66 protein-coding genes and 1 pseudogene (2 of these 67 cut by a window edge) are annotated in these 56460 nt (G+C 40.4%); 39 read left to right on the top strand and 28 right to left on the bottom strand.

Annotated elements, in window-relative coordinates; all coding sequences use genetic code 11:
* Window positions 1-2383 carry the 3' portion of a hypothetical protein gene (locus tag FIB07_07885; protein ID NJD52773.1) on the top strand. Its footprint begins 557 nt before the window's first position, so 2383 of the gene's 2940 nt are visible here — the last part of the coding sequence; its start codon lies beyond the left edge, outside the window; it ends in the stop codon at window positions 2381-2383.
* A complete protein-coding gene (locus FIB07_07880) occupies window positions 2384-2593 on the top strand; it encodes a hypothetical protein (protein NJD52772.1) in 210 nt (69 codons plus the stop codon).
* A 209-nt stretch (window positions 2594-2802) separates the two neighbouring features.
* On the opposite strand, the gene FIB07_07875 is transcribed toward FIB07_07880, so the two are convergent.
* Window positions 2803-3060 (bottom strand): hypothetical protein, encoded by a 258-nt coding sequence (locus FIB07_07875; protein ID NJD52771.1) that lies wholly within the window; start codon window positions 3058-3060, stop codon window positions 2803-2805.
* A 493-nt stretch (window positions 3061-3553) separates the two neighbouring features.
* Between FIB07_07875 and FIB07_07870 the strand changes: the two genes are divergently transcribed.
* The 4 genes from FIB07_07870 to FIB07_07855 all read left to right on the top strand — a co-directional run bounded on the left by FIB07_07870 (window position 3554) and on the right by FIB07_07855 (window position 6966).
* Window positions 3554-3925, top strand: coding sequence for a GxxExxY protein (locus FIB07_07870; GenBank protein NJD52770.1), 372 nt, complete (start codon window positions 3554-3556; stop codon window positions 3923-3925).
* Between the two features lie 255 nt (window positions 3926-4180).
* Entirely contained in the window at window positions 4181-5941 is a 1761-nt protein-coding gene (glyS, locus tag FIB07_07865; GenBank protein ID NJD52769.1) for a glycine--tRNA ligase, read from the top strand.
* 648 nt (window positions 5942-6589) lie between these two features.
* On the top strand, window positions 6590-6775 hold the full coding sequence (locus tag FIB07_07860; GenBank protein ID NJD52768.1) for a hypothetical protein: 186 nt from the start codon (window positions 6590-6592) through the stop codon (window positions 6773-6775).
* Window positions 6772-6966 (top strand): hypothetical protein, encoded by a 195-nt coding sequence (locus FIB07_07855; GenBank protein NJD52767.1) that lies wholly within the window; start codon window positions 6772-6774, stop codon window positions 6964-6966. The genes FIB07_07860 and FIB07_07855 overlap by 4 nt, the downstream gene beginning before the upstream one ends.
* A gap of 22 nt (window positions 6967-6988) precedes the next feature.
* Here FIB07_07855 and FIB07_07850 read toward each other — a convergent pair whose 3' ends face one another.
* The 3 genes from FIB07_07850 to FIB07_07840 all read right to left on the bottom strand — a co-directional run bounded on the left by FIB07_07850 (window position 6989) and on the right by FIB07_07840 (window position 8816).
* Window positions 6989-7117 carry a hydrogenase maturation nickel metallochaperone HypA gene (locus FIB07_07850; GenBank protein NJD52766.1) on the bottom strand — a complete coding sequence of 43 codons (129 nt, stop codon included), beginning with the start codon at window positions 7115-7117 and terminating at the stop codon, window positions 6989-6991.
* Window positions 7118-7280: 163 nt separating this feature from the next.
* A complete protein-coding gene (locus tag FIB07_07845) occupies window positions 7281-7802 on the bottom strand; it encodes a hypothetical protein (GenBank protein NJD52765.1) in 522 nt (173 codons plus the stop codon).
* A 72-nt stretch (window positions 7803-7874) separates the two neighbouring features.
* Window positions 7875-8816 carry a hypothetical protein gene (locus tag FIB07_07840; protein ID NJD52764.1) on the bottom strand — a complete coding sequence of 314 codons (942 nt, stop codon included), beginning with the start codon at window positions 8814-8816 and terminating at the stop codon, window positions 7875-7877.
* A gap of 176 nt (window positions 8817-8992) precedes the next feature.
* Between FIB07_07840 and FIB07_07835 the strand changes: the two genes are divergently transcribed.
* Both FIB07_07835 and FIB07_07830 read left to right on the top strand, forming a co-directional pair.
* The gene (locus FIB07_07835; protein NJD52763.1) at window positions 8993-9259 is read left to right on the top strand and encodes a hypothetical protein; all 267 of its coding nucleotides are present in this window, start codon (window positions 8993-8995) and stop codon (window positions 9257-9259) included.
* A gap of 2 nt (window positions 9260-9261) precedes the next feature.
* Entirely contained in the window at window positions 9262-9681 is a 420-nt protein-coding gene (locus FIB07_07830; GenBank protein ID NJD52762.1) for a type II toxin-antitoxin system VapC family toxin, read from the top strand.
* 36 nt (window positions 9682-9717) lie between these two features.
* Here the strand turns inward: FIB07_07830 and FIB07_07825 are convergent, their stop codons facing one another.
* A complete protein-coding gene (locus tag FIB07_07825; protein ID NJD52761.1) occupies window positions 9718-10986 on the bottom strand; it encodes a 3-isopropylmalate dehydratase large subunit in 1269 nt (422 codons plus the stop codon).
* A gap of 208 nt (window positions 10987-11194) precedes the next feature.
* Window positions 11195-11827, bottom strand: coding sequence for a GNAT family N-acetyltransferase (locus FIB07_07820; protein NJD52760.1), 633 nt, complete (start codon window positions 11825-11827; stop codon window positions 11195-11197).
* Window positions 11828-12055: 228 nt separating this feature from the next.
* On the opposite strand from FIB07_07820, the gene FIB07_07815 reads away from it, so the two are divergent.
* Both FIB07_07815 and FIB07_07810 read left to right on the top strand, forming a co-directional pair.
* Window positions 12056-12334, top strand: coding sequence for a hypothetical protein (locus FIB07_07815; protein ID NJD52759.1), 279 nt, complete (start codon window positions 12056-12058; stop codon window positions 12332-12334).
* A gap of 456 nt (window positions 12335-12790) precedes the next feature.
* Window positions 12791-13405, top strand: coding sequence for a hypothetical protein (locus FIB07_07810; protein ID NJD52758.1), 615 nt, complete (start codon window positions 12791-12793; stop codon window positions 13403-13405).
* A 15-nt stretch (window positions 13406-13420) separates the two neighbouring features.
* Here FIB07_07810 and rsmB read toward each other — a convergent pair whose 3' ends face one another.
* The 4 genes from rsmB to FIB07_07790 are packed head-to-tail and all read right to left on the bottom strand — an operon-like array spanning window position 13421 to window position 16249.
* The gene (gene rsmB, locus FIB07_07805; GenBank protein NJD52757.1) at window positions 13421-14785 is read right to left on the bottom strand and encodes a 16S rRNA (cytosine(967)-C(5))-methyltransferase RsmB; all 1365 of its coding nucleotides are present in this window, start codon (window positions 14783-14785) and stop codon (window positions 13421-13423) included.
* Entirely contained in the window at window positions 14772-15353 is a 582-nt protein-coding gene (locus FIB07_07800; protein ID NJD52756.1) for a ZPR1 zinc finger domain-containing protein, read from the bottom strand. The genes rsmB and FIB07_07800 overlap by 14 nt, the downstream gene beginning before the upstream one ends.
* A complete protein-coding gene (locus FIB07_07795; protein ID NJD52755.1) occupies window positions 15350-15718 on the bottom strand; it encodes a DUF552 domain-containing protein in 369 nt (122 codons plus the stop codon). The genes FIB07_07800 and FIB07_07795 overlap by 4 nt, the downstream gene beginning before the upstream one ends.
* A gap of 48 nt (window positions 15719-15766) precedes the next feature.
* On the bottom strand, window positions 15767-16249 hold the full coding sequence (locus FIB07_07790) for a DUF1947 domain-containing protein (protein NJD52754.1): 483 nt from the start codon (window positions 16247-16249) through the stop codon (window positions 15767-15769).
* A gap of 84 nt (window positions 16250-16333) precedes the next feature.
* Between FIB07_07790 and FIB07_07785 the strand changes: the two genes are divergently transcribed.
* The 6 genes from FIB07_07785 to FIB07_07760 are packed head-to-tail and all read left to right on the top strand — an operon-like array spanning window position 16334 to window position 19641.
* Window positions 16334-16549, top strand: a complete 216-nt coding sequence (locus FIB07_07785) for a small nuclear ribonucleoprotein (protein ID NJD52753.1) — start codon at window positions 16334-16336, stop codon at window positions 16547-16549.
* A gap of 21 nt (window positions 16550-16570) precedes the next feature.
* Entirely contained in the window at window positions 16571-16741 is a 171-nt protein-coding gene (locus tag FIB07_07780) for a 50S ribosomal protein L37e (GenBank protein NJD52752.1), read from the top strand.
* Between the two features lie 11 nt (window positions 16742-16752).
* A complete protein-coding gene (purF, locus tag FIB07_07775; protein NJD52751.1) occupies window positions 16753-18153 on the top strand; it encodes an amidophosphoribosyltransferase in 1401 nt (466 codons plus the stop codon).
* A gap of 47 nt (window positions 18154-18200) precedes the next feature.
* On the top strand, window positions 18201-18833 hold the full coding sequence (locus FIB07_07770; protein ID NJD52750.1) for a GTP-binding protein: 633 nt from the start codon (window positions 18201-18203) through the stop codon (window positions 18831-18833).
* Window positions 18834-18837: 4 nt separating this feature from the next.
* The gene (locus tag FIB07_07765) at window positions 18838-19194 is read left to right on the top strand and encodes a DUF2073 domain-containing protein (GenBank protein NJD52749.1); all 357 of its coding nucleotides are present in this window, start codon (window positions 18838-18840) and stop codon (window positions 19192-19194) included.
* 3 nt (window positions 19195-19197) lie between these two features.
* Window positions 19198-19641 (top strand): hypothetical protein, encoded by a 444-nt coding sequence (locus FIB07_07760; protein NJD52748.1) that lies wholly within the window; start codon window positions 19198-19200, stop codon window positions 19639-19641.
* On the opposite strand, the gene FIB07_07755 is transcribed toward FIB07_07760, so the two are convergent.
* On the bottom strand, window positions 19635-20081 hold the full coding sequence (locus FIB07_07755) for a hypothetical protein (protein ID NJD52747.1): 447 nt from the start codon (window positions 20079-20081) through the stop codon (window positions 19635-19637). The two genes, FIB07_07760 and FIB07_07755, sit on opposite strands and share 7 nt — an antisense overlap.
* Window positions 20082-20185: 104 nt before the next feature.
* On the opposite strand from FIB07_07755, the gene mdh reads away from it, so the two are divergent.
* A complete protein-coding gene (gene mdh, locus FIB07_07750; protein NJD52746.1) occupies window positions 20186-21115 on the top strand; it encodes a malate dehydrogenase in 930 nt (309 codons plus the stop codon).
* 13 nt (window positions 21116-21128) lie between these two features.
* Here mdh and FIB07_07745 read toward each other — a convergent pair whose 3' ends face one another.
* A complete protein-coding gene (locus tag FIB07_07745; protein NJD52745.1) occupies window positions 21129-21812 on the bottom strand; it encodes a hypothetical protein in 684 nt (227 codons plus the stop codon).
* 162 nt (window positions 21813-21974) lie between these two features.
* Between FIB07_07745 and FIB07_07740 the strand changes: the two genes are divergently transcribed.
* The 6 genes from FIB07_07740 to FIB07_07715 all read left to right on the top strand — a co-directional run bounded on the left by FIB07_07740 (window position 21975) and on the right by FIB07_07715 (window position 24473).
* Entirely contained in the window at window positions 21975-22673 is a 699-nt protein-coding gene (locus FIB07_07740; protein NJD52744.1) for a KaiC domain-containing protein, read from the top strand.
* 51 nt (window positions 22674-22724) lie between these two features.
* Window positions 22725-22934: a hypothetical protein gene (locus FIB07_07735; protein ID NJD52743.1), complete on the top strand. Its 210-nt coding sequence runs from the start codon at window positions 22725-22727 to the stop codon at window positions 22932-22934.
* Between the two features lie 594 nt (window positions 22935-23528).
* Entirely contained in the window at window positions 23529-23807 is a 279-nt protein-coding gene (locus tag FIB07_07730) for a hypothetical protein (GenBank protein ID NJD52742.1), read from the top strand.
* A complete protein-coding gene (locus FIB07_07725; protein ID NJD52741.1) occupies window positions 23774-24100 on the top strand; it encodes a type II toxin-antitoxin system VapC family toxin in 327 nt (108 codons plus the stop codon). Before FIB07_07730 ends, FIB07_07725 begins: the two co-directional genes overlap by 34 nt.
* A gap of 93 nt (window positions 24101-24193) precedes the next feature.
* Window positions 24194-24289 carry a hypothetical protein gene (locus FIB07_07720; GenBank protein ID NJD52740.1) on the top strand — a complete coding sequence of 32 codons (96 nt, stop codon included), beginning with the start codon at window positions 24194-24196 and terminating at the stop codon, window positions 24287-24289.
* Complete coding sequence (locus tag FIB07_07715; protein ID NJD52739.1) at window positions 24282-24473, top strand: hypothetical protein; 192 nt, start codon at window positions 24282-24284, stop codon at window positions 24471-24473. Before FIB07_07720 ends, FIB07_07715 begins: the two co-directional genes overlap by 8 nt.
* A 106-nt stretch (window positions 24474-24579) precedes the next feature.
* Here FIB07_07715 and FIB07_07710 read toward each other — a convergent pair whose 3' ends face one another.
* The 7 genes from FIB07_07710 to FIB07_07680 form a co-directional block, all read right to left on the bottom strand.
* Window positions 24580-25746 carry an RNA ligase gene (locus FIB07_07710; GenBank protein NJD52738.1) on the bottom strand — a complete coding sequence of 389 codons (1167 nt, stop codon included), beginning with the start codon at window positions 25744-25746 and terminating at the stop codon, window positions 24580-24582.
* Entirely contained in the window at window positions 25743-26525 is a 783-nt protein-coding gene (locus tag FIB07_07705; GenBank protein ID NJD52737.1) for a CBS domain-containing protein, read from the bottom strand. The genes FIB07_07710 and FIB07_07705 overlap by 4 nt, the downstream gene beginning before the upstream one ends.
* A 9-nt stretch (window positions 26526-26534) precedes the next feature.
* On the bottom strand, window positions 26535-27383 hold the full coding sequence (locus tag FIB07_07700; GenBank protein NJD52736.1) for a CBS domain-containing protein: 849 nt from the start codon (window positions 27381-27383) through the stop codon (window positions 26535-26537).
* 9 nt (window positions 27384-27392) lie between these two features.
* Window positions 27393-28337 carry a CBS domain-containing protein gene (locus tag FIB07_07695; protein ID NJD52735.1) on the bottom strand — a complete coding sequence of 315 codons (945 nt, stop codon included), beginning with the start codon at window positions 28335-28337 and terminating at the stop codon, window positions 27393-27395.
* Between the two features lie 9 nt (window positions 28338-28346).
* Window positions 28347-29120, bottom strand: coding sequence for a CBS domain-containing protein (locus tag FIB07_07690; protein NJD52734.1), 774 nt, complete (start codon window positions 29118-29120; stop codon window positions 28347-28349).
* 71 nt (window positions 29121-29191) lie between these two features.
* On the bottom strand, window positions 29192-29746 hold the full coding sequence (locus FIB07_07685) for a CBS domain-containing protein (protein ID NJD52733.1): 555 nt from the start codon (window positions 29744-29746) through the stop codon (window positions 29192-29194).
* Between the two features lie 128 nt (window positions 29747-29874).
* A complete protein-coding gene (locus FIB07_07680; GenBank protein NJD52732.1) occupies window positions 29875-30285 on the bottom strand; it encodes a 6,7-dimethyl-8-ribityllumazine synthase in 411 nt (136 codons plus the stop codon).
* A gap of 149 nt (window positions 30286-30434) precedes the next feature.
* Between FIB07_07680 and ilvC the strand changes: the two genes are divergently transcribed.
* Window positions 30435-31430, top strand: coding sequence for a ketol-acid reductoisomerase (gene ilvC / locus FIB07_07675; GenBank protein NJD52731.1), 996 nt, complete (start codon window positions 30435-30437; stop codon window positions 31428-31430).
* 286 nt (window positions 31431-31716) lie between these two features.
* Here ilvC and FIB07_07670 read toward each other — a convergent pair whose 3' ends face one another.
* Both FIB07_07670 and FIB07_07665 read right to left on the bottom strand, forming a co-directional pair.
* Window positions 31717-32535, bottom strand: coding sequence for a molybdopterin synthase (locus FIB07_07670; protein NJD52730.1), 819 nt, complete (start codon window positions 32533-32535; stop codon window positions 31717-31719).
* 10 nt (window positions 32536-32545) lie between these two features.
* Complete coding sequence (locus tag FIB07_07665; GenBank protein ID NJD52729.1) at window positions 32546-34240, bottom strand: arginine--tRNA ligase; 1695 nt, start codon at window positions 34238-34240, stop codon at window positions 32546-32548.
* A gap of 233 nt (window positions 34241-34473) precedes the next feature.
* On the opposite strand from FIB07_07665, the gene FIB07_07660 reads away from it, so the two are divergent.
* The 6 genes from FIB07_07660 to FIB07_07635 all read left to right on the top strand — a co-directional run bounded on the left by FIB07_07660 (window position 34474) and on the right by FIB07_07635 (window position 42154).
* A complete protein-coding gene (locus tag FIB07_07660; GenBank protein NJD52728.1) occupies window positions 34474-34737 on the top strand; it encodes a glutaredoxin family protein in 264 nt (87 codons plus the stop codon).
* Between the two features lie 112 nt (window positions 34738-34849).
* Complete coding sequence (gene nrdD, locus FIB07_07655) at window positions 34850-37210, top strand: anaerobic ribonucleoside-triphosphate reductase (protein NJD52727.1); 2361 nt, start codon at window positions 34850-34852, stop codon at window positions 37208-37210.
* Window positions 37207-37464 (top strand): hypothetical protein, encoded by a 258-nt coding sequence (locus tag FIB07_07650; protein NJD52726.1) that lies wholly within the window; start codon window positions 37207-37209, stop codon window positions 37462-37464. Before nrdD ends, FIB07_07650 begins: the two co-directional genes overlap by 4 nt.
* A 64-nt stretch (window positions 37465-37528) precedes the next feature.
* A complete protein-coding gene (locus FIB07_07645) occupies window positions 37529-39649 on the top strand; it encodes a DUF87 domain-containing protein (protein ID NJD52725.1) in 2121 nt (706 codons plus the stop codon).
* A gap of 13 nt (window positions 39650-39662) precedes the next feature.
* The gene (locus FIB07_07640) at window positions 39663-41039 is read left to right on the top strand and encodes a DNA double-strand break repair nuclease NurA (GenBank protein NJD52724.1); all 1377 of its coding nucleotides are present in this window, start codon (window positions 39663-39665) and stop codon (window positions 41037-41039) included.
* Entirely contained in the window at window positions 41036-42154 is a 1119-nt protein-coding gene (locus FIB07_07635) for a site-specific DNA-methyltransferase (protein ID NJD52723.1), read from the top strand. Before FIB07_07640 ends, FIB07_07635 begins: the two co-directional genes overlap by 4 nt.
* Window positions 42155-42263: 109 nt before the next feature.
* Here FIB07_07635 and FIB07_07630 read toward each other — a convergent pair whose 3' ends face one another.
* Together FIB07_07630 and FIB07_07625 are read right to left on the bottom strand one after the other, a co-directional pair.
* On the bottom strand, window positions 42264-42755 hold the full coding sequence (locus tag FIB07_07630) for a nucleoside 2-deoxyribosyltransferase (protein NJD52722.1): 492 nt from the start codon (window positions 42753-42755) through the stop codon (window positions 42264-42266).
* Window positions 42752-43933, bottom strand: a complete 1182-nt coding sequence (locus FIB07_07625) for an HD domain-containing protein (protein ID NJD52721.1) — start codon at window positions 43931-43933, stop codon at window positions 42752-42754. The genes FIB07_07630 and FIB07_07625 overlap by 4 nt, the downstream gene beginning before the upstream one ends.
* A 621-nt stretch (window positions 43934-44554) precedes the next feature.
* Here FIB07_07625 and FIB07_07620 point away from each other — a divergent pair.
* From FIB07_07620 to FIB07_07605, 4 genes are all read left to right on the top strand, one after another.
* Entirely contained in the window at window positions 44555-46015 is a 1461-nt protein-coding gene (locus FIB07_07620; GenBank protein ID NJD52720.1) for a site-specific DNA-methyltransferase, read from the top strand.
* Window positions 46015-46971, top strand: a complete 957-nt coding sequence (locus tag FIB07_07615) for a restriction endonuclease (protein ID NJD52719.1) — start codon at window positions 46015-46017, stop codon at window positions 46969-46971. The genes FIB07_07620 and FIB07_07615 overlap by 1 nt, the downstream gene beginning before the upstream one ends.
* A 196-nt stretch (window positions 46972-47167) precedes the next feature.
* Window positions 47168-47380, top strand: coding sequence for a type II toxin-antitoxin system HicB family antitoxin (locus FIB07_07610; GenBank protein NJD52718.1), 213 nt, complete (start codon window positions 47168-47170; stop codon window positions 47378-47380).
* Window positions 47373-47564, top strand: coding sequence for an addiction module toxin, HicA family (locus tag FIB07_07605; GenBank protein NJD52717.1), 192 nt, complete (start codon window positions 47373-47375; stop codon window positions 47562-47564). The genes FIB07_07610 and FIB07_07605 overlap by 8 nt, the downstream gene beginning before the upstream one ends.
* A 799-nt stretch (window positions 47565-48363) precedes the next feature.
* Here FIB07_07605 and FIB07_07600 read toward each other — a convergent pair.
* Together FIB07_07600 and FIB07_07595 are read right to left on the bottom strand one after the other, a co-directional pair.
* Window positions 48364-49266, bottom strand: a complete 903-nt coding sequence (locus tag FIB07_07600; protein NJD52716.1) for an NAD-dependent epimerase/dehydratase family protein — start codon at window positions 49264-49266, stop codon at window positions 48364-48366.
* A gap of 49 nt (window positions 49267-49315) precedes the next feature.
* Window positions 49316-50197: an ABC transporter ATP-binding protein gene (locus FIB07_07595; protein ID NJD52715.1), complete on the bottom strand. Its 882-nt coding sequence runs from the start codon at window positions 50195-50197 to the stop codon at window positions 49316-49318.
* A 92-nt stretch (window positions 50198-50289) separates the two neighbouring features.
* Between FIB07_07595 and FIB07_07590 the strand changes: the two genes are divergently transcribed.
* Both FIB07_07590 and FIB07_07585 read left to right on the top strand, forming a co-directional pair.
* Window positions 50290-52068, top strand: a complete 1779-nt coding sequence (locus FIB07_07590) for an ABC transporter (protein ID NJD52714.1) — start codon at window positions 50290-50292, stop codon at window positions 52066-52068.
* Entirely contained in the window at window positions 52052-53125 is a 1074-nt protein-coding gene (locus tag FIB07_07585; protein NJD52713.1) for an ABC transporter permease, read from the top strand. Before FIB07_07590 ends, FIB07_07585 begins: the two co-directional genes overlap by 17 nt.
* Window positions 53126-53242: 117 nt before the next feature.
* On the opposite strand, the gene FIB07_07580 is transcribed toward FIB07_07585, so the two are convergent.
* Complete coding sequence (locus tag FIB07_07580; protein ID NJD52712.1) at window positions 53243-53620, bottom strand: GxxExxY protein; 378 nt, start codon at window positions 53618-53620, stop codon at window positions 53243-53245.
* 104 nt (window positions 53621-53724) lie between these two features.
* Here FIB07_07580 and FIB07_07575 point away from each other — a divergent pair.
* A pseudogene (locus tag FIB07_07575) lies at window positions 53725-53961 on the top strand (site-specific DNA-methyltransferase).
* Here FIB07_07575 and FIB07_07570 read toward each other — a convergent pair.
* Window positions 53935-54207: a hypothetical protein gene (locus FIB07_07570; protein NJD52711.1), complete on the bottom strand. Its 273-nt coding sequence runs from the start codon at window positions 54205-54207 to the stop codon at window positions 53935-53937. The pseudogene FIB07_07575 and the gene FIB07_07570 overlap by 27 nt on opposite strands.
* A 168-nt stretch (window positions 54208-54375) precedes the next feature.
* Here FIB07_07570 and FIB07_07565 point away from each other — a divergent pair, with 168 nt between their 5' ends.
* Entirely contained in the window at window positions 54376-55209 is an 834-nt protein-coding gene (locus FIB07_07565) for a proline dehydrogenase (GenBank protein ID NJD52710.1), read from the top strand.
* Window positions 55210-55227: 18 nt separating this feature from the next.
* Here FIB07_07565 and FIB07_07560 read toward each other — a convergent pair whose 3' ends face one another.
* Window positions 55228-56376 carry a hypothetical protein gene (locus FIB07_07560; protein ID NJD52709.1) on the bottom strand — a complete coding sequence of 383 codons (1149 nt, stop codon included), beginning with the start codon at window positions 56374-56376 and terminating at the stop codon, window positions 55228-55230.
* A 79-nt stretch (window positions 56377-56455) separates the two neighbouring features.
* Here FIB07_07560 and FIB07_07555 point away from each other — a divergent pair, with 79 nt between their 5' ends.
* Window positions 56456-56460, top strand: partial view of a hypothetical protein gene (locus FIB07_07555; protein ID NJD52708.1) — the 5' portion only. The gene runs 253 nt beyond the window's last position; the window shows 5 of its 258 coding nt (coding positions 1-5); its start codon is at window positions 56456-56458; its stop codon lies off the right edge, out of view.

Raw genomic sequence — 56460 nt, 5'->3', positions numbered from 1 at the left:
ATTTCCAAAAATTAGCTCCAATTATGGACGAGCTGTCATGAATCAAGGAACTGGTCATCAAGATCTCGGTGAATTTGGAATTGAACCAATAAGGAATTTTAAAGAATCTATAAAAAAATATCATGAAGCGAGAAATATATTTCAAAAAAATACATTCGAGTATGGAAATTCTATTATTAATTTAGGTTATGCTCATCTAAGGCTTGGAGAACATGGAATTGATACAAAAAAGAATCTTGAGGAATCTATAAAGTTACAGCAAGAAGCAAGAGAAATATTTCAAAAAAACACAATTGATTATGCAACCGCCACAATGAATCAGGGATATGCACATGAAATTCTTGCTGAAAAAGGAGTCCAGCCAATAAAAAATCTTAAAAAATCTATAAAATTACAGAAAGAAGCAAGAGAGATATTTTCGGAAAAAACAATGGATTATGCAACCTCCACCATGAATCAAGCAAATTCTTACGGATGTCTTGCAGAAATAGGAATTGATCCAGAAAAAAATCTTAAAGAATCTATAAAATTACAGGAAGAAGCTATCCAGATATTTCCAAAAAAAAGTTCAAAATATGCAGCTTCGATTACAAATCTAGGGATTGCATACCAAAGGATTGCAGAAATAGGAATTGATCCAGAAAAAAATTTTAAAGAATCTATAGAATTATTTCAAGAAGCTAGGAAGACATTTCCAGAAAACAGCAATTATTATGGACGTGCTATCGAAAATCTGGCAAATTCTTTTTTTTATCTTGCAGGATTAGGAATTGACATAGAAAAAAATCTTAATTATTCTATAAAATTGCAGGAAGAAGTAAGAAAGATATTTCCAGAAAACAGCATAGATTATGGACGCACTACTATAAATCAGGGAAATTCTCATTCATATCTTGCAGAAATAGGAATTAATCCTGAAATGAACTTTAATGCAGCTAAAAAATTATACGAAACAAGTATTAATATTTTTTTAGACCGTAAAGATGGATGGAAATATCCTCTTGCCGTCTTAAATTGCTATAAATTGTATAGGCATATTTTCTTGAAGAGTGGTGACAAAAGTTCTCTTTTAAAAGCCGGGACATATTTGAAAGATGCTAAAAAAGATATAGATGCATGGGATTTTTTAGGAAAAAATGTTATTTTAGGTGAATTTTGTGCAGTCGAAGCCGACTTATATGAACTTGAGAAGAATTATTTCGATGCTGGAGTGAAATACCGTGATGCATATCAGTTAACTGAATACGAGTATTACAAGTTTATGTGTGAATTTTGCAGTGCTAAATTTTCCAAAGAGAAAAATTCTTTCTGCAAACTTGTAACTAAATGGGAGAAAGTCTATAAAGAAGGAATTTTCTTAGATTTCTATGATTATGCTATTTTTGAATGTAATTTAGAAGTGGCTGTTGAGAATGTGGCTTTAAGATTTATTGAAATAAACACAGCAAAAAGCAAACTTGATGAAATTTATGCGAGGACTTATATTCATCATATTAAAACAAGAGTTGGAGCATGTATAGATATTTTAAATGCCTACTTAAATTACTTTCCTGAAAAAGAAACAAATAGAAATGAAGGAAAAGCGATAGAATGTATAACTAATGCATGCATGGCTTTCAAAAGTCAGGGAAATGAGCCAGAAATAGATCTGTGCAATATGTTTTCTAAGGCAATTAAAAATAAAGATAGTCAAGACGTTTGGATCGATTTGATAAAAAATCATTTGTCGAATAATTTAAGCAAGCTTATAGGGGAAGCGGCGATTAATGAGCTGACAAAATCGCAAACTAGAGAAATAAAAGCCGAATTAGAAGAGATTAAAGCTGGAGTGAAAGAAATAAAGGAAAGCTTAGATGAGATTAAATCTGAGATAATAACAAGATTTGAAAAAGTCGATAAAGATATCGGTGGCATAGCCCAAGGCGATGAAGCTCTAAGAAATCTTCTGATAGACTATGCAAACAAAACCAAAGGAATTCTCCTTAATCTATTGGATGAATCAAAAAAATGCGATTCTGAAGCACAAAAATTCGTGAGAGAATTCACCAGGGAGATCACCAAAAAGCTAGAAGAAAGAGATGACAGATGGTTTGAACAAATAAAAGATGAATTAATTAAAAAAGAAACGGAAATCGAAGAAAAAATGCCAACTGTGCCATCAGAAATAAAAAGCAGATGGCGTCAATTGATAGACAAACTTAAAAAAGAGACAAAGGAAATTATAAGGGAAATTCCCAAAGAAGCTGTGGTGATAGTAGGCACAGAAAAAATCCTTGAATATGGCGCCCCATTTTTATCTGCTGCAATAATTTCACCTGCTGCACTCCCTGCACTCATTGCAATTTTATACACCATACGCATAGCTGTTCCAAAGGATGAATAGATGAAGCTAATTGTCTTTTCAGATACTCAGACCCGGGGAGTAAAAGAGGAATTTATTATCGAATATCATAAGAAGGGCTATTCAATCTCCAGGATAACAGAAAATGTTGACGTGCCGATAGGAAAAGTAATGGATGTGCTTTCAAGGCTTAATGAAGAGAGTGATGTTGATAAAACTCTTGACAAGATTGAAACCAGTTCATTGGACTGATGGCAAAGAAAATCAACCACAGAGTGCACAGAGGACACAGAGACGGAACTCTGTGCACTGTCGAGTAGAGCCCGTAGCCCACCTTCTTATGGGGTAATAGCCCCAAGGTTACTATGAGCCCCCTCACAGAACCGGACTTGAAGATTTCCCTCATCCGGCTCTTCAGAAGCACATCCTCTATATGTGAGTCTTAGACACCAGTTTTGTTGTCATCTACGTTCCACCTCTGAGTGTGGTAGATATGACCCTGATATCAATCGTTCTTCTGTCAGTCCCTTTCCTCCACAGGCATTACCCTGCTTCAACAGTACTACGAACTGATCCGACTTCCAGTATGCCTTTTGCAGTATCTTACCGTTTATAGGCTTGATATCGCATATTCCTTGTGGGAAAGCATACTGGGTCTCCCGAGTTCCCTTAGTCTCCGTTTGATACCATGCTGCGGTCTTAGACCCCGTTGGACTCACAGCACCTTGCCGTGTCGCATAACTCTCTGCTATATCCCAAGACTGGAGATGCTTAATTTCGGTGTTGTGATTGCTGCCTTCCGTTACACAGAAAACGTCGGTTTCCAAATTCAACAGAATTTCGGAGCTTATAACCTTCACTTCCTTTCTTTTTTTTTTAAATTGCGGCCTGGTATCCCTTCCCCCCAGCTTCACATCAGTCTGTTGCCAGACAGGGTGTGGGGTTCAGTTCTGAGGTGGCGGCTTACCCTTTCCTCATGCTGGATTTTCACCAACTGGCGACTATGAGCTTTGCTCGGCGCGCCTGTGTTCTCTGTGGTTTAAATACCAATCTCAGATATTATGCGGAGATTATAATATTCATCGACCCACTGAAGAGTAGCGATTTATAATAGTCCTCTTCCTCCACTGTGCTCTCTTTATTTTTTAAACCAAACGATAGAAATGTATGAAATAGTTTAAAACCACAGAGAACACGGAGAGCACAGAGAATATGGAATTGAATGAAATATCTGAAAAGATTATTGGGGCGGCAATACAGGTACACACAACCCTGGGACCTGGATTGCTGGAAAGTACTTATGAAGCTTGCTTGAAATATGAATTGAATAAGCGAGGTTTAAAAGTCCTATCTCAGGTTGGACTTCCTGTCGTATATGATGGGATGAATATCGATTTAGGATACAGGCTGGATCTTCTCGTAGAAGATACCGTAATCGTAGAACTCAAAGCAGTGACTACGATAACACCCCTTCATGAGGCGCAATTACTCTCTTACCTTAAGTTAAGCGGGAAACGCCTTGGCCTGTTAATAAATTTCAATGTGACACTTCTTAAGGATGGAATTACACGCAGGATCAATTAAAAACTCTATGTCCCCTGTGCCTTCTATTGTTGATATTCATCCAAATTATAGAACGCCCATGAAATAGTATAAACCACAGAGGACACAGAGAGCATAGCGTTTCGTCTCTGTGTCCTCTGTGCACTCTGTGGTTTTTTCCAAAAATAGGACGATAATATAATGTATAGAACTTATCCAAAATTCAGTAGTTTCTTGGCTTTATAGCTAAAACAATCCGAGAAAGTATAATAAATCTGGAACATGTATTAAGCCCTCATGGCTGACAAATACGAACAGGTGCTTGAATTGGCAAAGCGCCGCGGATTCTTATGGAACTCATTTGAGCTGTACGGCGGTACGGCAGGTTTTTTCGATTACGGACCACTTGGCGCGATGCTAAAGCGCCGCGTTGAGAATATCTGGCGAGACATATTTGTGATAAACGAGGGTTATTACGAGATCGAAGCGCCCACGATCGGTATCGAAGATATCTTTATCGCGTCCGGGCATGTGGGCGGATTCTCTGATCCCCTTACTGAATGCCAGAAGTGCCATGAAGACTTCAGGGCAGATCATCTCGTCAGGGATATAATCGAAAATCCGGATACCCTGAGTTCAGAAGAACTCACGGATGTTATTGGTAAAAATAATGTCAAATGCCCCGAATGCGGCGGAAAGCTCGGTAACGTGTATGAGTTCAATCTCATGTTCAAAACGGCAATCGGGCCAGGCGGAAAGCGAATGGGTTACCTTCGCCCCGAGACAGCACAGGGAATGTTCGTGGATTTCCCGCGCCTTGTCAAATTCTACCGCGACCACCTGCCCTTTGGCGCAACCCAGATTGGCAAAGCTTACAGAAATGAGATATCACCGCGCCAGGGCGTTATACGCCTCCGTGAATTTACGCAGGCCGAAGCAGAGATATTCATCGATCCGAGGGACAAGACACACCCCAGGTTCAAAGAGGTCGCTGATATTGTCATGAACCTGTATTCTCAGGATGGCCAGGCAAGGGGTGAAACCACAAAAATGTCACTTGGCGAAGCTGTAAAGAACGGGATCATCGCCCATGAATTCCTCGCATATTGTCTTGCCATGACCTATCAGTTCCTGGTTCGCGTTGGTGTCTCCCCTGAAAAATTGCGGTTCAGGCAGCACATGAAAGACGAGATGGCTCACTACGCTGCTGATTGCTGGGATGCCGAGATCCTGAGTGACAGGTTCGGGTGGGTGGAAGTTGTGGGTATTGCTGACAGGACTGATTTTGACCTGAAAGCCCATGCAAAACAGAGCGAGAAGGAATTAAGCGTATATGTTTCATACGATACTCCCAAAAAAGTTGAGAAATTCGTTGTAAAACCAGATATGGGAGTTCTTGGTCCTAGTTTTAAGGGAAAAGCAGGAAAGGTCGCAAATGCCCTGAAAGCGCTGAAGCCGGAAGAACTGGTGGGTGAGGTCATAGAAGTGACAGTTGATGGCGAAAAAATCAAGATCGATAAAAAATCCGTGAAATTCGAGACAGTAACAGAGGAAATCCATGGAGAGAATATAATACCGCATGTCATAGAACCATCATTTGGTATCGACAGGATCACTTATTCTCTGCTTGAACATTCATATTTTGAAGAAGAGACAAAAGAAAAAGTTGATGACGAAGAGGAAGAAAATGAGGGTAAACGAATCGTATTGCGCCTGCCCCCTGAAGTAGCGCCTGTGCAGGCAGCAGTTTTTCCCCTTCTTTCTCGCGATGAATTGAGAAAGCCCGGGAATGAGATTGCAGGTAAACTCAGGAAAGCTGGAATACTCGTGGCTTTTGATGATTCCGGAACTATAGGAAGGCGGTATCGCAGAAATGATGAGATCGGGACACCGTATTCTATAACTGTAGATTATGAGACGCTTGAGGACGGGACGGTAACGATCAGGGACAGGGATACGATGAAACAGGTGCGGGCAAAGGTAAGTGACATTGCCGAAAATATTTATGATATGATTTACTGCGGTAAATCATTAGAAGATGCAGGAAAATCAATTTGAAAATCTTCCATTAATATTTTCTGTTATCACGTTGCCATCTTTGGCCTCTCTATCTTTCTAACATCGATCTCTATGAAATCCCCTTCATGCAAATCTTCAACTTCAATTATTTCTTTTGGCAGAATAATCCGTCTTCTTGATATATCCGCAAACTTAACGGTCGCCTTTGTCATAATACCCTATTTTACCCACAAGTATATACTTATATGTATTGTTTTAATTGTTGGTGGGCAATTTACCCACAAACTATAAATACAATATATACATAGAAGAGTCTTTAGGGAATGAGCAAAAGTTGCCCATGCGGTGTTACAGGTACTCAATAAATTTAGTTTTGCTGAGTATTACGTTTGAACTTAGCCGCAGCTCTCTCCTTAGTGAAATTACTTTTTTACGCTTATTTCAGCGGTCCAGATAGCGACTTCATGTCTCAGGATATTCAGGAATACGCCGATTGGTTCGCAAGAACCTTAAGAATCTTTCCATGGTTTCAGTTTATTTCGGTTGTTGAATGAACAATATATTTTTTCATTTGAACCCCATCTAAATGATAGGTGGGAGTGACAATATAGATTACCCAGTAAATCTAAAAAGTTATAATAATAGCACCCAAGGGAGCGGCTCATTCCTGTCCATGAGGAATGAACAATGTGTAAGATACATACAAACAAAAATAAAAGAATCGAAAGGAGAGGAAGCGAATTTCATACAACAGTACAGGATGTGCCAACATACAATCCATTCGGCCAGGAAGTTAGGGAAACCTGGGAACAGAGTGCAAATCAATGCAGAAATTTCGAGGCAGACCTTGCAGCGGGAGGAGTGGTTCCATGAACTATTTCTCAAAAATCGTCATGATAAAATATGTGTGCGGGCATAAAAAGCTCGGAATTGACACGTATCAACCCTTTGTAACAAAAAATAGTGTAAAATGTCCGAAATGCAGCGAAGAAGGGGAGAAAAAAGGGAGAGAAAGAACAATTTTGTTTCAACGTATTCCAAATACGATATTTGTATCATCTTAACCCAATTTATATGGAATGTAAATCATATTCTCCCCGTATCCTCGCTCCCGCACTGGGGGCAGGGTATGGGGATAAAGTTAGGGTCAGCCTCAAAATCAAAGCTGCAAACATTGCATCTGAAAAATACCGCTTCCTGGTTTATGTCTTCCATATTATTATCCTAATATACAATATGTTTTAATAAATTGTCTATTGAAACAACTTAAAATAAGGCTTATAGACTATTATATCTTTTGGTTATGAAAACAGGCCAGTCCTTAAAACTGCTTTGTTTTAGTTCATTAATCGTTGCTATTTTTGCCAAAAATCCTTATCTAGCTTTTCTTAACCGGGACATGATCTTCAGGTTTACCTCGATTCCATATAAACGATATTAATATAAAGACCAGCAGAATTATCGAGACCGCAAAATTTTCACTTGAGACCATAGGTTCGTTCCTCCCATTATTCATAATATTCTTGCTTATTCCGTATTCTATTACAGGCTTGAAACCGTGATGGAACCAGATTTCAGTCCTGGCAAAGAACACATTATCATAAAATGGATATAATAAATATACTCCGCCATCGAACATATCAAGTATAAGAGCAGAGGCAAGATAGAAAAATATTATTCCAGGAGTTTCTTTATCTTTTATAAAGATAAAAGCAAGAAGAGGAATTATCAGGATAAATATATTGTGAAATGATGCTCGATGAAAAAGAAAAATATCAATGTCCAGAAAAATGCCGAAAAAACTAAAAATAGTTATCTTTCTTAAATCAAGTTTTAATTTATCAGAGAATATAAATAAAATTACGAATGGAATAAAGATATGGTTAAATAGAGAGGACATGGATTATTACTTATATTCTAATGTAACTTAAATGCCTCTACAAGAGATATATATCTGCTATAAGCTCGCTTCTTATATTTTTTTCTCTATACTTAAAATAAATTTTTTCCCTTCCACAAAAAGCTCGGGTTCCTTGATAATCCCGTCTAAATGAATTCCTGCGATCACATCTCCACCGAATGCGCTGTTATCACCGAGTGCAATATGCACCGTGCCTGCGACTTTTTCATCTTCAAGAACGTTCCCGATAAGTTTCGCTTCAGGATTGATTCCGATACCGAATTCTGCAATATTTCGAGCCTTTTTTCCAACTTTATCAAGTATTGATTTCAACTTCAGCGCATACTTACCCCTGATACCGGTCACATATCTGTTTTCAACCGTAAATTCAAGAGGAGAATCAAGGAGGCCAAAACTGCTCATGGAACCATCAACCACGAAAACCCCATTGGCATCTTTCGGGGCTATATAAAGCTCTCCTGCCGGAAGATTGCTGCTGCATCCGGGTTCAACACACATTCCTGTATCCATATACCATTTGCATCCTTCAAGGTCAAATAATATGTCTGTGCCTGAATATGTAACAACACGTATTTTCTTTACATTCTCAAGCTTTTTATTCAATTCAATAGCAATTTCATTGATCTTATTATAATCAGCGGTCATTCCGCCCTGTGCCATCATTTTCTCGGTAATGCCAGGCATGGAAGCAACTCTTGCTCCTGCTTTGCAGGCATTTATCCTTGCCTGGGTGTGGGTCAGGGAAAAAGTCGTGGGAGCGATAACTACATCAGAATTTTTCATTGCTTCGGCCACAGGCAGGGGTATTTCTTCACCATGCCGGGTGCGCGGAAGCATTGTAATCAGGATAACCTCGCATCCCAGGTTTTTTGCTGCTTCGAACAGGCTTTTACCTATCGTGGCCGGTGTGGAAGTATCAACCACGATGAGCACTTTTTCCCCGCTTTTCACGCCGTAGCATTCCATTACTTTGTTTGCGCCTTGACTTATCATTTCATACCTTATTTATTGTTCATTGCTTATAAATCTGATTTATGTAAATCGTTCTGTAAACTAATCGGGAGACTCAAGACTTTTATTAAAGAAGGACAGGTTATAAGCTGAAATAGGATTCTTCATAGAATCAAAGTAGAAAAGTATATTTTGTATAAAATGAATAATAGTAAACTATGACTACAACGATCAAAGTCTCGAATGAAACAAAGCAACTCCTTGATATGCTCCAGGCTAAGATGACCCTGATATCTCGCAAGAAAAAAACTCTTACCGAGCTAATAGATACAATAACCCGGATTGCATTGCGTCATGAGAATGAACTTATGGAAACAGAAAATTTACCTCCGCTTGAAAAAGACCCGGCAATGAAGCCATCTCTCGATTGGAGAGTTAAAACCGATGCCAGCAAAGTGGACGAGTACATCTATACAGAGGATTGAAAATGTCTGTGTTCGCTGACACAGGGGCATTTTTGGCATACAGGAATAAAAAGGATAAGTACCATGAGACTGCATTCAAACTATTCAGGAATGCGCTGAAAGGGAAATACGGACAAATATACACCTCAGATTATATATATGATGAGGCTCTCACACTTGCTCTTGTCAGAACAAACAATATTGACATAGCGATGGATATAGCGCAAGTGATCCAGTCACCGAGGATAAAAATGATTTTTGTTGATGCAGGGCTTTTAGAAAGGTCCACAAAAACATTCAAACAGTATTCTAACAGGAGTTTGAGTTTTACTGATGCCGTATCTATTGAAATCATGAACGAATTCGATATAGAGAAATATCTTGGTTTTGATGCACATTTTAATGGAATCGTGGGACAGGTTCTACAGGATAATAACGATTGATTCGGTTGGCATTATGAGATGAATTTTTGGTATCCTTCAAACCTTTCTCGGATCCTTTATCTCCCCATAGAGCGCGCTTGCAGCCGCAGTCGCAGGAGATGAAAGATAAACAAAAGCATCAGGGCTTCCCTGCCTGCCCTTGAAATTCCTGTTCGATGTTGAAAGCCCTACTTCACCTTTGCCAAGAAGCCCGAATGAGCCGCCCATGCATGGTCCGCAACATGGCGATTCAACGATAGCGCCCGATTCCATGAACTGCTCCACGTACCCGGCACGAAGGGTTTTCATATATTCAGTATGCGAGGCCGGGATTATCAAAAGGCGAACACCTTTTGCAACTTTTTCGCCATTCATCATCTTAGCAACGATCTCAATATCCTCAAAGCGCCCGTTGGTGCATGAGCCCACAAACACCTGGTCGATCTTTGTCCCTTCCACTTCTTCAACCGATTTCACGTTATCAACGTTATGCGGACATGCAACCTGCGGCGAGAGGTCGCTAACATCATATTGTTTGATTTCGGCAAATGATGCATCATCATCGCTCTTCCACTTCGGGTCAAGCTTAAAACCAGGTATCCTTTCCGTCAGGTATTTTTCTGTGGTCTTATCCGCTTCTACTATCCCTGCTTTTCCACCCATTTCTATAGCCATGTTGGACATGGTCATCCTGCCCGGAATATCCATATTCCTGACAGTTGAGCCGCAGAATTCGCTGGTCATATACCGCGCGCCTTCGACCCCGACATCACCGATAAGATGCAAAATGACATCTTTCGGGTAAACGCATTCTGGCAGCTTTCCTTCAACCTCAAATCTAAACGTCTGAGGCACACGGAACCATAGCTTTCCTGTTGCAAAAACAAATGCCATATCAGTGCTTCCGATACCGGTGGAAAAAGCGCCAAGTGCGCCATAAGCGCATGTGTGCGAGTCAGAACCCACAATGAGGTCGCCCGGTCTTACATGACCTTTCTCAGGCATTACCTGGTGGCATACACCCTCAAAAACATCATAATTCAGGATATCCTGCTCTTTTGCGAACTGGCGAAGGAAAATATGGTTCGCTGCGGCATTCAGTGAATCAGCAGGTACCTGGTGGTCAAAAAGAATAACAATTTTACCCGGATCCCAGACTTTCTGGTTTTTCTTGCCTTTAACGATTTCCCTGAACCCCTCAACAGCAAGCGGACCCGTAATATCATGTGTCATGGCGCAATCAATATTGGCAAGGACAAAATCTCCCGCTTTTACTTTTTTGTTAGTTGCTTTACTGAATATCTTTTCTGAGATAGTTTGTGCCATGAACTCTTCTTGATAGCGTGAAATTACTTAATCTTTTGGTGATTCATGATTCATAAAAATATGAATCATAGACCAAAAGGATTTTTTCAAAGCCAAAAGATGCAAGGTCTGAGGCGTTTATAAAGGGAGAGAGATGATTTATTGAATAGATTCAAGTATTGAATAGATTCAAGTCTAAGAAAATAGTTCCATAAGCTGCTGCTTTGTATTATTCCCTTGTGATTCTTTTAGCTGTGTATTCCTTCCAGGCATCATCTTCGTTATACCAGTCGATTTTTTTGGGTATTATCTCAACTTTTTGATATAGTGATTCTTTTGGCTGCATCATTGCAATTATTGGATACATATTCAAATACATTTTAGGGAAATCGCTATGCTTGTACTGTTCTATTACTTTAAAATTGTTTTTTTCATAAAAGCCGATAGATTCAGGTTTGGAATCTACAGTAATATAACGACACCCGACTTTATTTGATACATCTATAGCAATACCTATCGCGGCCAGTAACATAAATTTCCCTATACCTTTCTTTTTTACTTTTTGATCCACAGCTAATCTTGCAATCCTGATACTTGGATATTTGCGATATAGATAATCCTTAATCCCATCATTTCCTTCTACCACATGAACTTCAAGAGTGTCCGTAACCAACGAAAAGTATCCAACTGCGGTTTTCCCCAGGAAGCATAGGTATGTCCTGCTTACTCTATCCTCCTGGTCTTTTATAGCATTGCTTTTTAAAAAATCATTCAAATCAACATTATCAGAATTAAAAGAATCTATGTCATGCTTCTTGTTCAAAAGGACGATTTGAAGCGCTTGATCTGGTATTTTATCCATTAATATTTTACATATGTTTTGAAAATATGAATGGCTTCTTTAAACATCTCTACTTGTTCTTTAGTGACTTTAGGATTCTTCTCATTTTCCCAGAACTCCTTAGCATCGTCACCTTCTAATACTAATCCTAACTCTATGGGTTTTGCCATATCTTTAACCTGTTTTTTGTTCTATTGCTATTATATTGTGATAGCATAAAGGATATACCTTTTCATTGATGAAAGTTTCATGCACCCTATCGTCAGCCTGAATGCGAACATAGTACACTCGCGGGAAGTGTTCAAGGAAGCGCTGAACTATTCTGCTTCACACATAATCGTGGCGCATAACCACCCATCTGGAGATCCAACACCAAGTAGAGATGATATTGAAATCACGAAGAAACGGGTAGACTCAGGCAAAATAATGTGTATCGACATCCTGTATCATGTGATAATCGTGGACGATAGGCACTTGCGCATAGCTTTGCAAAGGCGATCGTATATGACCGGAAATGCTTCTTCTTGATGAGCCACTGCAAATCTTGACCCTGTCAATGTAACAAAGATAGAGGAGATCATCAAACGCATAGGGAACGAGCGCAGGACGAACATTGTAGTTGCAGCCCATCCCGCAGGTCAGGCGCATTGTAGACAGGGGTGGGGATTTATTGAACGAGGAATTGGTAGAAGTGAACAGCAAAGAAGGGATTTTTTTCAAAGCCAAAAGATGCAAGGTCGGAGGCGTTTTTGATGGGTTAGGTGATTTCCTGATTAGAGTAAATCATCCCTTGCCGAAAGTTCATATTAATTCTGAATTTATGTTTCCAAGTCAATATAATATCTGCATTCATCCGCGTTTTATCTACGGTTAGTTTTTCAAAATTGCCACTTTATTTGTCGTCAAACATTTATTAAAATATATTGCTCTATAGATGTGGATTTTTGTAACAATGTTTATATAGTATTACCCCATACATGCGATATGTTAATTGGAGGTCTTATGCATTGGAGATATCATTTAATTATTCCAGCAAAACCAGAAAAAGATTTTATGAAGAAATGGCCTGGTGGATATAGAGGTGAGTTTAAAGCTGGTGAAATCAAATACCATGTTGAATGGCTAAATGAGCATGATGGAGTTTTTTGGTATTGGGGTCTTACTAACTCAGGTATTAAAAAACAACACAAACTTCTTTTTGGAGAGACATTGAGGTTGCAATTTGGCAAAAAAGTTCCAATTGGAGACGATACGGTAGAAATTAGTAAAATTGGATACTTTTATGAAACTAAATATAAACAAATAACTTGGAAATTTGAAGCTGAGTATATTAAGCTAAAGAAAGAACTTAATGATTCTGAAAAGGACAATTATATACCCGATTTTAGAAAAATATATCTAAAAGGAAGCGGCTCTTGGATATTAATAAAAAAACTCGACCCGTTGGAAACTCCTATTAAACCTATAGCTCAGAAATCTGATGGTTCCTTAGTATTTAATAGGTTCAAGTATTATAGAAATGAGTCTAAAGAAATTGTACCATTTGATACCAACAAATTAATCAAAGGGAATTCATTCGTTATAGATTCTATACAATAGTTTTACACTCTTTTTTTATTCACGCTTCATCACGACAGCCCCGAAAAATCCATCTGTATGTGATAAATGCGGCAACGACCTGAAAAATCCGTCTTCAAAGATTAATTTGCCAGATTCAATATCACACATTTCCAATGCGGGAACCAGGCAAAAATCCCTGTTCCAGGCAAGAAAACCGCGCACGTTATCCTCATTTTCCTCCCTGCTTATCGTACACGTAACATAGACCAATCTTCCTCCGGGTTTAACAAGCCTGCTGTATTCACTTAATATCTCTTTCTGTTTAACAGCAAGTTCTTTGACATCATCCGGGGTCAGCCGCCATTTCGAATCCGGGTTCCTCCTGAAAACTCCCATGCCTGAACAGGGCGCATCTATGAAAACACAATCCGCCATATTGTTATATTCATTTAGCATCCCTCTGTCCGCGGTCCTAATATTGAACGCGCCAGCTTTTCCTGCACGTCGCCGCAGGTTCGAAAGCTTCACAGCTGATGGGTCCGAGGCGATTATAGTCCCGCGGTTTTTCATCAGTCCTGAAAGGAAAAGGGATTTTCCGCCATTCCCTGCACATGCATCGATTACAAGTTCTCCGGGCTTTACTCCAGTAAGAAGCGTAACAAGCTGGCTCCCTTCATCCTGCACCTCGAAAAGTCCTTCTTGAAAAGCCCGGGTTTTGAAAATATCTTCTTTCTTATTAACAATAAGACCAAATGGTGATAATCCCGTTCGTAATGAAGAATATCCCTCTTCATCAAGAACCTTTTGAAGTGATCCTATATCCGACTTCAATTGATTCACCCTGATAGTCAGGGGAGGCTCCATGTTATTAGCACTGCATAAAGCCTCGACTTCTTTAACCGACCCCAACTCTTTGAGCCATTTTTCCACGATCCAGCGCGGGTGTGAATGATATGTGCAAATATATTCCATCGCGGCTTTTTCAGGATCAGGGAAGATGACTGTATATTTATTCTTCAATACTGCTTCAACCGTTCTTTTTACGAATCCGCTTAACTTACTATTATCCGATGACATTGCTACTGCATTGTTTACTATTCCTGCTGCCGATACATTTTTAAATAAGGCCTGGCACGCGCATATCCTGAATAAATTAAGTATTTCCGGATCAAGATTTGTTATAGTGGCTCTTGATGCATGTCCAATTATGTAATCCAGCCTTCCCAGATGACGCAAGACCCCATAAACAAGATCAACGATAACAGCTTTTTCATCTGATGAAAAATCTTCCTTTTTAAAAAGTTCACTAATAAGGATGTCAGGATATTTTTTTTCATGGAGTATTGAGTTCAATAACAAAAGAACTGAGTTGTAGCTCTTTTGCCTGATAAGAACATTACTCTTATTATTCTTTCTCAAAAATGATCATGCCCGTCTTAAGACATTTCGCCTCTTCTTCTGTAAGTTCCCTGTGTATTGCTTTTTCTGCAATTATGGCGCTATTGCCCAGGGGATCTTCGATAATAACCGTAATTTCAAATTCCCCGGCCTTGACCTTCTCGATGATCGATTGTAATTCTTTCGCGCGCCGGGTCTGGGATTCTTCATTCCATCTTACTACCATCTCCAGGATATCGCTCACCCTGTCAAGTACGCCTTCGATATTTGAAATAAAAGATTCAGAAGCAGGTCCCGGCTCAATATCTACTCCGAGTTCCGGTATCCTTATTGTTCCTGATGTCGAGCGAACCACACGCACATCAAGGTCCTCCCTTGCCGTGACTTTTACTTCATAACGAATGGGTTTGCTCTGGGCCATGATCATGGTATCAGAGTATCTTAAACCGCATTCACACTTTGAAGTAATATGCATTACTTCACCAAAAAAAGGAATATTATCTTTTACCCAGTTTGTAACAAGTTCTTTGCTGCAAAGAGGGCAAACGCTTCTGGTAACTGTTAAATTACTATTTGGTTCTGAATTCACTTTAACTTTTGCCTGTCTATACGCATGCCACGCGGGGTCACGATAACCTGGTCTTCTTTGATCATCGCGATATCGCCATGTACATCATTGACAACTGCTTTTAAGTCTTTGATCGCCCTGTCAAAAACCATTTTATCCTTTTTTGCAGGCAAGACATCGATCATCAGGATGTTGCCATCATAAATTTGTTTTTTTAATTCAGGCATCATTTCAAGTCCTGATAATTCAGCGATTTTTATATAAGTGCTGGCTGTCTCACCCTGAAAACCCTCTTCATATTCTGAAAGATCAAGTTCCTGATATTCATCAGCATCTAATTTAGTCTTCTTCCCGCCGCCAAAAAGATTATCTATAAATTTACCCATGTTATTATCACCTTTACTTCGTACTCCTTATTGTTTATATCTATTTATTTATTTCTGTTCAAGGTTCCAGATTTCATCCCCTACATAGTGTATGGACTTCACTGCCTTGCCTTTCCCCCCGACCATTTCTTTTCCTGCCATAAGGGCTTTTCCGATACCGATCGCTTTCCCGTGTGCTTTCTCTACGATGATAACAAGATCGCCTAATTTTATATCCGGGTCTGCTTGCACAATCCCCGGGCTCATTGTATCAGCTCCATTTATGATAAACCTCACAGCCCCCGGATCAACCAGTACTTTGCGGCGCGCCGGGTTTAATTTAAGGGCGCCTTTTACAGTAGGAAATATCTTCCCGTCTATCTTAAATAAAAGAGGTTCCCCATCCACGAAAATGAAATCCTGCCCCTCGCTTTCCACATATTCAAGCTTCCTGCCCTCAAATGATGATGCATCACCAAATGCCTCGACAATATCATTTACAAGAGCTTTCTGATCAGTTTTTCTTAATACATTCCTTGACTTTATTTTCATTGCTCACCAATAGTTTTAAATATTGTACGAACTACTTTGGAGCACTATTGAATTAATGGTTTATTAATATTAAGGAGCGTTTTTATGGGAAACAGACCCCTCGACATTCTAAACAATGCGTTAAATAAGTCAGTATTGATACGATTAAAAGGCCAGAGAGAGTTCAGAGGCGAATTACAGGGATACGATATTCACATGAATATCGTCCTGGCTAATGCCGAGGAAATAAAAGAAAACGGAACGAAAAAACTTGGAACAGCAGTTGTACGCGGAGATAATATAGTATTTATTTCTCCATAAGATTTAAAAGGTGATTAAAATATGTCAAAAGGTACGCCTTCATTCGGTAAGAACCAGAAGAAAACGCATGTTATATGCAGAAGATGTGGAAAAGCATCAATGAACACGCACACAAAAATGTGCGCAGCATGTGGTTTCGGTAAGACCACACACATGAGATCCTACAAATGGCAGGAAAAATGCGGTTACTAAGGTGACCACGGTTGCATGAAGAATGCGGTATAGTCGGTGTCTCTTTTAAAGAGGAGACATCAGCCGCACTGTCAATCTACTACGCACTTTTTGCCCTCCAGCACAGGGGACAGGAATCCGCAGGAATAACTGTTCATGATGGCAGCCAGGTCCGTACCTTAAAAGGCATGGGTCTTGTGCCGGATGTTTTTAACAAGACAGATATACAGAAACTTAAAGGTCATGTAGGGATAGGACATGTCCGATATTCAACTACAGGCAGTTCAAAGATCGAGAATTGCCAGCCTCTTCTTGTAAGTTTTAAGAGCGGGACTATAGCTATCGCTCATAATGGTAATCTTGTAAACTCAAAAGAACTCAGGACCGGGCTTGAAAAAGAGGGACGGATATTCTTATCGGAATCAGATACTGAAGTCATAGCCCATCTCCTTGTCAAGGAACTGATGCACAGCGAGCTTAAAGATGCAGTTAAAGATGTAATAAAAAAGCTTGTTGGTTCATATTCACTTGCCATCCTGATAGATAAAACGATTGTTGTTATTCGTGACCCGCTTGGCATAAAACCCCTGTGTTTTGGCTCGTTCGATAATGGTTATATTGTGGCGTCCGAGAGTGTTGCAATTGATATTTTAAACGGGCAGCTGATACGTGATGTAGCTCCTGGCGAGATGCTTGTTTTCAACAATGGTACATACGAAAGCCACCAGCTGGTAAAATCAAAAAATACTGCCCATTGTGTATTTGAATATATTTATTTCGCAAGGCCGGATTCAGTCATAGATGGCCGGCTTGTATATAATGTGAGGATGCGAATAGGAGAGATGCTTTCTGAAGAACACCCGGCCATAGCAGATATCGTTTCGCCTGTTCCTGATTCAGGCATCACATATGCGATCGGTTTCTCTAAGAAATCGGACATTGATTATATGGAAGGGCTTATGAAGAACCGCTACATAGGCAGGACATTCATTATGCCAGGGCAGGATATGAGAGAAACGGCAGTCAGGCTGAAACTAAACACTATAAAACCAAATATTGAGGGTAAGAGCATTGTTCTTATCGATGACAGTATTGTGCGCGGAACAACTTCGCGCCGTATAATAGATATGATCCGCAAATCAGGCACAAGAGAGATCCATATGCGGGTAGCAAGCCCCCCCATTATTTCTCCATGTTACCTGGGAATCGATATGGCAACACGTGAAGAACTTATAGCTGCGCACAAAACAGTAAAAGGAGTTGAGGCCCTGATAAATGCAGATTCCCTGGGATATTTGAGTATAGATGGACTTGTGAAATCCATCGGGATCCCGATGGATGATCTATGCCTGGGGTGTTTGAGCGGAACATATCCGGTTGAAATCCCGGGGGAGAAATGTATAAAGAGACAATTGAAATTGTCAGAATTCTAAGGGAAAACTAAAAAAGAGGGAACTTCTATTAACAGTGAGGCACAACTATGGGCATTATAAAAAGGCTGGGACTTAATTTTTCCTGGTTGAAAAGACTATTTAACAGAAAAAAAGCGAAAATCGGAATATATGGCCCTCCCAATGCTGGTAAAACCACACTGGCCAACAGGATAGTCAGGGACTGGACAGGGGATGCCATGGGTTCGGTATCCAATATTCCCCACGAGACGCGAAGAGCCAGAAGGCGTGAAGATGTTACAATAGTGAGTAACGGTTCTTCAGTAACACTGGATATTATAGATACGCCAGGAATTGCCACAAAGATCGATTTTCATGATTTTATGGCATTCGGACTCCCGGAGGAGGAATCAAAAAGACGCGCCAAAGAGGCAACAGAGGGTGTAATGGAATCTGTTAAATGGCTTGAAGACCTGGATGGCGTAATACTGGTGATGGATGCAACTGAAGACCCATATACCCAGGTTAATGTTGTTATAATTGGAAATTTTGAAGCTCGGAAGCTTCCAATATTGATAGCTGCAAACAAGATAGATCTTCCAAATTCATCACCTGCAAGGATACAGAGCGCTTTTCCGCAGCATCCGCTTGTTCCCATATCCGCTCTTGAAGGGAAAAATATAGATTTGTTATACAAAGAAATTGCAGAGCATTTCGGGTGATCATATGAAAGGAATTCAGATGGATTTAATATCGGAAGAAAAGCTTGATGGCATGACTTCCATGGAAAAAGTGAGGTTGATTCTTGACGAAGTGCGAAACGGAAAGATACTCATACTTGAAAAGGGGCTAACTCCCAGTGAACAGACAAAACTCATCGAACTAACAATGGCAGAGATAGAACCTGATGATTTTTCAGGAATTGAGATTGAGAGTTACCCTGTAAAACAAAACGAAAATTTCCTGAATAAGTTATTTGGAAAACAAACTCTCAAGACACGGCTTACAGTTATAGGCCCTGCGGCACAGTTAAAAACAATTAAGAAAGATAGGGATTTAATAAGCGCGTTAGTCTCACCATAAGACATGCCACATAAATGCACAAGATGCGAGAGCATATTCAAGGACGGCGCAGCCATCATATTGAACGGCTGCCCGAAATGCGGGTGGAATAAGTTCCTTTATGTGAGAGATGACTCTCCCGCGCCCGGACCAGTCGCAAAAACCGAAACTGCGGCAAACACAGGTCAGATCTCTCCTGAAGCTTCGAATTTCATACGAGAAGTCGATGAGATACTGGGAATTAAGGAAGAAAAAACCGAACTAACAATAAAAAATGAACCTAAAGCTGAAAATGCAGCAAAAGAAGTCGGGGACAGGATCGAATCAATCCGCATATTATCACCCGGGCAGTATGAATTAAATCTTGAATCGCTGCTTGAAAGAAAAGAAATTGTCATGGCACTCAAAGAAGATGGTACATATATCGTTAATTTGCCATCTGTCTTTAAGAAAAAGAAGGATCACTGACGGTAGAATTTTGTTGGTGTAGCATTACGACCGGAATATTCAACCGGGCGCTCATCTCCAGGAAGATAAATAAATATCGTATTAAGAGTGCTTCCAAAACTAACAGATTCATGAATATAATAATTTACATTCTTATCATACCTTGAAATATTTTTCACATGCAGAATTGTCTTATCCTGATCTATCTTTATAATCTCATAACTGAAATTTGAGAAGAGTTCCTGTATCTTTGGCTGGATGCTTTTTCCTCCCAGCAGGAGAATATACATTTTCGGAATAGTACCAAGATCATAATTTACTATGAATTCAGCATCAGTCTTATCGAATTTTATTGTAACTGATGAAATCTCAAAAGTACGGCTGCCTGGCGACCCTCCGGACAATGGGAGAAATAAGAACAATAATAAGATAAGAAATATCACTGGGGTTAGTTTTTTCATCAGGGATTTGTTATGCATTCCGCCAATATATCCTTTGCGTCAAATGTGGATAACTATTATCGTCCATTAATCACCTTTATACCAAAAAATCCAGGTGAATATAAATGCCAAAAATTACAATTATCGGTGCAGGAGCGGTTGGTGCGACTGCCGCGCAAAGAATAGCAGAAAAAGAACTCGGGGATGTAGTCATGACAGATATAGTTGAAGGGCTTCCACAAGGTAAAGCTCTTGACATTCTGGAAGCTGGCCCGCTTTTTGGTTATGACTCAAATATTATCGGAACGAACGATTATAAGGATATCGAGGGATCGGATGTAGTTGTCATTACTGCCGGAATAGCAAGAAAACCAGGCATGACAAGGGAAGACCTTCTGAAAATAAATACTAAAATAATAACCGATGTCTCACAGAATATCAAACGTTATGCACCTGATTCGGTAGTTATCACTGTCACTAACCCGCTTGATATAATGACTTATGTATCCATGAAAACCACAGGTTTTGAACCAAACCGGGTCTTTGGAATGAGCGGTGTACTTGATTCGGGCAGGTTTGCCACGTTTATTGCGCTTGAACTTGGGTGTTCGGTGCGGGATATTAAAGCGATGGTTCTGGGAGGGCACGGGGATACCATGGTGCCTCTTCCCCGGTTTACAACAGTATCAGGTATCCCGATCACAGAGCTGATGCCGGAATCAACAATCAGTCGGCTTGTTGATCGGACGGTCAACGGGGGAGCTGAGATCGTCAATCTTCTAAAGACCGGAAGCGCATTCTATGCCCCATCAGCAGCTGTGACAAATATGGTTGAAGCTGTAATAAAGGATACAAAACGTATTCTTCCGGTATGTGCTTACCTGAGTGGGCAGTATGGCAGGAAAGACATTTATCTTGGGGTTCCGGTAAAAATCGGCAGGATTGGTATTGAGGAGATCCTTGAACTTGAATTGACTGTTGAAGAGAAAAAAGCCCTGGATAGGTCTGCAGAAGCTGTAAAGTCAGGGATCGCATCTCTTAATGTAATTCAATAACATCGGAATGAAATTATTTTTTGATACTTCTTTCCAACATTGTGCGTTTTCTCTTAAGAGATGAGATACTGAAATAATAATATACCCATATAACAACAGCGCAGAAAGAAAGGAATCCGAACAAATATAACAAAAGTTCTTGTGTATCCTTGTGGTGATATCTTACCCTGATCCTCTGTCCTGTGGAGTTATTCCAGGTGAGGACTTCTCTTCCCAACGCGTCATGTGTAATGTTATCCGGATCTGGCTGGACATATCCCAGGAACATGGTCCCGGATGTGAAATCTTCAGGTAAAACTACACGTATTGTCCTGTTGCCTGCCGGAATATAGTTAAAATCCTGCCCTCCCGGTATGGTATATGCTACAAATCCTGTAAAGTTGGTACTGAAATTGAAATGGGCATAATTTCTGCCCATAATTGTCTTTATTGTCACATTCAAGCTGGCATTATTTCCTCGATAGTCTACCGCTACAGGATTTCTGAAAGTCTGGATGCTATCATCTATCCTGTAATCAACTGATGTCTTGTTAACAACGTTATCTATTACCCCGGTCGAAGAGAGATTCAGATAAAAAATAGTAGTGTTTTTCAGGCCGGGAAGTTCATACTGGGAAGGGGTGCCAGTTTCAACATCAGGAGAAATGCACCCGGCAGCCAGAACCAAAAAGATGATCAGACCAATAATTAATTTCATTAATACTCCAACATGAACTATAAAACCCTTAAATATTGTCCTTGAAAACTTAGCTGATAATACACAATTACCAACCATTTCATAATCATTATTATTACGAAAATTTCATATACTTTTCGCTTTATCAATAATATACTTTTATAATATTTATTAAGGAAGAAAATGGAACCACTGAATACAGGAGTAATCGGATTTGATGAAATGCTAAAGGGAGGTATCCCGAAAGAGCATATTATTGCAGTTCTCGGTTCACCCGGTACAGGTAAATCCACTTTTGCGCTGCAATTCATATACGCAGGACTCCTGAAAGGTGAGAACTGCTTTTACCTTTCACTTGAGGAAAGCGAGGATACTATTGTCAAGACAGCTTCAGTTTTCGGCTGGGACCTGAAGCCCTACATTACGAATAAAAAATTGGTTTTGATACGTTTAAGCACCATGAATAACAAAGTGGCAGCCGCCTGGGTCGAGAATGATCTCCCAAGACTCTTTAAGTCATTTAATGTTAAAAGGCTCGTTATTGACCCGATAACACTGTATGAAATGTTGTATGAACCTGAATCTTTGCGACGCGAACATCTCTTTAATCTTGCGGAAAAAATCAGGGAACGCGGGATAACTGTAATCATGACTTCAGAAACTAACAATACCAATCCATATAATTCAAAATTCGGGGTTATCGAGTATATTGCAGATGGTGTTATTTTATTAAGGCAGGTAAGGCAGGATGACCTGCATGAAGTGGAAACAGTGATCGAAGTCTCAAAAATGAGGCGTATTGAACATTCAAGGGATATCAAACCCTATTCTATAACAAAAAATGGAATAGTTGTTCACTCACAGGCAGAAGTTTTCAGTTAGAGGCGGGATTATTAAACAATTGCCTGTGGTAATCCAGATGTTGTAGAATTCATGGTAAAGGCTGAACTTAAAGTGCCAACATGGGTCGAGAGAAGATATTCTTTGTTATGGGATGCTTTCGGTGATTCTGAATTCAATATTGAGCAAGCTGCGAAAATATTGGAAGAAAAAAACAAAGACAGGCAAGAAAAAGAAAATACAAACTCAAAAGCAAGGAGAAAATCATCGGTGAAATCTTCGCTATCAATAATAATAAATTAGACCGGGGAGAAGTTGAAGGGTTATTAAAAAAAGCAGGGACCTAATCCGGACAAGGGTCGATTATAAGGATTTAAGAAAAGCTCTGGAGGAGGCAATTAACCTCGACCTAATCCGGACAAGGGTCGATTATAAGTTCATCTTAATCCTCCTATTCCTCAAGAGATTTAGCGATAAGTGGGAACTTGAATATGACAAGCATATAAGGAAGCTATTGAAGATGGTTTAAACGAAGATGAAGCAAGAGGCAAAAAATTCTGCCTACCATGATTTTGACTTTCCTCCCGAGTTCCTGTGGACAATATCAGAAAATATCAGGAAAAGCTATTGGCTTAATAACATTTAAAAAAATATTTAACACGAAAAGATTTTACACCAACAGAATTTCGATATCTATTTCCTCCCTCTCCCCGAACAGCGCCGCATCGCCGAAGTCCTGGGAGCTGTTGACAGGAAGCTTGCACTTTCGCGCAGGAGGAAGGAGAAGCTGGAGAGTGTGAAGAAGGGGTTGATGAATGAATTGTTGACGGGGGGGGAAGAGGGTGAAAAACAATGTTTGAAAAATACTTAAATACGTGATTTCACATATATAAGAATATGACGAATATAACACTTTCAATACCTGATGATGTGCATTTTAAAATGAAGACTCATAAGGAAATAAGATGGAGCGAGGTAGTAAGAAGAGCAATAACCGATTATATAGGAAAGCTTGAGGAGAAAGGTTCTGAGATATCAACAAAAGATTTGCTCGAAGAGCTTGGCGATGATTTTAAAAAAAATCTGAGCGAGCTCAGTTTTGAGAAAGCTGAAAAAGAGTACAAAAAGATGAGGGATGCAGAGTGGAAAAGAGTCTCTTCGATACAAACAGATTGATCGATGCATACAGGGAAAAGGAAACGCTCGATGGCTATACTACCATACTGAATCTCATAGAGTTCCCAAAAGCGATAGAATTCAATCTTAGAGTTATGTTTCCTTCCAAATCTGATTACCATCTGGCTTTAAAAATATCAACTGAACTGCTAAAGGCTGGAAAACCAATACCTGCTGTGGATTCGGTGATTGCAGCAGTTGTTTTTAACAATAAATTAAAGCTGGTGACAAAAGATAAACATTTTCTTTTTATTAAAAAAGTCCTGCAAGATTTTATGGTTGATGTGGTATGATGATAAAGGTGATACTATGAAAAGCAAAGAAGAAATCCTGAAAACCATAAAAAAGAGCTCCCTTACCTCAAGGAAAAGTTCAAAGTCAAAAGCATCGGTATATTCGGCCCTTACGCAAGGGGAGAGCAAACAAAAGAAAGCGATATCGACATAAAACTTCACATAATTGAGGAGGCGGTATATGCCTAAAAAGAGAGACATCAATCTCTATGTGAACAAGACTCTCGCCCTTGAGATAGCAAAAAGGGATCAGTTTTCTACCTTGCCAGATACAAAGCGAGCTTTTAAAGAAGGTAGGATAGAGGAATTTATCATAAACATGGAAGATATAGAATATATCATCAGTGATAAAAGAGATAAGAGGAGGGATTAAAGCAAATTCTCAACTATCTCAAGTTGATTTTGAGGATTTGGAGAATAACAATATCCACGATCTAATAGAAAGGAAACTGGTTTTTAATACAAACAACAAATTAAAATTAACTCCACATCTGGCCGCCAAGTATCGTCTCGGTCTTGTCGCTGGTGCTCTGGTGAATTTTTTTGATCCTGACAAGAAATTCATTCCCGATTATTTCAGGCTGCTCAAAAACAGCATCTACTCCCAGTAATTTAAGGAATTCTTCAAATTCCGTAACGGTTTTGAGGCTTTTCACTCTCAGTTGCACATTTTCAGCAATCTGTTCCCCATTTTTTTTCTTTTTAATTGTGGAGATCATAGGCAAAAGGATGCTTTCCCCAAGTTCCTGGCATCTTCTCCTCGCATTTTCCTCATCTTCATCCCATTCTACTGACTGGAATGCTTCCCTGCACACTCTTCCAAAGAAAAAATCCCGCCCGAAATCATTGTAGAATTCAAAAGCATATTTAAGGTCAGCGCAATTACTGAGCGAGCTTGTGTATTTTACAGGAGGCAGGATCATCTGCGGGTCTTTGATGACAACGCCTTCGCGCAATGTATCACCAAAACCCTTTATGATATCCGTAATTGCATCATGAGCTTTCCCAACCTCAAATTCGCCGAAAAGATGCACTGATTTGATCCTGAATTCATCCATAAGTTTTCGCCTTTCCATTACAGGCATGGGATTTCCGGAATTCTTCTCCCTGACATCAAATGCAAAAAAATCCAGTGACTCTATGTTATAAAACTTTTTAGGTACATAAGGGCTGTCCGGTCCTACCATTTCACCGCATAGCACAAGTTCCGGGTGTTCATGAAAAAAATCCGGCCCGATCAGGTCATTTACCTTCTGCGTTGTATAAGGACATATAAAACCGCCACGCGTAAGCGCGACAAGTTTATCGCCGATCAGCGCTACCCTGACATTGTAACCGTTCATTTTCTCTTCAACCGCCGCTTTATCGCATGAAGAAAAATGCTTAATGAGCGCAGGATACAGCATCAAGGTGCGGGATATCTTAGGAAAGCCCCGCACGATCTCAAATGGATCAAGAAATACAGCAGTTCCTCCTTCAACAGACGAAACAGGCTTATCAAACCTGAATAATTCATGTTTCCCATATACATACTGTATACTCTTCCTTTTCAGCGCCCCTGTAATACTATGTTCAGGAATATCCAGCAGGCGGGATATTTTTTCAATATCAAGTTTATTCGCTAATTCTGAGACATCCCGTCTCATCCTTTTGCCGCCATATACTTTATGATCTCTCGCCTGCTGATAACGCCAACCATTTCATCCCTCAGGTTCAGCACAGGCACTCCGCCAATATTTTCATTAAGCAGGGTCGATATTACTTCAGCTATAGGAGTATTTGTCCGGACTGATTTTACATTGCGGGTCATAATATCACCCACAATCAGATTCCGGATTCTTACATCCTGCTGGTTATCAGGTACAAGATTCCTGAAATTCATCATCGCTTTTGCGACATCTCTCTCAGTGATAATCCCTACTATATCACCGTTTTCGAGAATAGGCAGTCTCCCAATATCGTTATCCAATATAATACGCCTTGCATGGGAAACCCTGTCGGCCGGACTTATGGAAATCGGCTCTTTCATGACCTCAGCAGCATATCCCTTTATGCCTTTTGCGTTTTTCAGGATCTCATGAGGAGTTACCCAGCCAAGAATGTCACTATTATCCGTCACTACCAGGATTCCATTTTTCCTGTCCATCAATGCGATCGCATCTTCTACACCCATATCAGGAAGTACCCCGGTGAATGTATCAGTTGTCGCAGCTGCAACATGCAACGATGATGCCGGCAGATTTGAAGTCTTCCAGGTCCCGAGCTTGCTGGCGATGCTTCTCATCGTGATAACACCAATCGGCTCACTTCCGTTGATGACAAGCAGTCTTCGTGTATCATGTTTATCCATCAGGTCCATTGCATGTGATATTTTATCTGATTTATGCACCGTGATTGGTTCGCTCATTATGTTTTTTACTTTCATAGTATCACTTCACATTGTCAATATAGTCTTTATTATGTTCTCCCCTGTCAATATTCCCTTGACCCCATTTCCCAGTACCGAGAGCCCATTGATCCTTTCTTTAACCATCAGGCCAGCGGCATAGGTCGCAAGGTCTTCGTAATTCACATTGATGATCGGGCTTGACATTATGTCTTCTGCGACCAGGGGTACTTCGGTTACATACCTGTTCTGTTTTCGTCCCGCAGCACTCTCTTTTCGTGTCATTTTTATTTCTTTCTGCGGGAGACCACCTGTTTTGTCCTTCATTTCCGTGAAGGTCAGATTTGAATTGGTTATTATACCTACAGGCATATCGTTATCTTCAAGGACAATTGCCCTGTCTGTTGAATTTACCTGAAGCTCATGTATTATATGGTTTATCGTGTGATGCCTGTGTACAGTCAGGGCCGGATCGATTTGCATATCCTTGACTCTCATATCATTATCTAATTTTGAGAAATAACTGATCAGATCCCATTTCGTGGCTATTCCTATGACTTCATTTTTATTGTTCACTACAGGCAATCCGCCGATATTATTCTCAGTCATAAGTTCGGCCAGTTGCTTTGGTGTTGCATCCGGAAATATAGTTATAAGGCTTTCGGTCATTACTTTTCTTACAGGTATATCATCGATCGGACGCCTGCGCCACTGTGGTTCGGCCTGGTTGAGCCTCTTTACGATATCTTTTTTTGTCACCATTCCTATGGGTTTGTTATTTTCAACAATTACAAGTCTTCCTATCTTATGGCGAAGCATTAGTTTCCTTGCATGTGCTACATTTTCATCAGGCGATACAACAAAAACAGGAGCGCTCATTATATCTCTTACTTTCATAATAACCTCTTAACCAGCCATTGCACGTACAAAATCACGTTCGGTTATAATTCCTTTCAGTTCACCATTTTCCAGGACAGGTAGTGATCCCACGTCCTTATCAAGCATTACATTTGCAGCCTCTCCAAGATCAACATCCGATTTCGTAAAAATTATGTCCCTTTTTATAAGAGTGCTGACCGGAACCTGGAAAACTTCCCTGGCGTTCCCGGTAACAAGCCGGTCGAACATATCACCGCTTCCCAGGAAGCGCATAATATCCGATGCTGTAATAATACCTATAAGTACATCATCCCGAAGAACCGGAAGTCTCCTGAAACCATTATTTATCATGGACCTGGCTGCTGCCCCTACTGACATATCAGAGGGTGCTGTCACTATTTTTTTGCTCATGTATCCTTCAACTGTCTTACCCGTAACGATACCGGATAACAGGAAAACAAAATCCCTTTCGGAAACAATGGCTTTCACTGTGCCATCTCCATCGGTTACAGGGATTCCTCCGATATTCTCTTTTATCATAATATTCAATGCATCTTTCAACGAATCTTTTACATTAAGGGATATGACATTTGTTTCCATGATTTCACTGATACTTCCATTGACAGCTGAAAGCAGATTGCCTTTGAATTTGTTTTTAACTATCAAATTCCTTTGTCCGCCACCAAGGAAATCCACTATATCCTGTGATGTAATGATCCCTTTCAGGTGATTCGTCCCGGCATCCGCTACAGGAATTCTCCGGAATCCGTGATTCAGCATCGTCTTTACTGCCCCGATCACAGGCATTGTAGGGGGGATAGTGATGACATCGTTTGATGCTATGCTCATTATGTCCCCGGTTTTTTCTGATATCCTTGATTTGAAATCGATGGGAGCCATGTTCCGCATATATCCCTTTCGACCCTGCTTTGCTATACTTGCATTACTTACGTTATTGCCAGATTTATTCATAAAACACCTTTAGATGAATGCTTTAATAATATCGTTCCTGTCAACTATGCCAACAAGTTTTCCGTCATTTGTTATTGAGATCCTGCCCACGTCAAGTTTCATGAATGCCTGTATTGCTTCCGCAAGCGTGGCTTCAGGGGACAACGTATATGCCGGAGTGCTCATAATCTTCTCAACGGGCGGCGACATCGTGGATTTTGTTCCCTGGTCGTCTTCTCTTTCAATTCTGGCATAACCGGCATTGATTATATTGCGCCGTGTTACCATGCCAACAAGTTCTCCATTTTTCAACACGGGAAATCCTGACAGGCCTGTTTCTTTCATGTTCAGCCAGACTTTGGATATGCGGTCTTTGTTAGAACTGGTTTTTACATCTGTAGTCATTATTTCATTAATCTTTTTCCGGGGTATTTTGTCAAGCTTAAGGTTCCTGAAAATATCAACAACACTCAGTATCCCTGCAAGTGTCATATCCTGTCCCGATTTCAGGACTGGAACACGTCCCATCCCCGCATCCATCATTAATTTAGCAGCTTCCATCATATCCATATCCGGATATATGAACGGAAACTCTGATGTGAAACCTTCAACAGTTACATTTGATTTGGTGGAATATATATTCAACAATTCTTTTTCGGTCAGTATCCCTATTACCCTCTTTTTTGCATTGACCACTGGAAGAGTCCTGTAATGTCTGTCCCGCATCACCTGGCGCGCATGCGTCATAAAATCCGTATCCTGTATAAAAACAGGATTTTTGGTCATTACGTCTTCAACTTTCATAACATACTCCTTTTATCATGTATAATTATGTTATATGTTAATTGTTTAAAACCCTTTGCAAGCTGCTATTCCTATTCAAGGTTTTCCCTGCAGCTCTCACAGAGAAGTTTTCCTTCTACTTCTAACAGGTTATCTGAAATGTATCCGCAATCCTCACAGATACCTTTAAAAACCCGTCCTTCTGTCTCCATGGAAAATATTTTTTCCCTGTGCATCTTGATCAGATCTGAGAAGATGTTACCCATTTCAGCGGAAACAGCAAGAAGGTCTGTATCCGTAATAATACCAATTAGCCTTCCATTTTCCACTACCGGCAACCGCCGTATCTCCAATTTCACCATCTTATGCATCGTTTCTGTAACGTCATCTCTTGAAGATACAGAGATCAGGGGTGTGGTCATTAATTCTTTAATGGAAATATCATCCGGTCTTAAGTTCCTTGAAACGATCTTTTTGACAATATCTCGCTCCGTAACTATACCGACTGGTTGTTTCCTGTCGGTGATAATGACGCTTCCAACCTTGTATGTAAGCATTTTCTGAGCTAACTGCTGGACATCACATTTGATATCTATGGCTACAACGTTCCTGGTCATTATTTCTTTCACCGGCATTTTAACTTCCATGTTTTCAGTCCTCCCTACTATGTAACTATGTATTTTAGAGTGTTTATATGTTATGCTGGAAAACTTCGATGTGAATCATATTTCAATGACTCAAATTAAGTCCATTCTCAAATTTAACGTATTGTGCTTTACTCTTCTAACATTTTTACCATTTTAATAGCAGCTTCAACCGCCCTTTTGCCATATTCCACTCTTTCATGGGCATCAAGCCTGCTCATTCCAGGACCGGATATCCCCAGGGTTATTGGTTTTGAAAATTCAAGCGCAAGATCAGCGATCTTTCTTGAAGCGTGCTGGATCACCAGCTCATCGTGTTTTGTCGCTCCCTGTATAACGCAGCCAATAGTCACTACTGCGTCTATTGTTTTATCTTGCGCCATTTTTTTTACAGCCAGTGGCATGTCAAAAACTCCTGGCACATAATATATTTTTTCAACTGTGGCGCCAAGGAATGCCGCATGTTCTTTTCCGAGCGTTTCCATCTGGATAGTAAGATCACGGTTGAATTCTGAAACAACAAATCCTAATTTAATACTCATTTTGGCACCTGATTGGTTATATTATTTAGAACATCTATATATTTTTCGATACAGTTTTGATAAGTTTATTTTGTGTTTCGAAAAAAGGTGATTATGAAACATTTATATCTCTTATTAATGTAAGGGAAGCCAAAGAAGGTATATGTATTATGGTTAAAATATACTATGAAAAGGATGCAGATCTAAAAATACTGAAAAATAAGACAATTGCCGTTATTGGTTATGGCAGCCAGGGAGCAGGGCAGGCGCAGAACCTGAATGATTCCGGACTTAAGGTAATTGTTGGTGTCAGGAAAGACGGGGAATCATGGGCACAGGCAAAAGAAGATGGTCTGACAGTCATGACAATGTCTGATGCAGCAAAAAAAGCTGATATCATCCAGATGCTCGTACCTGATGAGATACAGGGTGCAATTTATGCTTCCGAAATCGCCCCGCACATGAAGAAGGGCAAAACATTATGTTTTTCACATGGATTTAATATCCATTATAGCCAGATCGTTCCTCCAAAGGACATTGATGTAATAATGGTCGCACCAAAAGGTCCTGGTTTCCTTGTGCGCAGGACATATACCGAAGCAAACGGTGTTCCTGCGCTCATTGCAATATACCAGGATGCAACAGGGAATGCAAAGGATACAGCCATGGCTTATGCAAAAGGAATTGGAGCAACAAGAGCAGGCGTGCTTGAAACAACATTCAAGGAAGAAACTGAGACTGATTTATTTGGCGAGCAGGTTGATCTTTGCGGTGGAGTAACATGCCTTATGAAAGCAGCATTCGAGACACTTGTTGCAGCAGGATACCAGCCTGAGATCGCTTATTTTGAAACATTCCATGAAATGAAACTCATAATTGACCTCATTCATGAAGGCGGATTGAGCAAGATGTGGTACTATGTGTCAAACACTGCTGAGTACGGCGGCCTGACCGTCGGGCCAAAGATCATCAATGAGCAGTCAAAACTGGCTATGAAAGAGGCGCTTCGCAGGATCCAGAGCGGGGAATTTGCAAAAGAATTCGTTCTTGAAAGCAAAGCCAACAGGCCGGTCCTTAATGCCCTTGAGAGACAGGAGAATGAGCATCAAGTAGAAAAGGTCGGAAAAGAGCTTCGTTCTATGATGAAGTGGTTGAAACAGGATTAAAGGAATCCTTTTTGAGAAATAGGGTTGCGGTGAATCCCGATCCTGCACATATTTTTTTAATGGTTTGGTATGGAAAGCGGTTTTTTGACATAAACACACCATGTAAAAAAGGAGTATTGCTCAAATCGCAACATACCTGCTCTCAATCCCACACTCTTAAATCCTTCAGGATATGGTCAAGATATAGATATCGACTTGATATGACACCTAAAGAGGTGGGGTCAGATTCAAGAGGCACATCCACTAAAACAAGGATTGAAACATGAAATAATAACTGATCAGAGCATCATTTATAATCATGCACCCACCAATCCCCTTTAACAGTATGTTCTTTCTTCCATATAGGAACCTCAACTTTCAGGCGTTCTATTGCTTCCCTCAATACCGGGAATAGCTCTTCCCTGTGACTGGCTGCAACAGCAATATAAACAATGTCCTCACCCGCTGGGATTATTCCTGTTTTGTGATGCATCAGCACATCGACTATACCCTCTTTTTCCATAAGCTGCCTGCATATTTCATCCATCTTTTTCCGGGCAAGTTCTCCGTATGCTTCAAATTCCAAAAATTCGGTGCTTGTTTTATCTGTAACTGCCCGGACAATTCCGGTAAACGTCCCGATAGCGCCTGCTTTTTCAATTGATTTTGAACTCTTTAGCTTTCGAAGCAAAGAATCAAGCGTGTGAAATTCGGGTTGCTTCATTATGATATTTACCAATTCATCGATATCTACATTTTCAAAAGTATCCAGCCGTTTGATAATTTCAGTGGCCTCAACATCACCAAGCGCGATCTTAGGCAGTTTGCTATCCTTGAACCCCTCAACCACTGCAAAATCCACTCCTGCATTTGCAAGTTCATCCAGTGCAGTTGCCAGATCATTGCTGCGCGAGAATTTCACGATCTCATTCGGAGTAACTGCGATTACAACATCAGCGCCAGCCTGTGCATGTTTCCAGGTATCGGTATCTGGAGCATTAATATCATGTTCATGGAGATGTTTTATCGTCCCAACTGATCCATGCTTTTTCAAAACTTTGACAAGCTGTCCTACCAACGTGGTTTTTCCTGTTTTTTTATAACCTACAACCGATATTATTTTCATGGATATATTATTACATTGATTCAGGCGCAAATATACCCAGTGTATCAAGTGCATTTGCAAGAACGATGCGGGAACATTCAACAAGCGCAAGGCGTGCTGACCTGAATTCAGGCTCGGCGGATAGAACTGGCACATATCTGTAGAACTGGTTGAAAGAATCTGCAAGTTCTCTTGCATATATGGCAAGAAGGTTTGGTTTTAATTCCCGTGACGCATTGTCAATCACATTTTCAAATCCGGACAGTTTTTTGATCAGCATTATTTCCTGTTCTTCAAGAAGGGTATCGGGATCGAAATTCTCAAATGAAATTCCCTCATCACGGGCATTCTTTATTATGCTGCATGCTCTTGCATGGGCATATTGAATGAATGGAGCGCCCTGTTTTTCAAAGTCCACAGCTTCTTTCCAATCAAACACTGTGGCCTTCTCAGGGGATATCCTGACAATATCGTACCGCACAGCGCCGATGCTCACAAAAGATGCTACTTTTTTCTTGAAATCCAGATCTTTGTCAGGAAGCTTTTTATCAACGACTTCAAAAGCTGCTTTCTCAACTTCATCAATGAGTTCATCAGCAGAAATGAAAACACCGCGCCGGGTGCTCATGGAACCTTCGGGCAGCGACACGAACTCAAAAATAACGATCTCAGGTTCTTTATGACCCAGTATCCTGAGTACTGCTTTTAGTTGCGATGAGATAAGTTTATGATCAGCCCCAAGAATATCGATCATCCTGTCGCATTGCGTTGCCTTCCATTCATGGTATGAAAGGTCGCGGGTAGTATAAAGAGAAGTCCCGTCCGAGCGTTGGACTACAAGCGATTTCTGGATGCCCATATCTTTCAGGTCAACCATGAACGCGCCGTCCTTTAGTGCTGTGCGGTCAAGTGCCTTGACTTTATCCATTATCATGTTCACTTCTCCGGAGCGAACGAATTGTGATTCCCAGATGAATTTATCATGACGGATATTCATGCGTGTCAGGGATTCTTTTATCCCTTCCATGCAAGTATCGATGGCATTTTTGAATTTTGCTTCTATACCGGGGTCGCCTGTCTCGTATTTTTTCATTATGGCATCCACTTCCGGCGAATGTTCCTTTTCATCAACGAGGGTCTTGTTGGCATTAATATAAACTTCGGCGATCGCATGGTCTTTCTTTTTTGTTGTATCGAACTGGAAATTCTCAAGTCCCCAGACAACCACAGCGATCTGCCGCCCCATATCGTTAATATAATACTGCGTCTCCACATCATATCCGGCGCGTTTAAGGATACGGGCAAGGGTATCGCCAATTACGGAATTCCTGATGTGACCGATATGCAGCGGGCCGTCAGGATTTGCCGAAGTATGTTCCAGGATAACTCTTCCCTTATTGTTAAGATTCCCGAAATTCTCCCTGTCATGGAGCACGCGAAGAATGGTTTCGTTCAGGAAAGTGCGGCTTATGAAAAAGTTGATATAAGGCCCTGTCATTTCGGCACGGGCAACATAAGAATCTGCCTGTATTGAGATATTTTTGTAGATTTTCTCGCTGATTTCTTTAGGGCTTTTCTTATATTTCGGCGCCAGCCTGAATCCCACAGAAGATGCAAGGTCTGCATGAGGCGATTCAATCAGAGCAAGGTCTTGCGCTTCGAATCCTGCTTTTTCAACAGCGCTGGATAATATTGATGAAACTTCATCTTTGAATTTAAGGAACATAAAATCGAGGGTTACACACAAGCAAAGTACATAATTATTGGGGATGGGATAAACCGGATTATAAATCATATTGTTATCTTATTTGATATATAACATGGTAACAAATGTGATTCGAAAACAACCAGATTGGATAAAGTATATGGTAACAAACAGCTACAATTAGTATCCAGACATAGTTTAAAAAACCGTTATAAACTATGAAATTAATGGGTTGATTAAAAGGAGATATAAGCGTGCAGGGCGTCATAATATATTCAACAAAAAACTGTCCGAATTGCAAGGTATTGAAGCAATTCCTGGAGAACACAAAAGTACAATTCACAGAGGTAGATATGGCTACCCCGGCGGCATTAACAGAACTGAGGATGAACGGCGTATTTACAATGGCTGCGCCGGTGCTGCAAATAGGCGATAAATTCCATACATATAATGAGTTATTCACGCAAGACAGGATTAACCAGGGCAATGTTGAATCCCTGATTAAAGACGTCGCATAGGGTGAAAGGAACCAAGGGTACAGGTTCCCCTGAACTCTAACAAACTGCATGACTCAAAAAATGAGGTGAAGATAAGATGGGCAAATATATAGAAGTACAGATAACGGATCTTATGGAAGAACATAAGGAAGAGCTGTATAACGCTTTTGCTGCAAGAAAGGAGCAACAAAAGGCAAATCCGGAACCAATAAAACAAAAACCAAGAGAAGTCCAGACTATCCAGAAAACACTCGGAGGCTCTCTTGTTTCAATTATCCCGAAGGTCAGGACAACGGATGGCCACCTTATGGATTGGGACAGGGATACTATCGTAAAACAGCTTCTCAAAGAAACAAAGCTTTGCGAGCAGTTCTATGGAACTGCCGGGATCAACGAGGAAGAAGCAAAAGGAATAGCCAAAGAAACCGAGAAAAGGATAAAGGACATGAACGTGAAGTTCCTTTCAGGTCCTCTTGTCCGGGAACTGGTCAATATTATACTGCTTGAGCATGGCCATACCGAATGGAGAAACATTTCAACAAGAGTGGGGACGCCTGTTTTTGACGCCTACCGCATAGATATGGGTTCTGGTTTTGAGGCCCGCGACAATGCAAACCTGCAGGAGAACGCAGAGACAAGCCACAAGAAAAAAGCGGATAAGATGAGCAAGGAACAGTACCTCCTCATGATACCTCCAAAACTTGCTGACTCGCACCTTAATGGCGATATACATATTCATGACCTGGAATATTTCGGGACACGCGCGTTTTGCCAGGACTGGGACTTGCGGTATTTCTTCTACTACGGCCTCATGCCAGATGGAAGCGGGACAAAAGCAAGTGTTGCAGGACCTGCAAAGAAAGCAGAGGTGGCAATCCTTCACGCAGTAAAAGCACTTGGCAGCGCCCAGACAAATTTCGCGGGCGGGCAGGGTTTCTATAATTTCCTCACATTTATGGCGCCTTATTTTGAAGGCATGAGCTATGACCAGGTCGAGCAGCTCACACAGATGTTCGTTTATGAAATGACCCAGATGATGGTGGCCCGCGGGGGACAGCTGGTTTTCTCCTCTGTCCAGCTCTCCCCAGGTGTCCCGAAACTCTGGCGTGATAAACCTGTAGTTTATAAAGGAAGGGTCTGGGACGGCATACAGGCTCCAAAGCGCACGTACGGTGAGTTCGAGCGCGAGGTCAGGCTGGGCTTTGAAGCCATGATGAACGTAATGCTAAAAGGCGATTACTGGGGAAAACCTTTCAATTTCCCCAAGCCTGAGATAAGCCTTGAGCCTGATTTCATGACCGAGGATGAAGAGTTTAACCGCACACACCCCGAACTTTTGAGCTACCATGAACTTTACACCAAAGCATTTGAGCTTGCTGCACGCTACGGAACTCCTTATTTTGATAACCAGCTCCCCGAATACAGGGGCGCAGGAAAAGGCATTAGCTGCTACCAGTGCTGTGCCTATAATTTCTCATCTTCGCACGATAAGGATACGGAGTTTGAAGACAAGTTGTATTTCCGTGAGGGAAAGCATTTCTCGATGGGGGCATGGCAGGTTGTGTCACTGAACTGCCCGCGTGCGGCCTATAAGGCCAAAAAAGACGACGATTCACTCTTCCGGGAATTGAAGAACATGATGGACCAGTGCATGGATCTCTTCAGGGTGAAGAGCAGGTGGATGAATATTGTGATCGAAAATGGAAGGATGCCTTTTGTGACCCAGAGGCCAAAGGACCCGTTCACAATGACCCACGGGCAGATCGCTGTTGATACAAAAGGGCTTGTCTATACTATAGGTGTGGTTGGAATAAACGAAATGGTCCAGCACCATACCGGAAAGCAGATACATGAAAGTGATGAAGCACGCCGTCTTGCGATCCGCGCCATGTTCGAGATGAAGTTCTATGCCAAGGAGCTCTCAGAGAAGTACGGCATGGAGATAGCGCTTGCAAGAACTCCGGCCGAAACTACAGCCCAGAGGTTTGCGGTATCTGATATTCTGCATAAGGAATACAGGAAATGCGCCGAGCCGATTATAAAAGGCAACATTCCGGAAGCATTGAGGCACATCTCGGAAACAAGAGATCTTCCGATCTATTACACAAATGGCACGCATATACCGCCCAATGCAGATGTGTCTCTCCCGGCGCGCATCAAGCTTGAGGAGACCTTTTTCCCGATAGTGGATGGAGGCAATATCCTTGATATCTGGCTTGGCGAAGCCGCGCCGGACCCGCACGGCCTCAAGGAATTTGCGATGAACATTGCGAAGAACACACAGGTCGGTTATTTTGCTTTCACGAAGGACATGACGGTTTGTATGGATGATTTCCATGTGGCTTCAGGACTGCTGGATGAATGCCCCAACTGCGAGAGCAATAATGTGGAGCATCTTTCGCGTGTGACCGGGTATATCCAGGCTGTGAGCGGATGGAATGAAGGAAAGAAACAGGAGCTTCTGGACAGGAAGAGGTATGGGGTGGGAGCGTGAGTAACATGGGAGGGGAACTAATTTTTCGAGGTAAGCCAATAAATAATAATCTTCGTCCCTGGTTGTATAAAGCCTCAAAAGAAGAGAGGATGGAAATGGCAAGGCAGATAGCCTCAACAGTTGAAACGACTGATGAGGAACTGTCTTATTTTGATACAGCGAACCTTGAGGATATGCCAAAAGAGGAAAGGACGTGGCTCGCGAAGAAGATCGTGTCGTCGATTCCGCACCGCAGGGGATATACGGGGTGTTAGGGGCTGGAGTGGGGGTTATGCACGGACTAAAAATTAATTTTGATAAACGGGAAAACATATGACAATGACAATAGAAAAAGGCATAACCAAAGACCTTGAAACCATACAAAAAAAGGACGCACAAAAATGGTTTCAACAGCTTGTTCAAAAGAGCGAGTACGTTGGAGAACTTTTCTCCATAAACTATGAAAATGCCAAAATCCAAATACATGACACTGAGAGACAAAAGGTCGGAGGAATACCGAGTTTGAGTTTTCTTATTGCCACACGCATTGACCCGGATAAAGCAGAGATTGACTTCAAAGAGGAAGATGCTTCATTTATTCTACTTCGAGTCATGGATGCAGCACAATTACCAAATAGTTCAGAAGCAGAAAGAATCAGAGTTGAGACCGCCCAGCGAGTTAGTGGAGATACTGACAGGCATTGGGACGGAGACGGAATAATGGACACGAAAACACGGGTCTATTTAGGTTATGCTGGTGTTCAATGTAGAATCATTGGAACATTTTATCTGGATACACCAACCGAAGAACAAAATAAAAATAGTCGGCTGCAGTTAAAATTTGGCAGCGACCTCTCCAACTTTTATCCGAATAGAGGACTAAAAGTTTACAAGCCAAATGGCAAAGCACTGGGACTAATAGTAAATTATACAGACCCGAATAACAGACAGGAACATATCGAAAAATATGGAAAAACCAAAAATGTGAGACTTGGGTTCATCAGATATGCATCAACCAACAGGAAATTCCAAGAGATAGATGATGTTCCTGTGCACATCTACCCTGCAGATCTGCTCTCTCAAAAATCTGCCTTATTCGGCATGACAAGGACTGGTAAATCGAATACTACTAAAATCATTGCAAAATCGGTTTATGAATTGCGCTATCCTGAATCAGGGGACAAGGAATTAAGAATCGGTCAAATCATATTCGATCCTAATGGAGAATATGCAAATGAAAATGCACAGGACAAAGATTGTAAAAATAATCCAAATGCATTGAAAAACATTTGGGAAATACAGAAAGGCGCCAATAAAGCAAATGAAGTCGTTACCTATGGTATAACCAAACATCCAAGTGATCCAGACCGTATTTTAATGCTCCTTAATTTCTATACTGATGAAAATCTTCAGATTGGTAAAGAAATCATTGACAGTATTCTTGCAGATAATGACTACACTTATATGAAGAACTTCCGGCAAGTTGCATTTGAAGCACCTGATCCGGAAGATCGCAGTGAATTGACAAGATATAACAGAAGGGTATTGGCATACAGAGCAGTGTTGGCAAGGGCTGGCTTTACCGTTCCAAGCGGTTTGCGTGCAAGCACGGCAAAACTATTCAATGCAAAATTGATAGAAGCAATGCATAATAGCCAGAGCAAGAATGCGTCTAAATACATATCAGCAGCAAACGTTTTCTCAAACCCAAACCCAACTTGGGCACAGCTTGGGATTGCCTTTGAAGCATTGGAAAATTTCATACGAGAAAATAATAGTGGTTATAAGGCATTTGAAGATGAATATGTAAGTGATCAGAAACATTCAGGCAATTGGGCAGATGATGATTTTAAGAAAATTATCGGAATATTCCAGTACCCTAATGGAACAAGAATAATTGGAAAGGCAACAGGTCAACACAGTGCAGATACAGGAAAAGATTATGCAGAGGAAATTTACATCCAATTGGTTGCAGGTAAACTTGTTATTATTGACCAATCCAGCGGCGAGCCAGAATTGAACAAGTCATCTGCAAACAGAATAATAAAAAAAATTTTCAGAGAAAATCAAAGTAAGTTTATTCAGGGAGTAGCTAACATCCCTGAAATTCTAGTTTACATTGAAGAAGCACACAATATTCTTCCTGCAGGAAATGACTTGGATTTAACTGACATTTGGGTCAGAACAGCCAAAGAAGGAGCAAAATACAGAATTGGGATGGTTTATGCCACCCAAGAGGTTAGTAGTATTCAAAAAAATATCTTGCGGAATACTGCAAACTGGTTTATTTCTCATTTAAATAATACGGACGAGACTAAAGAACTCTGCAAGTATTACGATTTTGCCGATTTCGAACCATCAATAAGGCGTGCACAAGACAAAGGATTTTTACGAGTGAAGACATTGAGCAATCCATTTGTCATTCCGGTACAAGTGGATAAGTTCAGTGTAACCACCTAATTCGAGTAATGTTATGGGATTTGAAAACGAATTTGCCAGTTATGAACCGCTCCGCAGAATACTGGACAGCCCCAAAGTCCGATTACTACAGGATAGATTGCGAGTAAGGAAAAGAGGCGAAAATGAAAATGGAAATGAAGAATTTGAAAATAGCATCATCAATAAGGCAGATCTGACGAGCGATTTCATTCCTGATTATGTTATTGCCATTGATGGAAGTTACCAGTCAGTAAAAGTAGAAAACGGATTTCCCGGTGCAGAATTTGGCTACATCACTATTTCTGCTGTTCTGATAATTGAAAAATCGGTCCGGGAATTCGCCAAGCAAAAATTTATTGATCCCAAGAAGTTCAGGGAAACCGAGAAGGCATCTAGCATTGAAACATTAATTCACGGCTGTAATGTCATCTTTAAAGGTGAGAAATCAGCCAAAGCATCGATGCGTAGGGCGTTGTTTGAGGAACTTCAAAATACAAGAGTGTTTGAAGAAGGCGAAACTTTACTAGAAACCTATGAACACCTATTTCGAATCAAGCTCGAAAAAGATAGAGAACTTGGCAAACCAAGAAGCCCTATTGATGGAGTTGACAAGGAAATGAGCTATGATTTTGGACAGTACACCTGCCCTCATAGTGGAGAACCATTGTACTCAACAGACGCAATGCGCTTACATGAACTAATGAATCCGAGTGGCACAAATAACGAAATGTACGGCCAGATAATGCAGATGTTTGAGAAGCTCTTGCTTATCCACATCTTGAGGTCATTTGAAAAAAAGAATTGGCTACCACTATTGGACAGAGTTGCCTTTGTACTTGATGGCCCATTAGCTTGTTTTAGTACTTGGTCTTGGATTAACAAATCTATCATTACAGAACTTGCTCGAATAAATAAACTTCAAAAGAAACAAACGGAAAAAGAACTTTTCATATTCGGCATTGAAAAATCAGGCACTTTCTACAATCACTTTGAGGAAGTTGATACCAAAGCAGATGGCACAACTGATCGTTTTTTGAACCAGTCAGCGTTTCTGCTTTCAGATGGTTACATCAAAAGGAATATCATATTTTCTGAAAGCGATAAGCCCTATGGTCAAGACACCTATTTCGGCAGGAAACTATTTTATAAGACAAGGACAGGATATAGAATTGTCCCTGTGCTTGCCTTTTTCAACGACCATCAGCAGAATTTGGAAACAGCAAGAACAGATCAGTATCCAAGATTGGCTGATTTAATGAATGTGCTTGATGAATTGGTTTCCAGCCGCTATCCCAACTCTGTTTCACCGTTGGTCTCCGCACATGCAGAAGCAGCTATTCCATTGAATCTTGGCAAACGAATCTTTGATGATATTGCAAGAGAAATCCGAAACAAATCATTACAGCCATGATAAACGTTGAGGACATATTAAAAGGATTTAAAACCCCTGAATCTCGCTGGGCAAGGTTCGGCCCTTATTATGCTATGTTCCCTCTTGACTTTGCCTTTGAAGTGGTTGAGCAATACTCAAAAGAAGGGGACTATATCATTGATCCGTTCGCGGGTAGATGTTCCAGCATTTATGCCGGTGGCGTTTTGGGTCGCCACAGCTTAGGAATTGAAATCAATCCTGTCGGTTGGCTCTACGGAACTGTCAAACTCAAGCCTGCTGATAAAGCAGAAGTATCCGACCGCTTATTAGAAATATATTCCAAAAGAAACTACTACAATCGAATAATTGAGAGAATGCCTTTATTCTATCGAATGTGTTATTGCGATGAGGTTTTAAAATTCCTTTTATCAGCACGGAAGAATTTGAACTGGAAAAGGAACAGAATCGACGCAACGCTAATGTCAATATTGTTGGTTTATTTGCACGGCAAATTAGGTGAAGGATTATCTAATCAAATGAAAATGACAAAAGCAATGGGCATCAATTACTCGGTTAATTGGTGGAAAAAACACAAGCTGACAGAACCACCAGAAATCAACCCTGTTGACTTTGTCATAAAGAAACTAGATTGGCGATACGAAAAAGGAATACCAACTGTATTCGATAGTCAAGTAGTTTTCGGAGATAGCACTACTGAATTAGACAGAATTGTACAGAAAGCACAGGAGGCAGACATTCGTTTTTCATTACTATTCACTTCTCCACCCTACTGCTCTGTGACTAATTACTATGCTGACCAGTGGTTACGATTGTGGTTGCTCGGTGGACCAGATGTTCCGAAATCGAATCAAAAGAAACATAAAGGGCGTTTTGTTTCCAAAGAGAACTATTACAATCTCCTTGACACTGTTTTTCGTAATTGTGCTGCTCTAATGGACGAGAACAGTACAATCTACGTTCGGACAGACAGACGCGAATTTACTTTCAACTCAACACTTGAAATCTTGCAGTTACACTTCCCGAAACACAAGACAGAAATCACTGATAGACCCTTTAGGAAGAAAACTCAAACGGAAATACATGGGAATACTTCAAAGGAAACAGGTGAGATTGACATTATATTGACATGTTGACAATGTAGGCGCTAACATCGGCTAGCAGCACAATCCAGCGCACAAACCGCTGGCATCCCTTGCAGGCAGCGAGTCCGTGCTGCGTTGACATGTACCGATTCATCATAGTTTATGATAATATGCCCTCTATACACTGATTTTGACGATTGGGAATTAAAGAACCATCTTTAATAAAAGATTTCAGGAGGGATTCTAATTCAGGAAAAGATTTCGCAATTCGTCCTTTAAGTGCCCCTATAATTAATGGATTATCCATATCATCCATAAGAGAACGAGAATCAGTCTTCAATCCAAAACATTCTTTGTCATAAGCATATGCAAGGCCAATTTCTACACATGCTCCTTCATCAGGTACTCTCCCATCCATTACAAAAACAATAATATCACACTCTTTGATTTTCTCTACATCCTTCTGAAATATCATTTGTATTGCATCATCTTTTTCAATTCCTTTTTCTACCAATTCAGATAATAAATGACCGTCTTCTTGAGGTAAGAATGTATTAAACCCAAGATTCTTCAAAAACCTATTCATTCCTCGGTTGAATTCCAATTCAGATTCTGAAAATAATGGCCCAGCTATGTAAACTGTTTTTTTCATGTATATCGCCTCTTAACCCTGTCTGGAATAGTAATTTTATTGAAGACAAATTCAAAATATCTATCTGTCATACCAGCTATATAATCCCTTACTATCTCAGGTGGTGTTGCATTCTTTTTATATTCGGATGATATCCAATCTAAATCTTTCATATCTGGATAGATTAAAGATTCTTTATTTTCCTTTTCCAAATCATCCAAAAAATGTTCAAAAAGGGTGGTATACATATATTTTATTTTTTCACTTTCTTTCATAAGCTTGGGGCTACTATAAATATGTTTCATATTATATTTATAGAAATCTTTAATGCACGATGAAACATCATCCGAAAATGATATTGCATCTTTATCATAACTGTTGTTTATTACATCCTTAATCAATACATCCAATACTAACCAATTGATTTCTTTCCAATTTTTTATACCAAATAATTCAATGCAATTTTTCGGAAAACCATTTAAATCTTCAGGAATAAGATTTACCTCGATAGCATCCTGCAAATCACGCCCCAAATAAGCAATAGTATCAGCAATTCTAACAACGCAACCTTCAATTGTTAGTGGGAAGGGATCTTTTTTCGCTTTTATATCCTCAATTTTTGATTGAAAAGAATCCCAACTTACAATTCCAGAAGGTACGAGACTTTTGTTATGAGATTCTCCGTTATGGCAAAGAATTCCATCCAATACTTGAAGAGTAAGATCATAATTTTCTATGACATCAAGAAATTGTATGCTCTGAATATTGTGGAAAAATTTTCCAATTCCTTTCTTCTCACATAGTTCGCTAAGTCTTTTTTCTCCAAAGTGCCCATATGGCACATGTCCAATATCGTGACCCAATGAAATGGCTTCAATTAAATCCTCATTTAGCCTAAGAGCTCTCCCTATTGTTCTTGCTATTTTTGAAACAAGTTGTACATGAAGCACACGATGAGTTATGTGATCATTGTCAACCAAGAAAAAAACTTGTGTCTTATCTATGTATCTTGAATATGCCTTTGAGTGTATTATTCGATCTGCATCTCTATAGAACGGTGGGCGAATAAAAGGCTCTTCCTCTTTTTTTTGCATTTTTCTTAAAAACTGTGAATTTCTCGTTGCGTTTGCTGAGTATAGCAGTTCCTTGGATTGTATTGTAGTTCCCATTTTTTCTAGCAAGTCATCTCTAATTTTCATAGTCTCCTCTTCTATTTTTCAGATAACATCTATTATTTAGAGTAAATAATTCAATGTATTATTTAAACAGTTGGTAAGCGGAGAGAAAGTAATTTTGCTTTAGATTTTTAAGAAATCCAAGAATACAATCTTTCCGAACATATAGAAATTAATAATTAACACCTATAATTTATCTGCCCTCTCACCCCTTCCCCTCATGCGAATCACGGCGCTTTGACAGGAGCGATGGGGGAGGCGCCTCTTTATTTGGATAACAAGGATGCATCGGGTTTGCATAAGTTCCAATACAATAAATCTGCGTTCATCCGCGTTCATCTGCGGTTTTTTATGAAGTGTAACAAATTAGTTTTTGATCTTTGCCTCTTCATTGTTTTATTTTTCAGCGCCCCCGCCCCGCTTTCCCCTTCGCTCGTGCTTCTGCCTGAACCCAGCACCATGAGGGAGAGGAGGGGCAGAGGCCAGGACACGAGAGGCAGCCCTCAAATTGGAAGAAATAGGTATGAATACTTTCATTGCCCATACCAATTATATATATGTCTATAAAAATCATACCGAAATACTCAAGGGAAATAATAAAATATGGCATCCTGTTTATCCCAAAAAAAGAATAAAACTGTTGAAATGAAACTGGTTGATTTCGACAAAAACATACAAGTTCCTTCTGAAAACATTCCAGAAAAACCTGAAATAGTGATCCCTGAACAATTGGAGACGCGGTCCGAAATTGAGAATCTTGATTTCAAACTTTCACAACACTTCAGTACTAAATTTGTAGTGCAGCGATCTTTGACAAGGCAGCTTGTCAGCTTTCAGGCTAACAAAACAATGGCGTCTTATCGCTGGTACAAATATAAAGAAGCATTTTCTGCTCCACTTGTGGAGTATCTACTTAACAGATACGGGATTGTATCCGGTAAAGTCTTAGACCCATTTGCAGGGAGTGGAACGACCCTTTTTGCGGCAGGTGCTGCTGGCATGGATGTTGATGGCATCGAACTTCTCCCTATAGGCCAGCAGATTATTGCCGCCAGACTGTGTTTGGAAAGAGAATTTACATCGGATGATTTTGCTGCGATCAGAAGGTGGTTGAAAACATATCCATGGAAGGAATCACAAGATAGATACCCGCTGCCCAGATTGCGAATTACGGATGGTGCATACTCAGCTGAGACAGCCGGAGCAATCGAGCGATATATGGGTACGATGCAGAATGAGAATAAGTGCGTTCAGATTATCCTGCGTTTTGCCCTGCTGTGCGTTCTGGAATCCATCAGTTTTACTCGTAAAGATGGTCAGTATCTTCGGTGGGATTATCGATCCAAACACAGGAAAGGGGGAAAACCGTTTGATAAAGGTGTGATCTTTGATTTTGACCGGGCAATATGCACAAAGATTGAGGAGATTTTGAATGACCTGAAGCTGGGCAGTGGACATTTGGATGAGCGCAATCATGGCAATATTCATCTTTTTCAGGGTTCATGTCTGGATATAATGCCAGAGCTATCGGATAATTCTTATGATGCGATAGTAACATCTCCCCCTTACTGCAATCGTTACGACTACACCCGGACTTATGCTCTGGAACTGGCATTGCTCGGAGTAGATGAGAAAGAGCTTACCAACCTGAGGCAACAAATGTTAAGCTGTACTGTTGAGAATCGCGCTAAAGACTTACTTATGATAAATCACCAATGGGCTAAAGCCATTGAAGCAGCAGATCATCAAGAATTGCTACAGGCCATATTACGATATTTGGATGATCAAAAGGATCAAGACAAGCTGAACAATAATGGCATCCCCAGGATGGTGCGGGGTTACTTCTATGAGATGGCCTGTGTTATCGCTGAGTGTTCACGCGTAATGAAAAAAAATGCCCTCTTATTTATGGTCAATGATAATGTTCGTTATGCGGGAGCAAGTATTTCAGTTGATATGATACTTTCATCTATAGCTGAACGGCTAGGATTCAATGTTGAAAAAATTCTTGTACTGCCTAATGGCAAAGGTAATAGTAGCCAGCAAATGGGGGAGCATGGGCGTGATGCTTTGCGAAAATGTGTATATGTCTGGAGAAAAGCATAATGCCTGCAGGCAATCCGCACCGCCAGCACTTAACAAGTAACGATGATCTTGTAACGACCTATGAGGAGACACGAGCGGGTTTCGTTGCCCTGGCACTCGAAAGAAACCGCAGGGCAACGCCATTTATTGAGGAAGCGAGATCCCTAAAAGCGGCAGCATCTCAAGCCGCAAACCCGGCTTCATTGATCAATTTTACAGGGATACGGGCAGCTTTGTTGACTGCGGCTGGTGTTTCGGATAAAGCTGCGGGACATATGGAGGAGCAAGATAAAGAGGAAGCAATACAGGAACTGATAGAACATTTCCTTGAACCTGCAGGATTGAATTTTGTAGAAGAACTGGTATTTCGATTCCTTTTGACAAGAGGTGATGCATTGGGAGGATCTATGCGAAACGTGGGAGGGGCAATTGCACAGCGCAAACTTACTCGTGCGATTATTGCTACTCTTTCTGTTGCAGGAATTTCATTTAAATGGCTTTTTTCCAAGAGCAATGTATGGATACAAGGAACAGGAAACGATCCTGATATAGATTTGGATGTAAAGGGACTTAATTGGTCTAACAATGACCATAACCGAACCGTCAGATACAACCTCACAGTACCTTTTCTGAAGAAAAACGTAGACTTGTGCCTATTCAATTGCAGTCATCTGGAACTTTCTACCAGTTATAATAATCCTGCACTTTACGTTGCACTTGGAGAACTTAAAGGTGGTATCGATCCGGCCGGTGCGGATGAGCACTGGAAAACAGCGAGAACATCCCTATCCCGCATACGCGATGCATTTGCGGATCATGGCCTTTCGCCTCATATATTCTTCGTAGGTGCCGCGATCGAAAATAGTATGGCTGAGGAAATCTGGAATCAATTGGAAGATAGAACTCTTGGTAATGCTGCCAATTTGACTGATGCAAATCAGGTCGCCTCTTTGTGCCAATGGTTATGCAACCTGTAGTCAAATCTCATTGCTGTACAAAGGTGAATCATAACAGAAATCCAGCCCCCCTCTAGTTTTGCTGCTTCCCCGCCCCTTACGCGAATCCCGGCACCGCCACAAGGCGATGGATTGGAGGCGCCATTATAACATATATCGAGGTAATTTATACCACATAAGATGATTTATTTATATGAAAAACAAATGTTGGAAGTATATGAGATCATTTCTGGTATCAATTCAGAAAGAGGATAAATTCTTTGTTGCGCGGTGTCCTGAACTCTGTGTGACTTCACAAGGAAAAACTCTGGAAGAAGCACAAACAAACATTAAAGAAGCTATAGAACTTTACATTGAAAGTTTCGGTGAAGACCTGCCACGAGAGATATCAAAACCATTCTGGACCACGGTTGAAGTTGCTCATGCCTAAACTTCCTGTTATTTCAGGAAAAGAGCATATAATGGCTCTGAAAAAGGCAGGATTTGTTGAGATGCGACAGAAGGGCAGTCATATATCGCTTCAAAAGATCACTTCAGAAACAACCTATAAGACTGTTGTTTCTCTGCATAGAGAACTCGCCAAAGGAACAATACAGGAGCGATGGGAGAATTAAATTGCTCCGAAGCAAAAATTACAATCTAACAAACTCTTCTTTTTGTGTCAGGATTATACCAGATTTCATGGCTGCCCTTTGCATATCTGTCAAAAATTTACACTAACAGGAACAGAGGTAGTAATTTTAAAACTCTTTTTTTCTTTAATTTTAAATGGAAGCGAGTCCCCATGTTCTATGTACGACTCAATCAATTTTTTAGCAACATCCTGTGCAGATGCTATAATAAATCATTCATATAGTATAACAATTCCTCAGGGATCCATGCGAATGTCGAGTAGAGCACATAGCCCACTTTTTGTTGAGGTAATAGCCCCAAGGCAATGAGCCCCTCACAGAACCGGACGTGAAGATTTCCCTCATCCGGCAGCCATCTAAAATTGCCGCTCATTCCATAATACTGGTAATGCCCAAGCAACTTTATTCCCGGTAACTTCCATCATTCTTTCAGTTCAATACGATTTCGGAGACTCTTCAACAATAGATTCATATCTTTCATCTTCTATACGAATTTCTTACGTGAGGTCTTCCGCCCAAGCTTGAATTTGCCTTTTCAGGTTTTATCGCAAAGTATAGCTTGTAGAGTCTTGCTGGACTCACTTCACCTTGCTGCGGCGCAGAACTCTCTGCTATATCCCAGGACCGGAGTTGCTTATTAGCGGTGTTGTGATTGCTGCCTTCCGTTACGCGGATAACGTCGGCTTCCAAGTGCATCTGCGTTTATTGAAAATGTAGAAGCCGGACTTGAAAGTTTCAGGAAAATAGTTGAAACGATAGATGGTTAATCAATTTTCCTTGATCAATTCGCAGTATTTTGAATAATTGATCTCCTCAAGCTTTCTTTAAATGGAACCGGTTCAAACCCGAATATCTTATTGAGATCATTCAGTTCGCATACCATGTTATTCTGCAGGGACTCGATCAGCCAGTAAACAACATTGGGATCTACAGGCGAAAGCTTTCCCAGCACCATTGATGATATCCAGTGCCACGATCCGGGGATGCGAATGAACGTTCTTTTCAACCCGAGTTCATCTGCATATTGTTGTATCAATTCTTTATAGGTCAAAACCTGGGAACATCCGATATCAAAACATCTGTTCACTGTCTCTTTTTTTCCAAGGCATTCAACAAGATATTTTATTACGTCGTCAATGAATATCGGCTGCACATGTGTATTTTCCCAGTCAAGAACAGGTATGATGGGAAATTTTGTAACGACTGTATCAAGGATATCAAAAGCAGCGCCGCCGCGCCCGATTATCACAGAAGCCCTGAAAACCGTATAATCAATGCCGCTGCTCCTTATAATGTCTTCAACTTCTTTCCTGCTTTTAAGATGATGGGATAATTTTTCTTTCGGATTTCTCATTCCCGTGAGATGAATTATCCTTTTGACACCATTGAGTTTGCATGCATCTACCATGTTTTCTATTGCAGTCCTGTCAAGAACATCGAATCTTTTCTGTTCGCCTTTCGGCTGGTTTCCCATCATGTGAATGAAATAATACACGGTATCGACACCTTTTGTCGCAGTAACAAGCGAATCGCGGTCAAGGACATCCCCTGTGATATAAGTGATGTTCGGATTATCGGATGATTTTGGTTTCCTGACAAGGCATCTCACTTGCAGGTTTTTAAGGGATAAGGCCTGCAAAACACGACTTCCGATAAAACCCGTTGCTCCTGTAAGTAAGATCATATCAGGACTGTGTGTGCGGTGAAAAGTATTTAATATATCGATAATATTTTCAATTCATCAGCTTAAGGAATATATCTTCAAGTGATGTCTCGACTGTTTTTATATTGATTATTTTCCCGTTGTGCTTTGCCACCCAGCCTGTAATGTTGTTAAATTCATCAATATCGTGCGTTGTTGTGATAAAATTCCCGTTATTTTTCCGGGCTGCAAAATCAAAGTTATCCCTGACATTGAACTCGATTGAATATTCAATTGCCCCGCACATTTTCCTGATCTGGGGCATGGTTCCGATAGAAACCACTTTTCCCCGGTTCATTATCAGGATATGGTCGCATATGCTCTCAACCTGGTACAGGTTATGTGCGCTAAAAATTATGGTTTTTCCCTGTTTTTTTAGCTCTAACACGAAATCAGACAGATATTTGGAAGTTGTAGGATCAAGACCTGAGGTCATCTCATCAAGGATAAGGTATTCGGGATCGTTTATCAAAGCTCTTGCTATTGCCACTTTTCGCTGCATACCCTTTGACATCTCGCCTATCTTTCTATCTCTCGCATCAAGTTTAAGCGCATTTAGCAGTCCCCTGATCCGGGTGAGCGCAGTTTCCTTCCCGATCCCATAAATCTCTGCGAAAAACATGAGGTAATCAATTGCAGTCATTCCCTCATATAATGGGCTTTCCTCAGGCAGGAAACCAAGTTTTTGCTTGATTTCCCGGGAATGTTTCCTGATATCCAGTCCCTGTATTTTTATACTGCCACCACCTGGGATAATCAATCCGCTCAACATTTTAAGAGTTGTGGTCTTTCCTGCGCCGTTTGGCCCGACAATACCGAAAATTTCGCCTTTCATGACCTCAAAATCCAGGGACTCAACAGCAGTAAAACTTCCATATTCTTTCCTGAGCCCTTTTACTTCGATTTCATTCATAATAAATACCTATTTTAAATACTTATTTATCTCATAAACATTATAAGTATTATGATGAAATAAATGAGAAAAATGGAAGGAATAAGCTAAATATGGGACAAATATTTACAATAGCCAGATGGGAATTAAGGAGGACAAAGTCAAATTTCAGTCTTAAAACCCGTTTTTTTTCTTTCATAATTTTAATCCTGATAGGGACTGCTTCTTTTTTTGCAGCCCAGTCAGGTCTTCATATAAATGATAATATTTACAGGGTTGTTGTGACGGATGCATCCCTTGCAAGGGTTTTACAAAACGAGGCTAAATTCGAAGTTGTAATTGCAGGTGAAAGAGGGGCTAAATCTCTTTTTGAGAATGAAGGAATAGATATTCTCATAAATGGCGATAAAATTTATTACCATAATAATGAAAAATCAATATCGGCTCTTGATGCTCTTGATAAGGCCATAAAAAAATATGATGAATCAAGGCTTTTGTCATATAATGACCTGAATAATACTTTTCCTGTGTGGATCAAAATAAAAAACATCCCCCGTGAACAGGCTTTCCAGGCGCCGTCTATCAATAATATTCCTGTGAATATGCCAGCGCAGGCGGCTCCGGGGGCAAGTCAAGTCTCTGCGCCCGTCACCGAAAAGCAAGGAACAGGAAATATGCCGGATGAATCTGCTAAGAATATACAAATTCCTTCTGCCAGGGAAATAACGGAAAATAAAATAATTTCACCCATTAATGAACAAACTCTGGCAACACCATCTCATTTTAACCCGTCTATCCCTTTTAAATCCGTTGTCCTGAGTTTTATATTTATATTTCCTATTTTTTTTATCGCACAGTTTTTTTCATCAAGCATTATGGATGAAAGAATAAAGAGAAAAGGTGAACTGTTGCTTGTAACACCTGCCAGTCCTTACCAGATAGTCCTTGGAAAGCTTCTACCGTATCTTCTGGGTTCGATTGCGCTTGTGGCAATAATGACATTTAAGCTTGGAGGAAGCCCATGGATAATCCTGACCCTCCTGCCTGTTTCCCTGATGTTCCTTTCAACATCCTTCCTGGGCGCAATAATTGCACGCAGTTTTAAAGAACTCAGTTTTGTGCTTATTTTCCTTTCTGTTTTCCTGTCCGGTTATATTTTCTTTCCCGCGATGTTCGCAAATATCCATGCCATCAGCATCATTTCCCCGATAACACTTGTTGTCAGGCTTCTTGAAAATGAGACTGTTTCGGTAAGCGATTATATGTTTTCCACACTTCCGTTTTACCTGTTATCCATCCTGATATTCATATTCGGCATTTTCATTTACAGGGAAGAAGACCTGTTCACACAAAAATCCATCAAGGAAAAGCTTCTTGATTCGATCCAGGAATTTATTAAACGGGTTCCAGCTCCGCTATTCTCACTCAGCATTGCCCTTCTCCCTCTTGTATTTTCGATCCAGTTGATGCTTATTGTCTTGATGTTTAATTTTCCGATTCGCATCGGGATATTATTATTTATTATTGTTGCTGCTTTTGTTGAAGAACTGGTAAAATCAGCCGGTATCTATACGGTATTTTCCAGGAAAATGGCTGAAGTCACGACAGGTAATGCCCTGAAATTCGGGATATTATCAGGGTTTGGTTTTTTTGCAGGTGAGAAAGTCCTGCTTCTTGTGGTCATTGCCAGTATTGCAGGCTCGGCATTCGGGTCAGTGATGGGGATCGGACTTCTTGTTTTTCCTTTGCTTTTACATGTCAGCTCCACAACAGCAGCATCACTGGGTATGAGATACCTGGGGCATCGGGAGTATCTTGCCTGTGTTATCCTGGCATCGATTGTTCATGCAGCTTATAATCTTTATCTGGTAAGGAGTGTTGTTTTTGGCTGATACAGGGGTTATTGTGAAAAAGGAGATTAAATCCCTCCTGTTTGAGAAAACACTAATACTTGCAATAATCGTACAATTGTTAATTGCATCTTTCTCATCTTTGATCGTTATTGGTCTTGCTTCATTTTTTGATCCGTCCTCTCTGAGCAAATATGACGCTCCCAGGGCCAATGTGGGAATTGTCGGGCAGGGTGAATTAAGGCAATTCATTGAAAAAGGCCAGGTAAACCCGCATTATTATACAGATGTTGACGCGGCACTTGTTGATTTTTATAATAATAAGATTGATGCCATCATCGTTATCCCGAAAGAAGGGTCGGGAGGCAATGAAATTATCAATCTGGTGATCTATCTTCCAAAATCAGATATAAGGGGCACTTTCGTAACACTGGAGCTAAAGAAACCCCTGGAGGAATATGAAGGCTATGTCCGGGATATAAGAGGTGCAAGGATCGGTTTTGAACCAATAAAACTCTATGTAGATAATATTCCGAAAAAAACATCGACCTATTTTGAATTCATATTCGGGATACTTATCCCGCTTCTTGTATTCACACCCGTTTTCATTTCCGGTGGCCTGATTATCGATATGCTGACCGAGGAATATGAACGCAAGACCATGGATTTGCTGCTGGTAACACCAGTGTCATTTTCCCGGATATTGAATGGAAAGATGATCACTGCTGTTGTTATTGTCCCTGCACAGGCTTTTTTGTGGCTTCTTCTTGTCAGGTTAAATGGAGTGGTGGTTTACAACACCGGATTAATACTACTTCTGTCAGGAATAACTGGAGCGATCGTTGTTATTATCGGGGCGATGATAGCAGTAAAATATAAAAAGAGGATGATCTCACAGTATTTGTATTCACTTGTGCTGATATTGATGTTCCTCATGGGATATCTGTTCACAAATTCCCCTTTTAACCTTGTGACAAGGCTGTCAGCCGATTCTATTGGCGCCCAGGCACTGGTTTATTGCGGGATGTATGCGGCTGTGGCGGTTGTGCTTTATGTGGGGATGATGAGATTTCAGGTTTTAGGGGCGGATTCATCCTGATAGTATCTTAGCATATCGTTTTCATATTTTTGTGAAATATGGTTATTTTGTTTTTGGAAATTTATTAACCACAGATGAACACAGATGAACCACAGATTTGTTTCATTGGAATTTGATTCACATCATGATTCTTTTAATTTCTACTCTTGGTTTACTGAAATTCAACAAAAGACAAAGTTTACGCCCAGTTATTCTAAGATAATTTAAGCATTGAGCAAAATGAATTGCATCGATTTCTTTTACCGCTTTAACTTCAATTATTATCTCATTTTCAACCAAAATATCAGCTATGTAGTCGCCAACCAATTCATCCTTATAATATACCTTTAATGGTGCCTGTTGAAAGGTTTGTAATCCTCTCAAATTTAACTCAATATTCAAAGCATTTTCATAGACTTTTTCCAGAAAACCTGCTCCAAGAACATTGCTTACTTCAAAAGCAGCCCCTATGATCCGCTCAGACATTGCGTTCAATCTGTGTTTATCTGTGTTCATCTGTGGTTCCGTTTCTTCAGATACCATAGCTTTCAACATAATTACAGTACCATAAATACTTCACTGAAAATATTCGTTGTTAGTATAATGTGATTTAAGGCAAAATCGACTGGGAAAAACTGTAAATCACTCTTGGTAAGGCTATCGAATTTAAAAACGAACGCTATGTTTTAAACTGGGCAGGCAAGTCCGACGCTTTCCGGGTATTACAGTCTTCCACCACTGTAACTCTTGTTCCATGCAAGGAAGAATCCTTCGGTTTTGACGATACGAAAAACATTTTTATTGAAGGTGAAAAACTGGAAGTTCTGAAATCACTCGAACTCTACAATAGCTTTTTTCGGCCCTATAGGAGTAACCAGGGCATGTGTGCCTTTTTCAATATGATATGATTCTCTAAGCTCTTTTGGCAGTCGCAGCAGCAATATTTCCCCGCTCTCACTTAATTTTCTTTTGTATGAAGTCTGCCCTCTGGGAGCAACTCCAAGCGCGGCTTTTAGTCCCTTCTCTATTTTATGTATTGAATCAGGATGGTTTATAATTACAACATCTTCATACACATCCTTGAATTCGTCATTCTTTTTCATATTATCTCTGGATTTTGTGTTCTTTGCGTCCTTTGCGGTTTGTTGTATCGTTTCCTTTCTGGTGAGATATGCATGATTCACTATGTCATACGCTATATTGGATTTTTGGTGATTATTTTGGGTAACACAGCCCTTAAGTACCCCCAACCCCAATTTCTAACAAGGGTTATGAGTTTCTTCATCAGGTTTGCACGCCAATGGATAGCTGGTGAAACCTTAGATGACGCCATCATAAGCGCAAAAAAGGCAAACAACAGGGGCATTGGCGCCATAATCAATTTTCTTGGCGAGCATGTAAAAGATAGAGAAGAGGCCGAGAAAAACAAGATCGAGAACCTTGGAATCCTGCGGGCTATTAAAGATGCAAAACTGAACTCCTCACTTTCCATAAAACTCACGCAGCTTGGGCTTGGGATCGATAAAAACCTGTGCTTATCCCATGTGGAAACGATTGTAAGCGCTGCTAACGATATTTTCGTATGGATCGATATGGAGAACTCGCCTTACACAGAGGATACGATCGATATTTACCTTACTATTTTTAAGAAATACAAAAACACAGGAATAGCGATCCAGACAAACCTTAAAAGAAGTGAAAGCGATATCCGAAGAATTATATCAATGGGCGGCATCATACGCCTCGTAAAAGGCGCTTATAAAGAAAATAGTAAAATAGCATATTCAAGCCGCGCAGATGTAACAATAAATTTCTCAAAACTCATGGGATTCCTGTTCTACAGGAGCCCGTTTTTTGCTATTGCTACACATGATGACCGCCTGGTCAATGAGGCAATTGAAGCCAACAAGGCTCATAAAAAGAAGATCGAATTCCAGATGCTTCATGGGGTCAGGGAAGAGTTGAAGAACAGGCTTGTAAAAAAAGGATTTGTAGTTGTTGATTATATCCCTTATGGCAAAAAATGGTTTCCGTATTCCGTGCGAAGGATAAGGGAACGGAAACGCAATATTTTGCTGATATTCAGGTCAATTCTTGATATATGAAATTTTGATATATAACGATCAGATGGCTTTTTGCTCTTTTAATTTCTTGTAGCTATTATATACTGTCAATATAATGGCTCCGAGTCCAAGAAGAATAATTATAAAATGAACAAATCCCCCGATAATTGGCAGATTTATACCTATAACCACGATAATCAAACCTAAAGCCATTGCTAATACCCTGGACTTGGTTTCCTGCTTCAACTTCCCTGATACATATTGTCCAACCCATAACCCGATATAAATTCTACTTATATATAATAATACGATATAAACAGCTAGTAATATCAGACCAGGTGGAATTCCAATTACGGTTACTAAAAGTAATACCGCAATAATGGGTGTAACTATCAGGAATAGGAGTCCCCACAAAAGATTCTTTAACGGCTTAACTGAAATATTATCTGAAATCCTTTGAGTTAATTCGGGAGCGAGTATCAGGGATACTATCCCGATCAATAAAAGCCATAAATATCCCAGTACCTCACCCGGTAACCGGGACATGAAATTTTCCCTTCTTACAGGTGTTTCTTTATAAGTAGTCGTTCCTGAAACAATTCCTGAAATTTCACCCGGACGGGGGGCCGTATATTCCAGGTTCCCGCCTATGATTGCTCCAGGAGAGAGCTTGATATTATTATCTATTCTAATAGCCACATTTCCCTTTGTCACTCCTCTCATTTCCATATTGGAAGCTCCTCCATTGATATTCCCATTCACAATACCATCAATAGTAGCAGTTCCTGCACCCAATGTTAAGTCCCTGGCTATTCTCGCATTTTTCTCTAAAACGAGGTTCCCGGTAAAAACAAGAATATTATCCCCGACATTACCATCAATCCTGACTTCGCCACCCGCTGCCCTGATATCATTCGTGACATTCCCGGTAACGATTATGGAACCTCCAGCCGCAATAATCCCACCATTTATTGTTCCGGTGACTTTTATTTCAGAACCTGCAGCAATAAGATCACCGTTGATAGTACCGTCTATTGTTATCGAATTTCCTGCAAAATAAAGATCATCATTTATCACTTCATCTTTCGCGATGATGAGGTTATCCCCGGACTTGAATTCTGAAGCACTGGCAATTGAGGAAAAAATGATACCAGAAATGAACAAAACGATTAATATTTTTAAGAGAGATTTTGTATTCATACCACTCACAACAATACGATTGTAAGTCTATTCAAATAAATGTTCCTACCGATAAATTTTAGCATTGATATTAAGATAAATTAAGGCTATGGT

Origin of the sequence: Candidatus Methanoperedens sp. (assembly GCA_012026795.1) — an archaeon.
Taxonomy (GTDB): Archaea; Halobacteriota; Methanosarcinia; order Methanosarcinales; family Methanoperedenaceae; genus Methanoperedens.
This window is presented reverse-complemented; position numbering and strand designations above follow the sequence as displayed.

What these genes read in the sequence shown, in the direction of transcription:
- FIB07_07880 (NJD52772.1), top strand. Translation starts at nt 2,384, where the DNA reads ATGAAGCTAATTGTCTTTTCAGATACTCAGACCCGGGGAGTAAAAGAG.
- FIB07_07870 (NJD52770.1), top strand. Translation starts at nt 3,554, where the DNA reads ATGGAATTGAATGAAATATCTGAAAAGATTATTGGGGCGGCAATACAG.
- glyS (NJD52769.1), top strand. Translation starts at nt 4,181, where the DNA reads ATGGCTGACAAATACGAACAGGTGCTTGAATTGGCAAAGCGCCGCGGA.
- FIB07_07860 (NJD52768.1), top strand. Translation starts at nt 6,590, where the DNA reads ATGTGTAAGATACATACAAACAAAAATAAAAGAATCGAAAGGAGAGGA.
- FIB07_07855 (NJD52767.1), top strand. Translation starts at nt 6,772, where the DNA reads ATGAACTATTTCTCAAAAATCGTCATGATAAAATATGTGTGCGGGCAT.
- FIB07_07850 (NJD52766.1), bottom strand. Translation starts at nt 7,117, where the DNA reads ATGGAAGACATAAACCAGGAAGCGGTATTTTTCAGATGCAATGTTTGC.
- FIB07_07845 (NJD52765.1), bottom strand. Translation starts at nt 7,802, where the DNA reads ATGTCCTCTCTATTTAACCATATCTTTATTCCATTCGTAATTTTATTT.
- FIB07_07840 (NJD52764.1), bottom strand. Translation starts at nt 8,816, where the DNA reads ATGATAAGTCAAGGCGCAAACAAAGTAATGGAATGCTACGGCGTGAAA.
- FIB07_07835 (NJD52763.1), top strand. Translation starts at nt 8,993, where the DNA reads ATGACTACAACGATCAAAGTCTCGAATGAAACAAAGCAACTCCTTGAT.
- FIB07_07830 (NJD52762.1), top strand. Translation starts at nt 9,262, where the DNA reads ATGTCTGTGTTCGCTGACACAGGGGCATTTTTGGCATACAGGAATAAA.
- FIB07_07825 (NJD52761.1), bottom strand. Translation starts at nt 10,986, where the DNA reads ATGGCACAAACTATCTCAGAAAAGATATTCAGTAAAGCAACTAACAAA.
- FIB07_07820 (NJD52760.1), bottom strand. Translation starts at nt 11,827, where the DNA reads ATGGATAAAATACCAGATCAAGCGCTTCAAATCGTCCTTTTGAACAAG.
- FIB07_07815 (NJD52759.1), top strand. Translation starts at nt 12,056, where the DNA reads ATGCACCCTATCGTCAGCCTGAATGCGAACATAGTACACTCGCGGGAA.
- FIB07_07810 (NJD52758.1), top strand. Translation starts at nt 12,791, where the DNA reads ATGTTAATTGGAGGTCTTATGCATTGGAGATATCATTTAATTATTCCA.
- FIB07_07795 (NJD52755.1), bottom strand. Translation starts at nt 15,718, where the DNA reads ATGGGTAAATTTATAGATAATCTTTTTGGCGGCGGGAAGAAGACTAAA.
- FIB07_07790 (NJD52754.1), bottom strand. Translation starts at nt 16,249, where the DNA reads ATGAAAATAAAGTCAAGGAATGTATTAAGAAAAACTGATCAGAAAGCT.
- FIB07_07785 (NJD52753.1), top strand. Translation starts at nt 16,334, where the DNA reads ATGGGAAACAGACCCCTCGACATTCTAAACAATGCGTTAAATAAGTCA.
- FIB07_07780 (NJD52752.1), top strand. Translation starts at nt 16,571, where the DNA reads ATGTCAAAAGGTACGCCTTCATTCGGTAAGAACCAGAAGAAAACGCAT.
- FIB07_07770 (NJD52750.1), top strand. Translation starts at nt 18,201, where the DNA reads ATGGGCATTATAAAAAGGCTGGGACTTAATTTTTCCTGGTTGAAAAGA.
- FIB07_07765 (NJD52749.1), top strand. Translation starts at nt 18,838, where the DNA reads ATGAAAGGAATTCAGATGGATTTAATATCGGAAGAAAAGCTTGATGGC.
- FIB07_07760 (NJD52748.1), top strand. Translation starts at nt 19,198, where the DNA reads ATGCCACATAAATGCACAAGATGCGAGAGCATATTCAAGGACGGCGCA.
- FIB07_07755 (NJD52747.1), bottom strand. Translation starts at nt 20,081, where the DNA reads ATGAAAAAACTAACCCCAGTGATATTTCTTATCTTATTATTGTTCTTA.
- mdh (NJD52746.1), top strand. Translation starts at nt 20,186, where the DNA reads ATGCCAAAAATTACAATTATCGGTGCAGGAGCGGTTGGTGCGACTGCC.
- FIB07_07745 (NJD52745.1), bottom strand. Translation starts at nt 21,812, where the DNA reads ATGAAATTAATTATTGGTCTGATCATCTTTTTGGTTCTGGCTGCCGGG.
- FIB07_07740 (NJD52744.1), top strand. Translation starts at nt 21,975, where the DNA reads ATGGAACCACTGAATACAGGAGTAATCGGATTTGATGAAATGCTAAAG.
- FIB07_07735 (NJD52743.1), top strand. Translation starts at nt 22,725, where the DNA reads ATGGTAAAGGCTGAACTTAAAGTGCCAACATGGGTCGAGAGAAGATAT.
- FIB07_07730 (NJD52742.1), top strand. Translation starts at nt 23,529, where the DNA reads ATGACGAATATAACACTTTCAATACCTGATGATGTGCATTTTAAAATG.
- FIB07_07715 (NJD52739.1), top strand. Translation starts at nt 24,282, where the DNA reads ATGCCTAAAAAGAGAGACATCAATCTCTATGTGAACAAGACTCTCGCC.
- FIB07_07710 (NJD52738.1), bottom strand. Translation starts at nt 25,746, where the DNA reads ATGAGACGGGATGTCTCAGAATTAGCGAATAAACTTGATATTGAAAAA.
- FIB07_07705 (NJD52737.1), bottom strand. Translation starts at nt 26,525, where the DNA reads ATGAAAGTAAAAAACATAATGAGCGAACCAATCACGGTGCATAAATCA.
- FIB07_07700 (NJD52736.1), bottom strand. Translation starts at nt 27,383, where the DNA reads ATGAAAGTAAGAGATATAATGAGCGCTCCTGTTTTTGTTGTATCGCCT.
- FIB07_07695 (NJD52735.1), bottom strand. Translation starts at nt 28,337, where the DNA reads ATGAATAAATCTGGCAATAACGTAAGTAATGCAAGTATAGCAAAGCAG.
- FIB07_07690 (NJD52734.1), bottom strand. Translation starts at nt 29,120, where the DNA reads ATGAAAGTTGAAGACGTAATGACCAAAAATCCTGTTTTTATACAGGAT.
- FIB07_07685 (NJD52733.1), bottom strand. Translation starts at nt 29,746, where the DNA reads ATGGAAGTTAAAATGCCGGTGAAAGAAATAATGACCAGGAACGTTGTA.
- FIB07_07680 (NJD52732.1), bottom strand. Translation starts at nt 30,285, where the DNA reads ATGAGTATTAAATTAGGATTTGTTGTTTCAGAATTCAACCGTGATCTT.
- ilvC (NJD52731.1), top strand. Translation starts at nt 30,435, where the DNA reads ATGGTTAAAATATACTATGAAAAGGATGCAGATCTAAAAATACTGAAA.
- FIB07_07670 (NJD52730.1), bottom strand. Translation starts at nt 32,535, where the DNA reads ATGAAAATAATATCGGTTGTAGGTTATAAAAAAACAGGAAAAACCACG.
- FIB07_07665 (NJD52729.1), bottom strand. Translation starts at nt 34,240, where the DNA reads ATGTTCCTTAAATTCAAAGATGAAGTTTCATCAATATTATCCAGCGCT.
- nrdD (NJD52727.1), top strand. Translation starts at nt 34,850, where the DNA reads ATGGAAGAACATAAGGAAGAGCTGTATAACGCTTTTGCTGCAAGAAAG.
- FIB07_07645 (NJD52725.1), top strand. Translation starts at nt 37,529, where the DNA reads ATGACAATAGAAAAAGGCATAACCAAAGACCTTGAAACCATACAAAAA.
- FIB07_07640 (NJD52724.1), top strand. Translation starts at nt 39,663, where the DNA reads ATGGGATTTGAAAACGAATTTGCCAGTTATGAACCGCTCCGCAGAATA.
- FIB07_07635 (NJD52723.1), top strand. Translation starts at nt 41,036, where the DNA reads ATGATAAACGTTGAGGACATATTAAAAGGATTTAAAACCCCTGAATCT.
- FIB07_07630 (NJD52722.1), bottom strand. Translation starts at nt 42,755, where the DNA reads ATGAAAAAAACAGTTTACATAGCTGGGCCATTATTTTCAGAATCTGAA.
- FIB07_07625 (NJD52721.1), bottom strand. Translation starts at nt 43,933, where the DNA reads ATGAAAATTAGAGATGACTTGCTAGAAAAAATGGGAACTACAATACAA.
- FIB07_07620 (NJD52720.1), top strand. Translation starts at nt 44,555, where the DNA reads ATGAAACTGGTTGATTTCGACAAAAACATACAAGTTCCTTCTGAAAAC.
- FIB07_07615 (NJD52719.1), top strand. Translation starts at nt 46,015, where the DNA reads ATGCCTGCAGGCAATCCGCACCGCCAGCACTTAACAAGTAACGATGAT.
- FIB07_07610 (NJD52718.1), top strand. Translation starts at nt 47,168, where the DNA reads ATGAGATCATTTCTGGTATCAATTCAGAAAGAGGATAAATTCTTTGTT.
- FIB07_07605 (NJD52717.1), top strand. Translation starts at nt 47,373, where the DNA reads ATGCCTAAACTTCCTGTTATTTCAGGAAAAGAGCATATAATGGCTCTG.
- FIB07_07600 (NJD52716.1), bottom strand. Translation starts at nt 49,266, where the DNA reads ATGATCTTACTTACAGGAGCAACGGGTTTTATCGGAAGTCGTGTTTTG.
- FIB07_07595 (NJD52715.1), bottom strand. Translation starts at nt 50,197, where the DNA reads ATGAATGAAATCGAAGTAAAAGGGCTCAGGAAAGAATATGGAAGTTTT.
- FIB07_07590 (NJD52714.1), top strand. Translation starts at nt 50,290, where the DNA reads ATGGGACAAATATTTACAATAGCCAGATGGGAATTAAGGAGGACAAAG.
- FIB07_07580 (NJD52712.1), bottom strand. Translation starts at nt 53,620, where the DNA reads ATGAACACAGATAAACACAGATTGAACGCAATGTCTGAGCGGATCATA.
- FIB07_07570 (NJD52711.1), bottom strand. Translation starts at nt 54,207, where the DNA reads ATGAAAAAGAATGACGAATTCAAGGATGTGTATGAAGATGTTGTAATT.
- FIB07_07565 (NJD52710.1), top strand. Translation starts at nt 54,376, where the DNA reads ATGAGTTTCTTCATCAGGTTTGCACGCCAATGGATAGCTGGTGAAACC.